Source organism: Gracilibacillus dipsosauri, assembly GCF_003176895.1.
GTDB classification, from domain to species: domain Bacteria; phylum Bacillota; class Bacilli; order Bacillales; family Amphibacillaceae; genus Gracilibacillus; species Gracilibacillus dipsosauri.
Map to the genome: position 1 here is coordinate 1 of NZ_QGTD01000019.1, position 57671 is coordinate 57671.

Sequence of the window (57671 nt, forward strand, 5' to 3'; positions counted from 1 at the left end):
CGCTTGATAAGTGCCATTTTGAGGACAGACTCTTCCATTTTGGGCTTTAGCCGCTTGATAAGTGCCATTTTGAGGACAGACTCTTCTATTTTGGGCTTTAGCCGCTTGATAAGTGCCATTTTGAGGACAGATTCTTCTATTTTGGGCTTTAGCCGCTTGATAAGTGCCATTTTGAGGACAGACTCTTCCATTTTGGGCTTTAGCCGCTTGATAAGTGCCATTTTGATGCGTGGCTTCCGAATTTTGGGCTTTATTCATTTTATGAGTGGCCTTCGATTAATGATCGGCTGTTGAAATGCTTCCAAATATGTAAAAGGAGATAAGTCTCTGTGAACTTATCTCCCTTCTTACATCTAACCAATATCTCCGAAGTCTGGATCTATGTTTTTTATTTTTTTCTCTAATAGTAGACCTTCTCTCATTATCTCTACTCCTTTTAAGAAATTCTCATATTCCAAACATTTCACAGGCTTGCATTGGTAATTTTGCGAAGAAATAATCACTCCTTTTTCTCATAAATTCTTGATAGGAATTAATAAAATGATGTTGTTTATTTGTGATTAATCCTAGATAGTATTGTGTAAATGGTGTGGAGGTTTCTGCTAGTTCTAATAGCTGTTTTGCTCGTTTCTTATTTCCTTTGGCAATTTCAATATGAGCACCCTCCACTGGATCGTTGGTTGTAACATTTTCGACTTTACCAAAATGTGCACAAATAAATGGGTAAGTTCTTGTTGAGATTTTATGTAGAATTCTTTTATCTTGAAGTAGTTGAGCAATATATTTTGCTTCCTCGAGGTGATAGATGCATGATTCAAAGTCTTCATAGATATAGCTTAGGGATAACGAGATGTGTAACTCTGCTTTTTGTCTTAAATGATTCGGCATATGTAATGCTTCATAGGCGTGCTTTCTAGCGAGAATTAACTCATTTTTTTTCCAATAGTACGTAAAAAGCAAAAGCTGTATCCGAATATGAAAAAATTGAACGAGAAGCGGGTTGTCAATCTTGTGAAGTAATGGCTGTATTTTGTTTAAGTAATAGCCGATTTTGTCATAGTAGTAAACAGACATATCTAGCTCGATGTTTAAGAAATAGTGTAAACATTGTAGCTCTGGTGTATCATAGTTTAGATTTTTTGCGACAGACCGAATAGCATGGACAGCATTTCTTTCCTGAATATCTATCATTAATTCATATAAAATAGCGGTTTGTTGATTTAAACTACTTTCACTATTTTTATTCTTTTCAATAAAATAGGCAAGCTCTTTGTTACATTTATTGACATAGAAATATTCAAGAGCAAGTCGATCATTTAATGGCGATGAAGACTTCATGCAAAATTCCTTCACTAATTCAATCATTCTTGCTTCATCTTGATCCAAACTAATCATAGTAATAAATTGATGGAGACCTAGTACAGTATCTGATTCTAGATATTTTTCAATAATCCCTGTATAAGTTTTTTCTGTATGCATTTTCCTACTCCTTTCACAATTATCAATTATTTCACATTCGAGGAATTATGCAATAGGTTTTAGAGGAAAATCGTTCGTCAAATCACCACGACTATCGACAAAAAAAGCAAAAAATGGTCAGTGCTCTATCCCGTGCGACAGCTAACTGTGACAATTGGGGAAAAGACTGGAAAAACAAAAAAGAGAAAGCCTTCAAAGCTTTCTCTCTTTTCTCTTTACGCTTGTCCCATCGATCTGGAAGATTCACTTTTATTCTGTGAATCTTCTTCACTATTACTTTCATCTTCTTCCGTTTTATCAGTGGACTCGCCATCCTCTTGTTCCGAATCCTCTGATGATCCTTCTTCACCTTGCTCCGCATCATCAGACTCATTGCCTTCTGGTTCAGAGTTCTCTGTTGTTTCCTTATCTTCTTGCTCTTCACCTTCTGCTGAGTCGCTATCCTCATCGGAAGATTCAGGTGCAACAATTCTATTAATCGGTTGATTAATATAAGTTTCTGGATTTACAGGTTCATTGTCTTTGCGTACTTCAAAGTGTAAATGGACACCATTATCCTGGCCAAGACTATTTTGACCTGCTGTTCCAAGTGTTTGGCCTTGCTTTAGCTCGGTTCCTTCTTCTACTAACACTTCACCTAAACTAGCATAATAAGTGGTAACTCCTTGCTTATGCTCCATTTTCACAACATTCCCTAATAGCGGGTCTTGCTTGATTTCCGCTACTGTTCCTGATAGAGCAGCCATTACATCAAACGCTTGATTGTCTTCTGTGGAGATGTCGATACCATCGCTCTGATAATATTTGTTTTGATGTGAAATCAATGCTTTCTCTTGTTCCTCAGCATCTGCTCCATAATCATAGAATTTTGTGACAATTTCAGTTTGCAAGTCTTCTGCTACTGGCATCTTCAAGACTTCTTGTTGCTGCATCACAGATTCAGCATCCTCTTGATCCTTATCGAGATCTCCATTTAGCTGATCCTCCATGTTCTCTGCTAAATCAGGTACTTGATTGGTTACATTTTGATACCATAAGACCCCCGAAAGTAGCAGTGCAGCAACGGTTAAATAAAGTGCAGGAAAGAACCATCTTTTTTTGAAGATACGTTTCCAACTCTTTTTTGAAACGTTCTTGTTTTCCTCCATAATTCATCACCTCAGCAACCATTGTGATCAAATGGAGGAAAATTTATACATCAATCTATAAATTTTTTTTAGAAATCTATTTCGCTTCTATCTTATTCGGATTTAGCAAGCAATGTCGGAGCAGCTTGCTCTAATGGTTGAATAGTTGTTCCTTGATAATAATACGTAATAATATCCTGATAGTTTTTTCCTTCTTTCGCCATTCCATTCGCTCCGTATTGACTCATACCAACACCATGGCCGTAGCCTTTTGTGGTAAAAACATAATGGTCATTTTTCTTCGTGATCGTAAAATCGTTAGATGGAAGGGCGAGCTTTTCTCTTATTTCTCTACCTGTAAATGTTTTCCCGCCAATGGTGGCTTGATCGACTCGTTTACTATCTGTACGCGTAATTTGAAAATCTTGCACCTGATTTGATAAATTTACTCCAAGCTTTTGTTCTACTTGAGCAACGGTTAGTACCGTTTGATCTAAAAACTTTGGTGATAATTCCTCATCCCAAGGGCTTTCCACTGTTCTTAGATACGGCAAGGCATTTTGCCAATAATTTTCAGAGTCTTCGGTGTAGCCATTACTTGTAGAGAAAAATGCTGGAGTAATCGGTTCCTTTTCATAGGTGATAATTTCTCCTTGTGTCGCAGCGACCGCCTCTGTAATTTTCTCCATTTTCCAATGGTAATCTGTTCCCCAAATTTGACGCAATTCATCATTATTTTTATATACTTGGTGTTGAACGGTGTCTGTAACATCTGCATCAGCTGGTAGACCTTCATCTGTGCCTTGCTTCAAAAAACGCACAATGTAAGTTCTTGCCGCTAGTGCTTGTGCCTTTAAGGCCTCTAGCTCAAATTCTGCCGGCATTTCTGAAGCTACAACGTTAATGACATATTCCTCTAAAGGAATTTCTTCCACTTCGTTCTCTTCTGTTCGGAATACATTAACTTGGAATGGAGATTCTAGTGATTCTACAGCTTTCTTTGTTTCTTTAGTTACAGCTGTCTCGATGGATGCTTGTGTTGCCTTATTGTCTTCCTTAAATGGAACGACAATAATGGATGGAATGAGAAACATAATGAAAAGTAGTGTTGCTGTGAAAATGATGGTAGGTAGCTTCCAATTGATTGATGGATTTTTCTTAAACTTTGGCATGTATGACCTCCTCTAATCTTTCATTCCACTACTCTATTTATATTCTGTTGATAAAAGATTAGAACATGGTACAAGTTATATTTTTTCTAATAGAGATTTTTTGAGATAGAAAAAGAGGACAAGCTATGAACTGTCCTCTTTGTTAATTATTGTACTTCTACTCTCTTCATCGATATATTTTGTACAGGAATCTCCCGAACTCTTTCAATATCTGCTCCTAATCCAGCAAATTTATCTGTAATATTTACATATCCTCTATCGATATGCTGTAAAGAAGTTACTCTAGTATATCCATCTGCTACTAAACCAGCTAAGATAAGCGCAGCTCCTGCACGCAAATCGGTGGCGGCAACCTCAGCACCTTGAAGATTGACAGGCCCTTCTACGATCACACTTCGCCCTTCTATCTTCAGCTTAGCATTCATTCTTCTAAATTCTTCTACATGCATAAAACGATTTTCGAATACTGTTTCTGTAATAACACTAGTTCCAGTTGCATTTAGCATCAATGCCATCATTTGTGACTGCATATCAGTTGGAAATCCTGGATGTGGCAATGTCTTAATATCCGTAGCTTTCAATTTTTTAGGTCCAATTACCCGCAGGCCATTTGGCTCCTCAATAAAACGAACTCCCATTTCCTCCATTTTTGACACAAGGGAACGGAGATGATCAATTTCTGCCTTTTCAATTAAAACATTTCCACCAGTAATGGCAGCTGCCACCATGAATGTTCCTGCTTCTATACGGTCTGGAATAATTGTGTGTTCTGCCCCTCTCAGCTTACGAACACCATCGACTTTTATCGTTTCTGTTCCGGCACCAATAATTTTTGCCCCCATTTTGTTCAAGTAATTAGCTAAATCTACTATTTCTGGTTCTTTTGCCGCATTTTCAATGGTTGTTCTTCCACTCGCTAATGCCGCAGCCATCATAATATTTTCTGTAGCCCCAACACTTGGCATATCTAGGTAAATCTTTGCACCTTTCAACCTACCATTTGTAGTTACTTCGACGAAACCATTCCCAACATGTACATCTGCTCCCATTGCTTCGAAGCCTTTTAGGTGAAGATCAATTGGGCGTGAACCAATAGCACAACCTCCAGGTAATGCTACTTTTGCGTGTCCATATCTAGCTAATAATGGACCTAAAACAAGTACAGATGCACGCATTTTTCGCACATATTCAAACGGAGCTTCTGTCAATAAATCATTTGTTGCATCTACTGTTACTGTATTATTTTCATATTGTACATCAACATGCATATGGGTTAACACTTGATTAATTGTATAAACATCTGCTAACGCAGGTACGTCATGGATTATACTTTTTCCTTCACTTGCAATTATACTAGCAGCGATGACAGGCAATACAGCATTCTTCGCACCTTCAACTTTCACAGTGCCATGTAACTGCCTCCCGCCACGGACGATGATTTTTTCCAAGGCTCATTCTCCTCTGTAGTCCATATTCATTATTATTAATATTCAGTAATTAGGATAGGTGTTCCTATGATGAGAGTCGATTGATTATTCGATCCTTTTGTCACTGCAATATGAGTATTTATTTCGTTGTCATCAATCGAGATGGATTGCTCCCATTTTGGTGTATACCCAGTCCAAGTTTGAAATTTGTTGTCTTTAAGCTGATCATATATGGTTAAATTTAAAGTTTCTGCGATTTTTTCTATTAAACAAACAATATCAATCATACCATTTTTGACAGCCTCAAGACAAGTAAAATATTGTGCATTTTCAGTGAATAATTTCTCCGTCATTTCGTCTAATTTACGCAAATATGTTTTCTTTACTTCTTCAGAATAATCGGATGATGATATTTTATAAATGACCTGATATTCCTTCCCTGAAGTTCGCACTATTAATAAAGATTCGACAATATTAGCAGAACTATGACGGTCGCCCCTATATTTAGTGACGCCATCTATTTGTGTTTTCCCAATTTCAAAATCACCTAAACCTTGGATGACATTATCTACATTCTCTATGAGAAGGTTCTCTCTTACGACGACTTCCCATTTATCTAATTGAAAATCATTTTCCTCTGCAATGTTTAACATCTCTTCTAATTGCTGCTGACTACTCTCTATACTGATAGCTTCTACCTCTTGCCATATTATAACGGTTAATATTAATATGATTCCACCTAATAAAAAACGCTTCATTTCCCGCACTCCTTTTTTATTACAAGTGTTAGCAGGAAATGAAGCTATTAAACTATTTTTTGTTCGACAATTCTCTTAAAATAAATAGATTAACTGTTGAGACCAATTCAAGAAATCTAAGAAGAAATTGCTGACAGTGGATCCAATGGCGATCGTGAGAAAAATGATAAGGATCCTCGCCTCAAATACTTTGTTTTTTCGAAATAGTTCATCAAAGTTTAAGGACTGTACGACTTGCCATGTAATGACGATAAAAATCAAGTGTGAGATTATACTTACTAAACCATTTTGAGCTAGTGTTTGTTCTATCATTCATTATCCCTCTTTTTCATTATTCTGAAGACTATTCTATCATATTCTATTGTTCGATGCTTTTCTCATTTTAGAAGAAATTTCGCTATTTCCCGGGAAATTTATTGTCTATTGGAGACTATTTTGAGAATTGTTTAGGTATGTTGGCGAGTTGGGGGTATTCGAAATGAAATTTGTAGCTTTATCGCCGATATAATTTTATTTTTGACAAATCTTCTATTATTCTGTTGGGATACTTGGTGACCAGTTCTTTTGACTCTGAGTTGTATGGTTATTTAGTTCTATAAAATACTTTGTTGTAGGTTATTGGAGTGTTAAAGATTAGCTGGTGATCGTGGCATTACCTATTTATCTTGGTTATCTTGTTCAGGGAACGTGCTATTCCTAGATATATCCTTTTTTCTAGGTGATCTTGCTCTAGGTTCATCATGTTACCAAGATATATAATAATAATTTTCCATTGCTATAAAGAAGAAACAAGAGACTTCTCCTTAATGGCGAAGTCTCTTGTGGTAACTTATCTATTTTCAGCAATGTCTAATCGATTCATAGCACGTTTTAGTGCTAGTTCTGCCCTTCTGAAATCAATTTCATCTTGTTTAGCTTGTAAGCGTCGTTCTGCTCGTTCCTTAGCGGCTCGGGCACGTTCAATGTCTATGTCCTCAGGACGTTCCGCTGATTGTGCCAGAATTGTTACCTTATCAGGGCGAACCTCTAGAAACCCACCACTTACTGCAATGCGTTCTGGGTTTGGACCTTTTAGGCGAACACCACTAATGGATAATGGAGCAACGAGTGGAATGTGACCAGGTAAAATACCAAGTTCACCACTTTCAGCTTTACAGCTAACCATCTCAAATGTATCTTCCAGAACAGGGCCATCTGGAGTAACAACACTTACTGTTAGTGTATTCAACAGAACCCCTCCTCAGGCTGGAATTGAAACATATTGGCTATTAAGCCATTTGCTTCGCTTTTTCAACTACCTCTTCGATACGGCCAACTAAACGGAAAGCATCTTCTGGAAGATCATCATATTTACCTTCTAGAATTTCTTTAAAGCCTTGTACCGTTTCTTTTACAGGAACATAAGAACCTGGTTGACCAGTAAACTGCTCTGCAACGTGGAAGTTTTGAGATAAGAAGAATTGAATACGACGAGCACGAGCTACTGTCAATTTATCCTCATCTGAAAGCTCATCCATACCTAGAATTGCAATAATATCTTGAAGCTCTTTATATTTTTGTAGTGTACGTTGTACTTCACGTGCTACCTCATAGTGCTCTTCACCTACAACTGCAGGGTCAAGGGCACGAGATGTTGAAGCAAGTGGATCCACCGCTGGGTAAATACCTTGCTCTGACAATTTACGATCAAGGTTAGTTGTTGCATCTAGGTGGGCGAAGGTTGTCGCAGGTGCCGGATCTGTATAGTCATCGGCAGGTACATAAATCGCTTGAATAGATGTAACAGAACCTTTATTAGTAGATGTGATACGCTCTTGTAACTGACCCATTTCCGTTGCTAGTGTTGGTTGGTAACCAACTGCAGATGGCATACGACCAAGTAATGCCGATACCTCTGAACCAGCTTGTGTAAAACGGAAAATGTTGTCAATAAATAAAAGCACGTCTTGACCTTGTTCATCACGGAAGTACTCAGCCATGGTAAGACCTGTTAATGCTACACGCATACGCGCTCCGGGTGGCTCGTTCATTTGACCGAACACCATCGCTGTTTTGGAAATAACACCAGAGTCCTTCATTTCATAATAGAGGTCATTTCCTTCACGAGTTCGCTCTCCAACACCGGCAAACACGGAAATACCACCATGCTCTTGTGCAATGTTGTTAATTAGCTCTTGAATAAGAACCGTTTTTCCAACACCGGCACCACCAAACAAACCGATTTTACCACCTTTAATATATGGCGCTAAAAGGTCTACTACTTTAATTCCTGTTTCTAAGATTTCTGTATCTGTTGCTAAATCATCAAATTTTGGTGATTGACGATGGATTGGATCACGACGAATGTCAGTACCTAATTCTTCGTCTAAGTCAATTTTTTCACCTAATACGTTAAATACACGCCCTAATGTCACATCACCAACTGGTACAGAGATTGCTGCATTTGTATCAATAACCTCTGCTCCACGCTGTAATCCTTCTGTAGATGACATCGCAATAGTACGAACAGAATCATCACCAAGGTGAAGTGCTACCTCAAGCGTCAATTCTTGTGATTCGCCTTGTATTTGGTACTGTACCTTTAACGCATTGTATATTTCCGGGAGGTGTCCATCGTCGAATTTAACGTCAACGACTGGTCCCTTGATTTCAATAACGCGTCCCTTTGCCATCGATTTCCCTCCTAACTACTATTTCAATCTCATTCTCACTTAAACTCTTTAGTGCTAGCCTAACTATTTGCACTCTCCATTTTCTACTCTAATGCTGCTGCTCCACTCACAATTTCGGTGATTTCTTGTGTAATGGCTGCCTGTCTTGCACGGTTATACTGTAAAGACAAATCAGAAATAAGCTCATCCGCGTTATCAGTCGCATTTTGCATTGCTGTCATACGTGCAGCATGTTCACTTGCTTTACTATCAAGTAATGCACCAAATATTAAGCTTTCAGCATATTGTGGTAACAGCACATTTAAGATCTCTTGTTGATTTGGTTCATATTCATACATACTCTTACTACTACCACTTGCTTCATCTTGTAAGTCAGTAAGTGGAAGAAGTTTTTTAGATGTAACCTCTTGTGATATTGCACTGACAAAGTGATTGTAGAAAATCACTAACTCATCAATTTCACCATCAATAAACAGTTGTACTGTTTCAGAAGTAAGATCTTTTACATCAGCAAAGTTTGGTTGATCCGATAATCCAGTGATCTCATGTAAAATTGGGATTCCACGTTTTTGGAAGAAATCACGTGCCATTCGTCCAACAACAATCACTGCAAATTCATCATTTGATTGATGGCGATCTTGAATCGTACGATACACTTTACGAAGTACTCCACTATTAAATGCACCAGCAAGCCCACGATCAGAAGCAATAACAAAATAAGCTGTTTTCTTTACTTCACGTGTTTGGAGCATCGGATGATCCGCATCCTGCCCACTTCCAGCAATACTTGTTACTACTTCTTTGATCTTGTTGCTATATGGATCAAAAGCTTTGGCAAATTCCTCTGCCTTACTCAGTTTCGATGCTGATACCATATGCATTGCTTTTGTGATTTGCTTCGTTTTTTGTGTAGAAGTAATTCGTGTTTTTATATCTCTAAGTGATGCCACTACATGTCACCGTCCTTTCTTACTTGAGATTGACGATCATTTCATGAAGGTCTGCACTTTGCCTAGACAAAGGCAGACAGATTAAGTTGATACGACTTATTCAGAAACAATAAATTGTTTTTTGAATTCTTCAATTGCATTACCCATTTCGCCTTCATCGGCTAATGCACCAGTTTCTTTAATTGTATTAAGCAATTCTTTTTTGTTTTTGTCCATCCAGTTTAGGAACTCTTCCTCAAAACGAGTGATGTCCTCCACAGGGATATCATCTAGGAAACCTTTTGTTAATGCATAAAGGATCATTACTTGCTTTTCAGCAACAAGTGGTTTGTGTAATCCTTGTTTGAGCACTTCTACAGTACGAGCACCACGGTTTAATTTTGCTTGTGTTGCTTTATCAAGATCTGAACCGAACTGTGCAAATGATTCAAGCTCACGGAATGACGCAAGGTCTAGACGAAGTGTACCCGCAACTTTTCTCATTGCTTTAATTTGGGCAGATCCCCCAACACGCGATACGGATAAACCTGGGTTGATCGCTGGTCTTACACCAGAGAAGAATAAATCTGATTGCAAGAAAATTTGCCCATCTGTAATAGAGATTACGTTTGTAGGAATATAGGCAGAAATATCGCCTGCTTGTGTTTCTACGAATGGAAGTGCTGTTAATGAACCTCCACCTTTTGCATCACTAAGCTTCGCTGCACGCTCCAATAAACGAGAGTGTAAGTAGAATACATCCCCTGGGAATGCTTCACGTCCTGGCGGGCGGCGTAATAATAGGGAAAGCTCACGATATGCGTTCGCTTGCTTAGATAAATCATCATATACGACGAGTACATGCTTTCCGTTGTACATGAACTCTTCCCCCATAGACACCCCAGCATATGGCGCTAAGTACTGTAATGGTGCAGGTTCACTTGCTCCAGCTGATACGACAATCGTATAATCTAATGCACCATGCTTACGGAGAACTTCTACTGTTCCACGAACGGTAGAGTCCTTTTGGCCAATTGCCACATAGATACAGATCATATCTTGATCAGCTTGGTTTAGAATAGTATCAACAGCTACAGTTGTTTTACCAGTTTGGCGATCCCCAATGATTAACTCACGTTGACCACGACCAATTGGCACAAGAGCGTCAATTGCTTTAATACCTGTTTGTAATGGCTCATCAACTGATTTACGATCCATTACACCTGGTGCTGGTGATTCAATTGGACGAGTTTTTGTTGTTTCAATCGTACCTTTGCCATCGATTGGTTGTCCCAATGGATTGACAACGCGGCCGATTAGTTCCTCTCCTACTGGCACTTCCATAATACGACCAGTACGACGAACCTCGTCACCTTCTCGAATACCTGTGTATGGTCCAAGGATTACAATCCCAACATTTGATTCTTCTAAGTTCTGTGCCATACCCATGACACCGTTTGAAAACTCTACTAGCTCACCAGACATTACGTTATCTAGCCCGTGTGCACGAGCGATACCGTCACCGATCTCGATAACTGTACCGACATCACTTACTTCGATGTCTGAATCATAGCTTTCAATCTGCTGCTTAATCAGTGCACTGATTTCTTCAGCTTTAATGCTCATGCCAATTCACCCCTATCGTCCTTAATTTGCATTTGCTATTTTACGTTCTAATCGATCAAGCTTTCCTTTAATCGTACCATCATAAATCGTGTTGCCTACTTTTATCTTGACACCACCGATGATTGATTCATCCACTTGATTCGTTATTTTCAATGCTTTCACATTTAATTTCTTCTTAAAGGTTGTTTCAAGCTCTTGTTTTTCCTCTTCTTGAAGAGGGCGAACAGAGTAGACAATGGCTTCTTTCATTCCCTTTGATTCATTTGCAAGCTTCGTGAATTGAAGTGCTACCTCGGGAATAATCGACACATTGTGGCGATCAACAAGTAACGAAAGTGTATGTAATACATCCTCCGAAAAGCCTGTGAACGCTTCTTTCAGTAGTGCTTGCTTTTTAGCATGATCTACTTTTGGATGTTGTAGAAATGGAAGAAGCTTTTTATTGGTTTCGAAAACTTCTCTCACTGTTGCTAATTCTGTATCAAGAAAATCAATCGTTTGTTTTTCTACACCAATTTGGAATAGAGCTTCTGCATAACGCTTTGCTACATTTGCTTTACTCATCGCTCTTCTCCTACCTCTTTAATGTAGTCACTGATCAATTGTTCTTGGTCTTCCTTGTTGATTTCTTTTTCAATTACTTTTGTAGCAATCTGGACAGATAATGTAGCCACCTGTGCCTGTAATGCTTCAATTGCTTTTTCTTTTTCACGTGCAATATCCTCTTCTGCTGATTGCTTCAATCGCGCCGCAGCCTCTTGTGCCGCTTGGATAATTGCCTGTTCTTGCTCTTGACCTGCTTTTTTCGCTTCTTCAATGATTTGTTGTGCCTCTTTACGAGTTGCACTTAACTGCTCATTCGCTTCTTTTGCCGCTTTTTCCGCAATTTCGCGATTCTTCTCAGCAGTATCTATTTCATTTGCGATATAATTTTCACGCTCTTCCATCTTGTCCATTAAAGGACCCCAGGCAAATTTTTTAAGCAGGATAAGTAGAATCGCAAAGCTTAAAAGGGAGAACAAAATTGTTCCACCATGAAAACCACCTATGGATGCGTTGATGATGAGTCCACTAGCTAGTTCTTGCACAGTGTTCACTCCTTCCAACAATTAATCGTATCTATCCTATGTTCTATCATTGTCAATACTTACTTACAAAGGAATGGCGAAGATTGTCTAAGACGAACTTCGCCATTCTATCAGGTTATAAGTATGAATTACATTACCATAAAGGCAATTACAACGGCGAAAATAGGAATCGCCTCTACTAACGCTACCCCGATAAACATCGTTGTTTGAAGTGCACCTCTTAATTCTGGCTGACGTGCAATCCCTTCTACTGTACGACTTACGATCATACCGTTACCTAAACCAGCACCAAGTGCCGCTAAACCAATTGCTATTGCAGCTGCTAAAGCTCCCATATTCTATTTCCTCCTTTAAGATATATAACTATTGCTTTATTTTTTGTACTATCAATTATGATGAATGGTAGTTGATAGTAGGAATTATATTAATGATCTGAACTCACTTTGTGAGACATATAGACCATTGTTAACATTGTGAAAATAAATGCTTGGATTGCTCCAATAAATAAACTAAATCCTTGCCAAGCCAACATTGGAATAATAGAGAAGGCAAAGGCAGGAATTGCTATCATTGCCATTTTAGTAATAAGAGATAATAAGATTTCACCAGCGAAAATATTACCGAAAAGACGTAGACCTAATGTAAGAGTATTAGTGAACTCTTCAATGATTTTAAATGGTAATAAAAAAGGTACTGGTCTGACATAATCTTTTGTATACTCTTTGAAACCTTTTACCTTTATCCCGTAATAGTGTGTTAACAAAATAACCATTGTTGATAAGGATAGGGTTAAGGTTGCATCTGAGGTTGGTGACTTCCACCATAATGTGTGTCCAAATGTTACCATGGTGATAACACCTAAAATATTACTTATAAAAAGAAAAACAATTAATGTTAATCCTAGTGGTAAAAATACCTTTCCTGTTTTCCAATCCATGGTATCCCCGATAATGCCTTTAACAAAATCGATAATCCATTCCATAAAGTTCTGAAATCCTTTAGGCTTCATTTGCAATCTTCTTGATGCAAAAAAGCAAATAAAGAAAACTATGACACAGGTGATAAATGTCATCAAAACCGTTGCTAGGTTAAAGTCTAACCATGGAATTCCCCATAGATCGTATAACATCGGTGATTCGTGATCCAATTGCTTCACCTCACTTCCTTGTGCTAGTCTTGTTTTCTAAATAGAGCAAAATCTATCATAATAACAACATAGGCTGTTATTAATCCAATAATTACAGATAAAAAATGGAAATGTTCTTCGAATCGCATTGCAATGAGAACTGCTAATGCTGCGGTTGCAAGTCTGGTAAATGTCCCGATTCCATTTACTCTACCGCCATCTGCTGCGGCACGACCGAATCGTTCCACTTTCCTTTGCATCAACCAAAGGTTATAAAAACTCAATGTTGTTCCTAGGAGAAGTCCGAGGAAGATACTAGTATAGGAGGTAAAACCCCAGCCTAGTACGAAAAGTGCAAGAAGGTAGAACATCCATTTACGTTGACGGGTTATCATTTTTTTGTATTGATCCATTATTCTTCGTCTCCCGTTATTTCTCTTACGTAATGAATAGTTCCGTATAAACCGGCTCCTAGACCTAAAAGTAGACCGATGATTAAAAAGAGTGGTTTTGTTGTAAAATACCGATCTAGCCAGCTACCAAGCCACAATCCAATTAATGGACCACCAGCCAATTGTGATAGGATGGCGCTTGTGATCGCTAAGCCTTGTAATGGTCTTTTACTCCCTGGTGATGTCAAACTGCATCACTCCATATTTCACGTATACAAAAATTATGTATAGGGTAAAAAGGTTGACTTCGCGGAAAAATTCCTATATATAGAAAAATTTGTCACAGTTATGCAAACCTTATCATCTACCATCAAATAGCATACAATAGGGCACGATTATTGTCAATCCATTTTCAAGACAAAATCTCAGAATATACGGACAAGATACGAGTATTTTGTCCAAAATCCTCGAATATTCAAATCTGAGCTATTTTTTTATTGTTTTCGAACAATTTGTGACAATTATTTCGCAATTCGAAAGATTAAATGATATACACTCCATCAAGTTGCTTATTCTTGACGGAGTGTATCTTCTATCAGAATTGGTGTTTGGTATTGATATTTTTCTCCATTTGTCGTGATCACCGTGATATTTGCCACATAGCTCCCTTTAGCTGGTATCCTATCTTTCTTTAAGCTACCTTCGACCACTCCTTTTGACTGGTCGTTTAACTGTAAAATGGTTTCTTTAAATGCAAATGTTTTGTCATCATATAAATCAACCGTCACACTTTCTGCATCCTCTACCATGTACAACTGATAGTGATACTGACCATCAAATGGTTCTAAGTAGAATTCAAGTCCCATTGCCATCGGAACATCAGCTGCTTCGGTCACATACAAGTAAGGTATCGGATGATCATTGAGATAAAGATAACCTTGCAGGAAAGGTTCTGCCTGCTGCTTTGCTTGAAGTATTGCTTCTATTTCGATCTCTTTCTTTTCCCCTGGCTGTAATGTAAAGGAGCTAGGCAAATGAAAACGCAAATCCTGTGATAGCTTTGGCTGTTGAAAGCTATAGCTGATAGGCTGATCTCCTATATTCTCCACTATCATGGAATGGCTGCTTCGTTCAAGGATAGCACCACTTTTCCCAAGCTGGACAAAGGAGTGATATAGTAATGTATCTGTATTAATTGCTTCACCTATATCAACCTTTCCCGCTCCTTGCTCTGTTGGAAGAAAGCTTTCTAGTGGATCAGCTGTGGTTAATAAGGCTGCTTTCAACTGTTGAGGTGTCCAATCTGGATGTGCTTCTTTTAACAATGCTAATATTCCTGCTACATGAGGGGCGGCCATACTTGTCCCATTAAGACTTTGATAGCCATTTGGTACAGTACTCATGATGCTTGCACCAGGTGCCACTACCTCTGGCTTTATTGCCCAATTGACTGTCACGGGTCCTCTTGAACTAAAATCTGTTACGGTATCTTGAATTTTTTCATGCTTGATTTCCAAATAAGAGCCATGGGCATTCTTCAACCATTCACCTGTTTCCTTGGAAATACCAGCAACCGGAATACTTATCTCTGCTTCGATCGCTCCTTGAAAGCTTTCTTCCTCATTATTAGCAATTAATAATGCTTTTGCTCCCCTTTTTTCAGCTTCTATGGCTAGTTTTGTGAAAGGTTGTTTTCCACGGTCGACGATTAAAATGCTATCCATCGGTAATTTGTCTTTTGCTCTATCCTCGTGAGCTATACGTAGATCTCGCTCCAATGCCCAAGGAGGCGCACCTTGCATTGGCCAAAGCTCTATTTTTTTTTCTAAAAAACGATCGTATAAGTAGGGATGCTCGATTTGTGGTGTAGAGGCACCAACGGCAATGACACTATCGGCTGTTGCAGGCGATCCAACTGTCCATGGGTCTGGCCCTGTGTTACCATTGGCAATTACAACGGTAACACCTTGTTCCGTGGCACGGTTAACCGCTATCGATGTTGGCCAATCAGGTCCATTAATGGTGTTACCTAAAGATAGGTTAATGATGTCCATCTTATCTTCTACTGCTTGCTCAATTGCTGCCATTACTTGTACGGAGGTCCCAGTTCCACCTGGGCCTAATGCACGATATCCATATAGTTCAGCTTCTGGCGCAACTCCTTTCATTTCTCCATTTGCTGCAATAATTCCGGCTACATGGGTTCCGTGCAAGGTAGGTATGCCCTGTTCTTCTGTTGTTTCCATCGGATCTTGATCGAAATCAACGAGATCATAGCCACCCTTATAGCTTTTTCGGAGATCGGGATGGGTGTAGTCAATGCCTGTGTCAATCACCCCGACTTTTACACCATCACCTGTATATGGTAGGTTTTCTGGTAGAAGAAAAGGGACACTTTGATTAATCGTTTCCTTTGTTTCCAGCGCTTGATATTTTTGAACTGGATAGCTTTGTTTAAATAGCCCTCTGTTTTTCAGTTTTTTTAACGTACGATTATCTGCCTTAATCGCAATACCATTAAAAATCGTGTCATAAATATGTAGTATCTCTACTCGTGGGTAATAGGTTTCCATTTCCTCAGCAATCTCATGTGGATTATCCTCTACTTCGATGATAAATGATTGCTCTTGTTGCTCAGGTTGTACTATCAATGTCATTAATAACCACCAAATCATGTCACGCCAACTCCTTATGTACCACTAGTGTGTACATAAATAACAATTCTATGATGTTTTTTTCCATTAGAAAAAGCCCCGAAAAAATCGGGACTTTAGAATGGTTTTGGCTTTTCTGTTGTTTGATTGAAAAAGTAGCGGATCGCATCAGCTATTCGCTCAGATGCTTTTCCGTCTCCATATGGATTAGAAGCACGTGCCATTTTGCGGTGGGCCTCTTCGTCTGATAGGAGCTCATGTGCAAGGTTAAATATGTTATCCTCTTCTGTTCCGGCAAGTTTTAATGTGCCTGCCTCAATACCCTCTGGGCGTTCTGTTGTATCTCTTAGTACAAGTACTGGCACTCCTAAGGATGGAGCTTCCTCTTGTACCCCGCCTGAATCGGTTAGGATAAGGTGTGCTCTTGAAGCAAAGTTATGGAAATCAACCACACCTAATGGCTCAATTAGCGAAATGCGTGGATCATCGCCTAGAATTTCTTTTGCCGTTTCTTGTACAACAGGGTTTAAGTGAACAGGATAAACAACATGGATATCTTCGTGCTCATCCACTAATCGTTTAATGGCACGGAACATTTGTTGCATATTTTGACCTAAATTCTCACGACGGTGTGCGGTCATGAGAACGAGACGCTTACTTCCCACTTGTTCCAATACAGGATGTGTATAATCCTCGCTTACTGTAGTAGATAATGCATCAATTGCTGTATTACCAGTAATGAAAATAGTATCTTCTTTTTTATTTTCATTTAAGAGGTTTTGCTTTGATTTTGTCGTTGGTGAGAAATGAAGATCTGCCATAACGCCTGTTAGTTGACGGTTCATTTCTTCTGGATATGGGGAGTACTTGTCCCATGTCCTTAAACCTGCCTCCACATGTCCAACTGCAATTTGATTATAGTAGGCAGCCAGTGATGCAGCAAAGGTTGTCGTAGTATCTCCGTGAACAAGCACGATATCAGGCTTCGTTTCTTGCATCACTTGATCTAGCCCTTCTAGTGCTCTTGTCGTAATCTGCGCTAATGTTTGTCTTGCTTTCATAATATTTAAATCATGATCTGGGGTTACTTGAAAAATATCAAGCACTTGGTCCAACATTTCGCGGTGCTGTGCTGTTACCGTTACAATCGACTCAAATTGTTCAGGACGTTTTTGTAATTCTAATACAAGTGGTGCCATCTTGATTGCTTCTGGTCTCGTTCCGAAAATAGACATCACTTTAATTGGCTTTGACATTTTTATGATACTCCTTTTTATATGTTATTTTGTGCCAAAAAGACGATCTCCCGCGTCTCCAAGACCTGGGATAATATAACCTTTTTCGTCTAGTCTTTCGTCAAGTGCCGCTAAATATATATCGACATCTGGATGTTCCTTTTGAATGACTTCTACTCCTTCAGGTGCCGCAATTAGACACATCAGCTTAATATTTGTAGCTCCACGCTTTTTAAGTGAATGAATCGCATCATTTGCTGATCCTCCTGTAGCAAGCATTGGGTCTATCACAATAAAATCACGTTCCTCAATATCTGTCGGGAGCTTCACATAATATTCGACTGGCTGCAATGTTTCTGGATCACGATACAAACCAACATGTCCAACTTTTGCTGCTGGAATAAGACGAAGCATTCCGTCCACCATTCCTAAGCCAGCTCTTAAAATCGGGACAAGGCCAATTTTCTTCCCACTAATCACTTTCGTAACTGCTTCTGTAACAGGGGTTTCTATCGTTTTTTCCTCTAAGGGTAAATCTCTTGTTATTTCAAATGCCATAAGGGCTGAAACTTCATCTACTAATGCACGAAATTCTTTTGTTCCAGTATTTTTATTACGTATGTACGTCAGCTTGTGTTGAATAAGCGGATGATCCAATACAAATACATTGCTCATATACTGATCTCTCCTTTTTTGGTTTGACAACTGTAAACTGTTCATCCTTCAAATTGTACTGAAAAAAGCAGATGCTTTCAAGTAAAACAAGAAATTCTTTGAGGTAGAGAGCGAGCGGGAGATGATTGCATTTGATTTTTGGGTTAAAATCCGCTTTGTAAAGCGATGGATGTACCTCAGATTGGGTGATGGCTTGATTGAAATGCGCTTAATTGGGAGGATAAACCTCAGGTTGACTTGAGGTATCAATTGAAATGCATTTTATAAGGCGGATAAACTTCAGGTTGGCTCGATGCCTCGATTGAAATGCATTTTATAGAGCGGATAAAACTCAGTTGGGCTTGATGCCTCGATTGAGATGCATTTTATATGGCGGATAAAACTCAGTTGGGCTTGATGCCTCGATTGAGATGCATTTTATAAGGCAGATAAACCTCAGGTTGGCTTGATGCCTCAATTGAAATGCATTTTATATGGCGGATAAAACTCAGTTGGGGCTTAATAACCTTGATTGAAATACGCTTTATATTCCTTTTCATTTATAATAAGCCCATTGCTTGTCACTTTCTTTATGGAAATTTTTACCTAGAATTCTCTGGATTCTTTGCTTTGATATAATGAGATCACACCACTCTTGGATCATCGTGGTTCTAACTTGCTCTTTTGGAAAAAGTAGCTTGAATTCTTTTACATTCCGCATAACTGCCTTTTCAATGGATTCCTTTGTTCCACAATTTTTGCAAATACAGTGATGACCTATTACAGAAAGGGAAAAAGCATGACAGTTGATGCAAGGTATACCTTTATGGAACTGATCGAATGTATAGGGAGGAATATTAGTTATTGGTGGTTTCTCAATATGCATAGTTTTTAAAAATTGTGCGACGTTATCTGATTGTCTCTTTAAAGGGGATGTCATTTTGTTTAGTTGCCGGATAAACTGATTGATCTGAGTTGGCAGGATGATGGGTTTATTTAAAGGCGCTTGATATAGGGTAAATTCCGGATGAACAAAAACAACAAAGCCTTGGATGCGAATATTATAGTGATGGGATTGGAGGAGTTGTCGGAGTAATGACTCACTTTTCTGGAGCTGCAGTAGGGGATCACTTACTTCTATTTGTTTTTTCATCTGCAGCTTTTCAGAATCATAGTAAAATTCTCCTTCAAAGTTTTTTATTTCGAATAAATAAATTTCATTTGCTAGTAGCAGGATCGCATCGATTTGAAAAAAATGGTTATGATGTTTGAAGCGTAAGTCGTTTAAGAGATAGTGAGGACAGGTGAGCTGTTTCATGAGGGAGTCAAAATGCTTTTCTCCAGTATAGCCTTTTTGCATGCTTTTAAAATATTTCTTTTCTTTTTCTGATAAGCTTCGACGTCGATGGAGAGAGGAAAATATTCGCAGCTCATCAGGTTCTTCTCTTTCTTTAATAATCATTTTCCACAACCTTTCTATTATTATTTACATGGAGTTTAAACGAAGCATAGCCCGAAAGTCAAGCAAAGGCATATAAAAACCCCTGCCATCATGACAAGGGTCTTATTCATTATCTTTGATAAAGAGGGAATTTTGCGGTTAATGCTTGCACTCTTTCTCTTGCTTCTTCTTGGACTTTTTCATCTTTTGTATTTTTTAAAGTAAGTGCGATGATTTTAGCTACCTCTTCCATCTCCGCCTCACGGAAACCGCGGCTTGTAACTGCAGCAGTACCAACACGTACACCACTTGTGACAAATGGGCTCTCTGGATCGAATGGTATGGTGTTTTTGTTCGTTGTAATGCCTACATCGTCTAATGCTTTTTCTGCATCCTTACCAGTTAGATCAAGACCACGAACATCTAATAGTAATAAATGGTTGTCCGTTCCATCTGAAACCGTGCGAATTCCTTCTGAACGTAATACTTCACCGAATCGTTTCGCATTTTTGATAATATTTTCACCATATTCTTTAAAAGAAGGTTGTAATGCTTCCTTCAATGCAACAGCTTTAGCTGCAATCACGTGCATTAAAGGGCCGCCTTGCATACCAGGAAAAACGGTTTTATCAATTTGCTTGGCGAATTCTTCTTTACATAAAATCATTCCACCACGAGGGCCGCGTAACGTCTTATGTGTGGTAGTTGTCACAAAATGGGCATGAGGAACTGGGTCTGGATGCAATCCACCTGCCACTAAACCTGCAATGTGCGCCATGTCTACCATAAGATAGGCATCGACTGCATCGGCAATTTCACGGAATTTTTGAAAATCAATTTGTCGTGGATAGGCACTAGCACCTGCTACGATCAATTTCGGATTGACTTCTTTTGCTTTAGCCAAAACTTCCTCATAATCAATTTGCTCTGACTCCTTATCCACACCATATTCCTCAAAGTTAAACAGCTTTCCACTGAAATTTACAGGACTTCCGTGTGTAAGGTGTCCACCATGACTTAAATTCATTCCAAGTACTGTATCTCCTGGCTCTAGGATGGTAAAATAGACAGCCATATTCGCCTGTGCACCTGAATGTGGCTGAACATTAACATGCTCTGCACCAAATAATTCTTTGGCACGATTACGCGCAAGATCCTCTGCTACATCCACATGCTCACAGCCACCGTAGTAACGTTTACCAGGATATCCTTCGGCATATTTATTCGTTAGTACAGAACCTTGCGCCTCCATTACTGCTTCAGATACAAAGTTCTCTGATGCGATCAATTCAATTTTGTCATTTTGTCGCTTTCTTTCATCTTCCATCGATTGGAAAAGTTCTGGATCAAAGTTTTTAAGATGCTCCATCGTTTGCTCCCCCTAAATCCGTTTTGGTTATCAGATGATTCTTAACGAAGATATCTCGCAGAAACATTCGTTTTTACCTAAATCTATTTCTAAAATAACATTATTTGTGAATTATTTCTAGTCCTTTTACGAATAAATTGAACAAAACACGCACCTTTATTCGTGATTTACTTTAAAGGCGCATGTTTTTAAAATATTTCATTCGTATTTTGCTCTTGGGCCTCCGATTAACTTCGGCCTTGTCATTGCTTGATTTACCCTTGCACGTCCTATATATCGCTGTTTAAATCTGAGTGGTACCGCTACATGCTTTAAATGCATGCCAATCATCGTCTCACCAATATCCATACCCGCATCTGCTTGAATATGCTCCACCACTACAGCATCAGGAAGATGCTTATACGCATATGCTGCCATAGACCCTCCAGCGGTCCTCACTGGCACGACGGAGACCTGACCTAAATTATGTTTCTGCATCACTTCTTTTTCGATAACGATGGCACGATTTAAATGCTCACAGCATTGAAAAGCTAAGTGAATACCAGTTTGTTCCTTGAAAAATTGTAATTCCCGAAAAATCATTTCCGCTATTTCTTCACTGCCTGAAGTTCCAATCCGTTCTCCCGCCACTTCACTTGTGGAACAACCAACCAGAAAAACATCTCCTGGCTGTAAGATCTTAGACTCTCTCCACTCTGCCAGGATTTCACGTATATCTTGAGCCCATTGATCAAGCTGCATGCTGTGCTTCACTTCCTATACGCTTTATTGATTTTCGTACTCTGTGACTTTGCCAATTCGATTCGCATGGCGACCACCTTGGAAATCTGTTCCGATCCATGTTTTAACAATTTCACGAGCAAGTCCTGGACCGATCACGCGCTCTCCCATCGTAATCATATTGGAATCATTATGCTCTCGAGTTGCCTTTGCACTAAAAACATCATGCACTAATGCCGCACGAACACCTTTTACCTTATTCGCAGCAATCGACATGCCAATTCCTGTTCCACAAATAAGAATACCACGATCAAATTCTCCGCTTGCTACTCGTTCTGCTGCTGGAATTCCATAATCAGGGTAATCAACAGAATCGGCACAGTTGCATCCAATATCTTCATATTCAATATTCAATTCTTCCAATAATGAAGCGATTTCCTTTGATAAATGGATTCCACCATGGTCTGATGCTAAAATGACCTTCATGCGATACCAAACTCCCTCTTGTAAAAAAAAGTATTGTTTAGCTTAGCTTAAATTGCCCGATCTGATTTTTCAAGTTTTGTGCTTGTTTTTCTAAATTTATCGCTAAGCTCTCAAGATTTTCAGCAAAATCAGCTTGCTCCTCTATCGTTGCTCTCATTTCCTCTGATCCTGCCGAGGTTTCCTCTGCAATTGCTGCTACATTTTGCGATTTTGCCTGCGTAGATTCCATTTCCTTCAATTGATCATCCACTAGAGTAGAAATTTCCTTTATAGATTCAGCAACATTAAGAACAGAACCAGACATCTCATCGATTACAGCCGTTGTTTGCTCCCCTTTTGTCATTTCGTTTCTTGTTTCTTCCACTTGTTTTTGCATGGCATTCACGACACCTTTTACATCACTTTGCATATCCTTGATCAAATCAGAAATGCTCTGTACGGCCTGTGAGCTTTGATCTGCCAATTTTCGCACTTCCTCGGCAACTACCGCAAAGCCTTTGCCTTCTTCCCCAGCACGTGATGCCTCAATCGATGCATTTAAAGCCAATAAATTGGTCTGTTCACTAATGTCGCCAACGAGAGAAATAACATTCTCTACTTCTTTTGCTTTCTGTTGTAAGCGATGAACGTCCTGTAAAGCAATTTCTTGATTTTCGGCTATTTGAAGAATGCCTGTGATTAGACCATTGATAATTTGATTCGATTCTTGAAGCTGTTGAACCATTGCGTTCGATTTCTGCTGAGAGTCTCCTGCCTTTTCATCCACTTGACTAGCTAGCCTTGTGGAATGATCTACAGATTGCGCCGTTTCTTGAATAGCTTCAGAGGTTTCCTCAGCACCTGAGGATATTTGACTAATCGTTTGTTCCAAAGCTTCAGAGTGTAGCTTCGAACGTGAAGCTGCCTTTTTCATGTTTTGGACAGAATCAATCGTTTCTGTTGCATGCTCATCAATATCTGTCAAAACAGACTTTAACTGAGTGACCATTTTTTGAAAAGCGATTGTCAATGCACCGATTTCGTCATCCTTTGCATCTGTTGTGTCCATTTCATGCTGCAAGTCTCCTTCTGCTACTTTAGTCGCAGCATTTTTCAATGTGACTAATGGTCGTGTAATAAAACCACCTGCTGCGAATGCTAAGATACCTGACCAAATAATACCTAATAGTAATATTCCTAACACGTACCATGATTCTGGTATCTCCACAAATTCGTTGATGAATCCTTGCAAAAAGTAGATGAATAAAGCACTTGTTGAATAAGTAATAATTGCTAATAGAGTAGTAAATATCACTAATTTAAAACGTAGACTTTTCCCGCCTTTTTTCCCCATACTGCCACACCCCTATTTATGACTATTTAACTACTACTATTTTGCAACTTTTTTACTAATTTTGCAAGATAAATTGCTAGTTCATCATAAGTTTTTTTATAGGTTGTGACATTTGAACCAAAAGGATCTGAAATATCGAGATCCTGCATCTTCTTTTCCCAGCTATTTATTTCGTCGATTAGTTCCTTTTGTTTCGCTGTATCCTTTTGGCATTTGGCCTCTTCTAAGGAGGCATATGCCTTCGTAAGCTTTTTCCAAGCTACTTCTATTTCAGGATCCACATATTCCTTTAATGTAAAAATAGAGGGAGCATGCTCCGGAAACTGTTGCTTCAAGCTATCACGATGAACGACTGTCATGGTTAATACAAGATCTGCCCAATCAAGCAATTCCGATGTTATTTGAGATGACTGGTGTTGATGCTTAATCCCTTTTTCATTTAATACTTGGATCGTTTCTGGTGATGCTGGATATCCATCTATTGCCATTAGCCCGGCAGACTTCACTTCATAATCGGAAATATCCTTAAGAATGGCTTCTGCCATCGGACTTCTACATGTATTCCCTGTACAAACAAATAATATTTTCATGTTTTACTTGATCCTCCATTGCTACAATGTCCAATCAGTTTCACTATATCATATTTTTGGAAAAGATGAGAAGTTGTTAAAATAATATGTGTAAGCCGAAACCAAACAGAATACTTCCCCCTAGGATTTCACTATATGTTCCTAATAAGTGATGGGTTCTACGACCAATTAATAAAGCAGTCCATGTTAATACTGTACTAAAAATACCGAACAAAGTAATCGCTAGGGCTGTAGCTAGTCCAGATAAACCTAAGGACAATCCGACAGAAAAACTATCCAGACTAACGGTAAATGCAAATACGAATAGCCCCAATCCACTTGGTGCGAGAATATTACTTTCCCTTTTTTGAAAGGTTTGTAAAACCATTTGAAACCCTATACCACATAATAAAAGCCCTGCCGCTAATATCGCAATCCCTTCAATTTGTGTGGAGATCATCGTACCGAGTAATAACCCGATAAATGGCATGACAATGTGAAATATGCCAACCGTTAAACCGATCGTAAAAATTCTTTTCAAACGAATTTCTTGCATACCAATTGCTAACCCTACTGAAAAGGCATCCATTCCGAGCGCAAATGCCATGAAAATAATCGATAAAACTTCTCCTACTGGTAGTATCGTCACAATTAATGTGCCCCCTTCTTCGGACATGCTTCTTTCACCTATGCATATGCGGAAAAGGGGGCGGTTATGATCGTTATTTTGTTTGGTAAAGATGGTCAGATGCTGCCTTTGACAGCCGATTCATAATAGCTTGGCCCACCCCATCTGTGGAAAAGGCCTCTGCTAAAATTAGATCAACATTCGTATGATTAAAATATCGTAGTCCATCATACAGCTTAGCGGCTATTTCTTTGTCGTTTTCCCCACAAGGAAATAGTTGATCTGCGTCTAGTTCATCCATTAATGAATCACTTGCTAAAACACCAACCTTATAATGTTTTTTTCGATAAAGATCGATCTGCTTCTGAAAAAAATCACTATCTCCATGTACGACATATAGTGGGGCATCAGGTTCATAATGATTATATTTCATCCCAGGTGATTTAGGCTGATTGTCTTGTTTTTGTATCGCATTGGTCATCCTTGCACTTGGCACGATTTTTTTAATATCCTCGAGTGTTACATTGCCTGGTCTAAGAATAATAGGAATCTCTCCAGTAGCATCGACAACGGTTGATTCTAAACCAACTCCTGTTGCACCACCTTCAATTACTCCACTAATCTTCCCTTTTAAGTCCTCCAATACATGATTGGCTTTTGTTGGACTCGGTTTTCCTGAGAGATTAGCACTTGGTGCTGCTATCGGTTTACCTGTTGCTTGAATGAACGCTCTTGCAATCGGATGGTTCGGTATACGGATCCCAACCGAATCTAATCCAGCAGTAACAAGTGGTGTAATCTCTTTGTTATTTTTTAAAATAATGGTAAAAGGACCTGGCATAAAATGATCGATGAGTTTTTGTGCAGCCTCTGGAATCTCCTGCACATATCGGCCAATTTGACTGGGTGCGTCTACATGAACAATTAGTGGATTATCAGCTGGTCTTCCTTTTGCTTGAAAGATTTTTGCTATAGCATGCTCATTCGTAGCATCTGCTCCTAAGCCATACACCGTCTCGGTCGGAAATGCTACTACTTCACCATTTAATATCGATTGAGCTGCTTCCTTTATTGATTGTTCATCTGTTTTCCACATTTTTGTTTCCATTTACTATCCCTCGATTTTCGTATGTCTAGCATTATTATGGAGGGATTTCTTAAAATGTGCAAGCCGATGGAGTTATCAACAGATTTACCCACAGAAAGGAAGGAGTTCTGTGGGTAAATCTTGTTTTATCCACAAAAATGATATTTAACATGAATATTTATCCACAATTCTTGTGAATGTTATGCACATTCAGTTCACATTTTGTGTATAACCATCCACTTTGTCCACATTTAGATGATCATTCATCCACCATTGTCCTTGTTTTTCAGTGGATGGACCTTGTGGAATTTGTTGATAACTCAATTGCATTAACAATTGATCCACAGTTTCTGATCTGCTTTGCACATATAATTTTTCCGCACCATAGTTATAGGTTAAATTTTCGGCTGATTGAATAATGGTTAATGGTAAGGAAAAGGGTGCACCCTTTTTCATAATAAATGCACGTAACCAATAGCTAGATTTATCCACAGGATATAGACAGAAGAAAGCAATAGGCTTTTCGTCTTGCTCCACAAAATAGCCATATTGCTTCATTCTATCATCCGTTATCCATGACATCTTATTTTCAAAAAATTGAGCAAATTCCTGATCTGTTACTGTATTAGTTGCTTGTAATTTCACTATTCTCCACCTCTATCATTTATTTACTATAATCTATGAAACAAATGATAGATTTATTCATTAGAATAGGAACTTTTTCCACTAAAAATCAAACCATTCGAGAAAGAAAAAGGTATACTTTACTTCCTCTTCATCTTCCTCTTTTTCTTCTTTTTTATCTTGCTCTTCCTTTTTCTTTTCTTCCTCATTTTCTTCCTTTTCTTCTGCTTGAACAGTAGTACCAAATGAAAAATCTAGAAAGCATAATGGCGGAAATACAACACACCACCAATTGGCACCATCACCTTCTCCAAGAGTAATAAGAATAGCTTCATACTCTCCTTCAGGGTATAAATAATCTCCATATAATTTTGTGGGAAATTTCACTTTATCACTATATTGAACCTTATAGGATTGATCAGAGCCTTTCTCCTTCAATACCTTTTCAACAATCGCTTCAAGCTCTGTAGTATTGTTAGATATAAGCTTTCTCGCTTCCTCGATATCATCCATTTTTTCTACCCATTTTGTCACTTCTGCGTTCACAGCATCGCGCACAGCATGCTTCAGTGCTTGATCCTTTTCCTTATCACTATTTGCTAAAATTCTTAGACGGATCGCTTCGTCAGGAATCACCTGATAGGCTGAGGTTTCCGTGCTCGTTGTTTTTTGTGGAAAAAATCCAATAATCATAAATATAAGGACTGCAATGAATAAAAGCTTTCGCATTTTTCTTCCCCCTGTAATGATGTCTTGTTCATTAGTCACAGTGTGGGCAAATACAAAAGCTTTTAAACAATCAATCTATTAATTTTTTACTTATCCTATTAATTCTGCCATAACCATTCGATCTTTTCCGTTTATATCTTGCAATACGTTCACTTTAGCATGTTGGAACTTCGTTTTTATGATGTCAGAGACGGCCATTCCTTGTTGGTAGCCAATCTCAAAGGCTAGGATCGCATCTTTATTCAGAACGAATTTCGCCTGTTGAATAATTGCTTCATATGCTGCTAAGCCATGATTAGGTGCAAATAGTGCTAAATCTGGATCAAAATTTTTCACCGTATCAGACATTAATTTTTTCTCAGTCGGATCAATATATGGTGGATTAGAAACGAGTAGATCAATTTTTTCCCCTTTCTCCATTAAGGGGGATAAAAAATCTCCTTGGTAAAATTCAATCTTTGCCTGATGATTTCTTCCATTTTGTTTGGCCACAATTAATGCTTCTGGTGATAGATCTGTAGCCAAAATTCTCGGTTTCCACTCTGCTAGCTCATGCGCTAAGGTTATCGCAATAATTCCACTTCCTGTCCCGACATCACAGATGGTTAAATCAGTTCTATTTTTCCTCCTCACTGTCTCACAAATAGCCACAATTAACTCCTCTGTTTCCGGACGAGGAATTAATACGTGTTCATTCACCGTAAAATCACGGCCATAAAACTGCTCGACACCTGTTAAATGCTGGACTGGAATCCCTGTTGTAGCATGCTGTTTAATTTTATCCATATAGGCACTAAACGCTTCTTGTGTCATGCTATCACGTAAGCTACTAATAAGGCTAGCTTTTGTCAGTCCAAGCTCATGCAGCAGTAGGATCTCGGCAACCTTAGGTTCACGGGACGCATTTTCTAAAAAAGAAGAAGCCCGACGGAGGGCTTCGTATATCGTGATGGTTGGCATATTATTCACCTATTTGCTCCATTTTCTTTGCTTGCTCTTCAATAATAAGGGCATCAATCACTTCTTCTAGCTTCCCTTCAAGAATCTGGTCAAGCTTCTGAATCGTTAGTCCGATACGGTGATCCGTCACACGATTTTGTGGGAAGTTATAGGTTCTAATACGTTCCGAGCGATCTCCTGACCCCACAGCAGACTTTCTCGTTTGATCATATTCTGCTTGTGCTTCCTGTTGGTATTTATCATAAATACGTGCACGTAATACTTTCATTGCTTTTTCTTTGTTCTTGATCTGTGATTTTTCATCCTGAATCGAGACAACGATTCCTGTTGGCATATGGGTTAATCGAACTGCCGACATCGTTGTATTAACACTTTGTCCACCTGGTCCACTAGATGCAAACGTATCTACACGAATATCCTTCTCATGGACATCGACTTCTACTTCTTCTGCTTCTGGCATTACCACAACCGTTGCAGTAGAGGTGTGGATTCTACCACCTGATTCTGTTTCTGGAACACGCTGTACACGATGAGCACCATTTTCAAATTTTAGCTTCGAATAGGCACCCTTTCCATTGATCATAAATACGATTTCTTTAAATCCCCCGACACCTGTTGTGCTTGAATCCATTACATCTATCTTCCAGCCCTCTGACTCCGCATAACGTGAGTACATGCGGTATAAATCGCCCGCAAAAAGTGCCGCTTCATCTCCACCAGCAGCTCCGCGGACCTCCATAATAACGTTCTTATCATCATTTGGATCCTTTGGTAATAGTAACACTTTTAGTTTTTCCTCAAGGTCTTCTTTTTGATCCGATAATTCTGCGATTTCCATTTTTGCCATTTCACGCATCTCATCATCTAAATCCTCTTCTAGCATGGATTTAGCATCTTCTAGCTGAGAGTTTACCTCTTTATACTCCCGATAGGCGACAATGATATCCTGTAAATCTGACTGTTCTTTAGAGTATTCTCTAAGTTTTTGAGAATCATTAATCACTTCTGGGTCACTTAATAATTCATTTAATTTATCATAACGCGCCTCTAACGATTCTAATCGATCTAACACGTCCTTCACCTCTTTCTCACCTAAACAGGTGATGACTTCACTGGTACGTATATTATAGTATAGTTTTATAAAAAGCGTCAAAGCTAGTATGCATTAGAATTTTTTGCGATATTTCGGTTATATGGATGGTTCGGTACTTCGTGATGATGACGACATCGTGGCTCATATGCTTCCTTAGCCCCTACTAAAATAACAGGATCATCAAAGGATGCAGGCTTTCCGTTAATGAGACGTTGTGTTCTACTGGCAGGTGACCCACAAACAGGGCATATCGCCTGAAGCTTTGTAACAAATTCACTAATGGCTAAAAGATCCGGCATCGGCCCAAACGGCTCACCTCGAAAGTCCGTGTCTAGTCCAGCCATAATTACTCGTTGGCCATTATTAGCTAATTGACTAACTACTTCCACAATTTCTTTGTCAAAAAATTGGATTTCATCTATTCCAATGACATCCATATCCTCTGTGACATCTGATAAAATTTCTGCTGCACTCTCTACCGGTTTCGCAATGATCGCTGCACCATTATGAGAGACAATTGATTCCTCGCTATAGCGATTATCTATTTTTGGTTTATATACGGCAATATTGAGATGACCATATGTAGCTCTTCTTACTCTACGGATTAGTTCCTCGGATTTACCAGAGAACATGCTCCCACATATGAGTTCAAGCCAGCCAGTATGTTTCATGATATTCATGGAAATGTGACTCCTTCCGACATTTCACTTTCTCTAGTTTCGTTTAGCATCAGTGGGAGAAGAATTCCCTTCTGATATTAGTTTAATCATTAAGTATATTCCCATACTTTTAAATTCTTGCTTCCATTTAAGCTATATTGCTGAATAGATGACACTCTATGCCAATAAAAAACAGGCAAATCGTATGAGCATTTGCCTGCTTTAATCGGATCAATATCCTGTTAGTATCCGTAGATAAATTTCTGAAAAAATAGCCATTATCCAAGGTTGTATTTTTTCTTGAAACGGTCTACACGGCCACCAACTTTGTCAGCTTTTTGTTTACCAGTGTAAAACGGGTGTGAAGCTGAACTAATTTCTACGCGAATTAATGGATAAGAGTTTCCATCTTCCCATTCGATCGTTTCATCAGAAGTCTTTGTAGATCCGCCTAGAAATTTGTAGTCAGAGCTTGTATCAAGAAATACAACTTTATGGTATTCTGGATGAAGTCCTTCTTTCATGTCTGTCCACTCCTTTTGCCCTGAATCCTTAAGAAACAGAGTTAAATTATGCGATAAGCATTTTCAATCATACAGAAGCATTATAACAGTGTCACCATTCGAATGCAAGTATAATTTTGATTTGCGCCTTACTCTACTTTCTTATTCTTGGCTGTTCCTTTTCGTCTCATTTCTTCCTCAATGGAAGCAAGAAATTCTTCATTATTTTTCGTTGAACGTAATTTACGTAAAAATCGTTCTAGGAAATCTGGTGAATCCTGCATGCTTTTACGTACTGCCCACATCATTTCTAAGTGCTGCTTCGATAATAATAGTTCTTCTTTTCTCGTACTAGAACGTAAAATATCAATGGCAGGGAAGATTCGTCGTTGGGCAAGGTTACGATCTAAATGAAGCTCCATATTACCTGTACCTTTGAATTCTTCATAGATAACATCATCCATCCGTGAGCCTGTTTCTACAAGTGCCGTTGCTAAAATCGTGAAGCTACCGCCATCCTCGATATTACGAGCAGCACCAAAGAAACGCTTAGGACGGTGGAATGCGGCAGGATCAATACCACCAGAAAGAGTTCGTCCACTTGGAGGAATCACCAGATTGTATGCTCTAGCAAGACGTGTAATACTATCCATAAGGACCACGACATCCTTTTTATGCTCCACTAACCGCATGGCACGCTCTAAAACCAATTCAGCTACTTTTATATGGTTTTCAGGAACCTCATCAAATGTCGAGCTTACCACATCAACATTATCCGCAACAGATCGCTCTATATCGGTTACTTCCTCTGGTCGCTCATCAACTAAAAGGATGATCAGCTTAGTATTTGGATGATTAACCGCAATACTATTGGCGATTTGTTTTAATAGCATCGTTTTCCCCGCTTTTGGAGGGGCAACGATTAAACCACGTTGTCCGTAACCAACAGGTGTTAATAAATCCATAATTCGTGTAGAGATTTGCTTTGTTTCTGTTTCTAGATTCATTAATCGATCTGGATATAATGGTGTCAATGCAGGGAAATGGACACGTTCTTTCGCTGCCTCAGGATCTTCCCCGTTTACGGCGTCAACATGAAGTAGGCCATAATAGCGTTCATTCTCCTTTGGCGGTCGAACTTTACCAGAAACCTTGTCACCATTTCTTAGATCAAATCTTCTAATTTGAGAGGCAGAAATATATATATCTTCAGCGCTCGGGGAATAATTAATCGGACGGAGGAAACCAAACCCTTCTGTCGGGATGATTTCTAAAATACCATCCATAAATAAATAGCCACTTTTTTCAGCTTGTGCCTTTAAGATGGCAAATATTAATTCTCTTTTTGTTAATTTTGCATAGTAGGAAACCTTAAATTCCTTTGCCTTTGCATACAATTCCTTTAATGTCATTGATTCCAATTCTGAGATCGTTACTTCACTCACAAAATCACCACACCTATATTTTTTCTAATTTATCGAAACGATTCCATCTCTTTTAGATTCATAAAATAAACACGGAAAAACATATTGAAAATAATTGCTATTATCCATAAATAAATTAGGAAACACTACCAATTGGTCGGTTGCAGTTACTATCGTATTCGTTCATCATGTTATGGAAGCTCAAAAATGGGAGCACCGAGATCATTATAAATCTCAAGAAGAGTGAAAGATGGAAGCTATTATATTTATACTTTTAGAAGGTATTTATGATAGCTTAAAGTAAGAATTTAATTGTAAGAATTTAATTCTGTCTATATAGTACCTTTTTCTTTCGAGATATTCAACTATTTTTTTAAGAAATCGAATTTCCCTCATTTTTTACACATTTAAAAAAAGGAAAAAGAGACAAGTTATTGCCTCTTTCCTTATATCATATATAAATTTAGTAGATGTCTAACTCCGATTAGTCTGCGCTTTTCTTACACATTAGGAATTTTGAAATTGTTTTACTTCTTGTTCTGTCATATTCTCTCGCCAAATATTCGCACCTAATTGTCTAAGCTTATCCGTGATGTTCGCATAACCTCTATCGATATGCTCTACACCTGTAATCTCTGTAACCCCATTTGCCATTAATCCTGCCACAATAAGTGAGGCTCCTGCTCGTAAATCACTTGCTTTGACTTTTGCCCCTTCTAGTTCCACAGATCCTGTTATAATAGCAGAGCTACCCTCGACTTTAATTTGGGCATTCATTCTTCTCAACTCGTCAATATGTTTAAATCGAGCAGAATAAATGGTATCTGTGACAACGCTCGTCCCTTCTGACCTCGTAAGAAGTGCTGTTAATGGCTGCTGTAGGTCTGTCGGAAACCCTGGGTGGACAAGTGTTTTAATATCCACACTATTTAGTTTACTTCCTCTATGGACGAGTAATTGTTCCTCCCCTTCTTCGATTGGAACACCCATTTCTCTCAATTTCGCTAACAGTGGCTCTAAGTGCTGAGGTATCACATTGTCAATTAATACCTCTTCTCCTTGAGCAGCAGCCATGATCGTATAAGTTCCTGCTTCAATTCGATCCGGAATAATCGTATGCATACAGCCTTTTAATGTTTCTACACCTTCAATTCGAATAACGTCTGTTCCCGCACCCTTGATTCTAGCACCCATGCTTGTGAGCAATGTGGCCACATCAATAATTTCTGGTTCTCTTGCTGCATTTTCGATAATCGTTTTGCCTTTCGCTTTTACTGCAGCTAGCATGATATTAATGGTCGCCCCAACACTCACTACATCTAAGTAAATACGTGCTCCTTTAAGCTCGTTTGCACGTAAATAAATTGCACCTTGTTCATTTGTTACCGTTGCGCCTAAAGCCTCAAAGCCTTTTATATGCTGATCTATCGGTCTTGGCCCGAGGTAACAGCCTCCCGGTAAACCGATCACCGCCTCCTTAAAGCGACCGAGCATGGCACCCATGAAGTAATAGGATGCCCTAAGCTTTTTTACACGGCCATTAGGTAAGGGCATTGCCGTCATATTGCTTGGGTCAATATGTAAAGTATGTTCATGCTTTTCCACTGTTCCGCCAATTTCTTCTAATAGGTAGCTTAATGTCTCTACATCAGAAATCTCTGGAAGACCCTCTATTATTACTTTTGAGTCCGCAAGAATAGCTGCTGGCAAGAGTGCCACAGCACTATTTTTTGCGCCACTTATCCGCACTTCTCCATTAAGCAGGTGTCCACCTTCTACTAGTAGTTTCTGCATTCCTATTCCCTCTCTTTCAAGGTAATTACTAGCTATTTATCGCATCACTATTATTTACTATTTTTAGTGTGTTCCTTTTTACCAAATTCATGCAAAATATTGATAGAAAACTCCATGACTGCTATACCTTTAGAAAGTGGTAATTTTACATACGCACTTTCATAAATGATAAAAAACCAATCGACTTCCATTATAACGTAATTTGGATATTTTTACACTAAGCAGGATTATTTTTCTTGTAATTGTTCGAGGATAAAACGATTAGAGGTAGGAGATTACAATAAAAAACTGCCCTTTTCAAAAAAGAGCAGTTAGATCTTATTTATGCTTTATTAGAAGAACCGAATTCGCGCATTTTACCGATTACTGTATCTTTGATTGCATCTCGGCTTGGTCCTAAGTATTTACGAGGGTCAATCATTTCTGGATTAGCCTCTAATACTTCACGAACTACTTTTGTTTGTTGAATTTGGTTTTCTGTATTTACATTAATTTTAGAAGTACCAAATGAAATTGCCTTTTGGATATCTGCAACAGGAATTCCTGTTCCACCATGAAGAACTAGTGGTACACCTGCAACGGTATTAATTTCTTCCATTTCTTTAAAGCCTAAGTTTGGCTCGCCTTGATAAGGACCGTGAACGGAACCTAATGCTGGTGCAAGACAGTCAACACCTGTACGTTCTACAAGCTCTTTACACTCGTTTGTATCTGCGTACATAATTCCACCTTGTACACCATCTTCATTACCACCAACTGTTCCAAGCTCTGCTTCAACAGATACACCATGGAAATGAGCAAGCTCCACTACTTTGGAAGTTACTGCAATGTTCTCTTCGAATGGATCATGAGATGCATCGATCATTACAGAAGTAAAGCCTGCATGGATAGCTTTTGCACATACCTCGAAGCTAGAACCGTGATCTAAATGGATTGCAACAGGAACTGTTGTACCTTGTGCTTCCATTGTTGCTTTCACCATTGCCACAACTACATTGAATCCACCCATATATTTTCCAGCGCCTTCAGATACACCTAAGATCACTGGGGATTTTTCTTCTTCTGCAGCCTGCAAGATAGCTTGTACATACTCTAGGTTGTTAATATTGAACTGACCTACAGCATAGCGTTGTTTGTTAGCAGTTTCTAGCATTTCTTTCATTGAAACTAATGGCATTGTTTTGCTCCTCCTTTAAAATATGTATAGATATAAGCATTGCTTTTACAACCGATCTTGTTACTGATAGATTGTGTCCATTAATAGAATACCAATTCCTTTAAGAAGGTGCAACAACGTAAGCCGTGGAAAACGGTTACTTGATAAAAAAATATCAATTCTACTGCATAATAAGGATTAATTACCAATTATTTCATTAACTAGTATCCGTATATCATTTAATTGAAATGGTTTGCCAATTGTTTTTCTAACAGAGGAATATTTTTTCATTTTACCTTCCGCTCGTTCAGGTAATCCACTCATGACTACAGTCGGAATGGCAAATCCATCCTCCTCTAACAGCTGGACAAGTGCTTCCCCATCAATGATTGGAAGCTTATAATCTAACATAATAAGGTCAGGGCTATCCTGTTTAATTTTATCAAGTGCTTCTTGACCATTCATGGCCTGCTCCACACGATACCCTTCATGAGATATAACCTCTTCTAATAACATTCGTATCCCAATTTGGTCATCTACTACTAAGACTGTTTTTTCCATATCATGCAACTCCTTTTCTCTGCTACCATAGAAAAACTTAGCTTATCACTATGTTCTTTTTTCGTCATCCACAGAATAATTTTCAAAAGATTATATCCTTTAAAATATTTCGATATAAGAAATAAAAATCCTGCAATATTTTGAAATGTTTTTTTATCTGAACGGAACGAATTTTGTCGAAGTTAGGAGAATGTTGATTAGTGGCTTGGGCAAAAGTAAATATAGTAAGCAAAAAACGAACGATCTAATTAGAATCGTTCGTTTTATTAATAATTTCTATGAAGAATTATTTTACTGTTGCTCCTATGAATCCTTTAAATAATGATTGTGGTTTTGTTGGTCTAGATTTGAATTCTGGATGAAATTGGGAGGCAATAAACCAAGGATGGTCTGTTATCTCAATAGTTTCGACCAATCTTTCGTCAGGGCTTGTACCAGAAAAGACAAAACCATTTGCCTCCATATCCTCCCGATATTGATTATTAAATTCGAATCGATGACGGTGACGCTCGTATACCACATCTTCATTGTCATATACTTCTTTCGTTTTTGTGCCATCCTTTAATCGACAAGGGTATAAGCCTAATCTTAGCGTACCACCCATTTCCGATATTTCTTTTTGTTCAGGGAGTAGATCAATAATCGGGTACGGTGTCTGTGGATCAATCTCTGCTGAATTCGCCCCTTCTAGCCCTAATACATTTCGAGCAAATTCTACTGTTGCAAGTTGCATACCAAGGCAAATTCCAAGGAATGGTATACGGTTTTCTCTTGCATATCGAATCGCTTCAATCTTTCCTTCAATGCCTCGATCACCAAATCCACCTGGAACTAGAATTCCATCCACATCTGCTAGTTGTGTTTCGATGTTTTCACGATCTAATTCTTCCGAGTTTATCCATTTCACCTCTACATCCGCATCATGAGCAAATCCGGCATGCTTTAATGCCTCTACTACAGAGATATAGGCATCTGGCAGTTCTACATACTTACCAACTAAACCAATTGTAACTTTCTTTGTTAAATTTAAAACCCGATCAATTAATTGCTGCCATTCCGTCATATCTGCAGGAGCACAATCTAATCCAAAGTGGTCACAAGTAATTTGGTCTAATTTTTGTTCCTGCATTGCTAATGGTACATGATAGAGGGTATCTGCATCACCTGACTCAATAACCGCTTTTTCATTAATGTCACAAAATAATGCAATCTTTTCTTTCATTTCTTGACTAATTTCTCTTTCTGTACGTAAAACAATCACATCTGGCTGAATCCCTAGTGATCGTAATTCTTTTACGCTATGCTGTGTTGGCTTTGTTTTCAATTCCCCAGCCGCTTGAATGTAAGGAACTAGGGTACAATGAATATACATGACATTTTCGCGACCAATATTGCTTTTTATTTGGCGAATCGCTTCAATAAATGGAAGGGATTCAATGTCTCCAACCGTACCACCGATCTCGGTGATGACAATATCTGCATTTGTTTGTTTTCCGGCCTGAAATACTTTATCTTTTATTTCATTCGTAATGTGTGGGATAACCTGTACTGTTCCACCTAAATAGTCACCTTGACGTTCCTTTTTAATCACCGTTGAGTAAATTTTTCCTGTCGTAATATTGCTATACTGGTTGAGATTAATATCAATAAACCGCTCATAATGGCCAAGGTCTAGATCTGTTTCTGCCCCATCATCTGTAACAAAAACCTCTCCATGTTGATATGGACTCATTGTTCCTGGGTCCACGTTGATATATGGGTCAAATTTTTGAATCGTTACTTTTAATCCTCTATTTTTTAATAAACGCCCTAAGGATGCTGCTGTAATTCCTTTTCCAATGGAAGAAACAACACCACCAGTTACAAAGATGTATTTTGTCACACTTATCCCTCTTTCTTGTATTTATTAAGCTTGTGGGAGGAAGAAAGCCACCAATGATGGAAGTCTCTTCTTATTCATTCCCACTTTTTTTAATGAAACTCTCTCCGTCTTCGGAAAGAAGTACCTGAGCTATATATTGGAACTCTCAAGCTATTTTTAATTAGAAAAACTCGCATTCGCTCGTCCTTTGGCGAATGCCTAGTTTTGCTTATACTTGGTACCTTAAAATTTCAGCTACGTCGAAACGCTACTGTGTAGAATTTTATACTTTCCTAACGTAAAATAAAAAAGCGCTCCCCTATCTACCAGGGGAACGCTATATATTATCCATTAATTTATGGAGCCCAAGTAAAATTGTACTCAGATAGCGGTAGAAAGTCAAGTAAGTTTTAGGCTATTTTTCTTCATCTTCATCAAAATCATCGTCTTCTAAATCGTCTATTTCATCTTCTATCTCGTCATCTTCATCGAAATCAAAGTCATCATCTTCCAATGTATCTTCAATGTCGAAATCTTCTTCCTCTTGGAAATCCTCTAGATCGACATCACCGATGTTACTATCATCTTCACTTAAGTCTTCATCAAGTTCTGTTTCTTCGATCTTCGCTTTCTTTTTCGTTACTTTTTTCTTCTTTTTCTTCTTCGGTGTTTGGGTAATATCTTCATCTATTTCTTCTACCGGATACCACTTTTTCAATCCCCAAAGATTAGAGCCTTTTGTCATAAACCGACCATCAATATTTAAATCTGTATAGAATTGGGAGAGCCTTTCATCTTTTTCTTCCTCTTTAAAGCCCTTCAGTTCTGCCACTTTATCAAATAATTCTCGGAAATCCATTGCTTTATTTCCATCTTCTAGTAATTCTGTCGCAACATCGATCATTGCCATTTCATCTATTTTTTCTTCTGTTAAATTCTGCAAACTCACGATTTAGCACTCCTTTATCGTAAAATCTATGTAAACAAATGTTTTCGTTCAACGTCACTACTACCATCATATTATATGGTTTTGCCTAATGAAATGCAACAATCTTTCACAAGTGTATGCTATGAATTAATGAAAGAGATTAATCCTTGTACTTTTTCCTCCGTTAAATCTCCTGAATTATCAAAAACATGGATATCGTCTTGCGGAATATCCCAATTAATTGTTGGAACAAAATCCACTCGTGTTTCATAGGAATCCCAATTGTCAAGCTTCCAGGTATCTCTTACTGTTCCACGCTCTTCAATGCGTTTTCGTTGCTGTTCGATATCGTCAAGAGTGACGACAACTACCTTCACCTCTACCTCTTTATTTGTTTTTCCACTAGCTGCAATAACATCTTCAATCCATTGTTTATTTTTCAATTCAGCTGTAAATGGAGAAATCATGAAAACATTTTGTCCAACCCGAAGATTTTCTATACAGATATCCTTGGTTGTATCATATTCTAAATCACGTAAATTTTTTTTATAAAAATCTGAGTCACGATCATTTGGATCTAAATCATTCATTTCAAGAAAACGTTCAACAAAACGTCCCCCTACTGTATCGCGATCAAGAAATGCACAAGGTATGGTTTCCGCAATTTTTTCTGCCACGGTTGTTTTCCCTGTTCCTGCGACCCCTACAAAGAATACTAGCTTTTGCATCTTCTCACCTCATTAAGTAATTTCACGTTTATTCTTCACACCTTCTAATGTTAACCGATTCAATCGAAAAACGCACGTGCTTTTATAATGGAATTTTATCATAGTTTTCTTTAATATTGGGTAATGTAAAGATTAAGCTTTGAAAAGAGGGATATTCATGATTTACTTAACCATAGTTGGATGTATAGTGCTTTTTATTTTTTTATTATACATTGATTACATCCTCGGTAAAATGTTATCAGCAAGGAATAATCATAGCATGAAATGGAACACCTCTACTGATGATGTTACATTTTTTGATTCAGGGCAAGATCTCTTTGAAAAAATGTTAAAGGATATAGAAAATGCCAAAACTTCGATTGATGTGCAATTTTTTATTATTCGTAATGACCAGATTAGTAACAGATTTTACAGCTTACTTGCTCAAAAACATGCAGAAGGTGTGGAGGTTAGAATGCTGGCAGATTGGGTAGGAAGCTTTCGTTACCGTAAGAAATGGATAAAAAATCGATTCCCTTTTTTCAAGATGAACCATCCACGGCCGCCATTTTTTTATCACCTTCAACAGAGAAACCATCGAAAGCTATTAATTATCGATCAAAAGATTGGTTATCTAGGAGGATTCAACCTTGGTGAAGAGTATTTAGGAAATGATTTAAAGCTCGGTAAGTGGAAGGATTATCATATTCGTCTCACGGGTGAAATTGCTCGAGTATTCAGTCAAATTTTTACTACGGATTGGAACAAGGCGAGTCTTTCCTATGACCGATCATTTGGTGAGAAGGAAGCTAATGCAGAGGATGTTAACATTTGTGTCATGACATCAGAAGCAAATTCCCTTGAAAAAAGTATCCTCTCGATGCTTTCCAGTGCTAAACGTTCTATTGAAATTGGCTCTCCTTATTTTATCCCAACAAAACCTGTGCTTCAGGCGCTAGTGGATGCAAGAAAACGTGGAGTAAAGATTACGATCCTTCTACCTGAAAAAGGAGACCATCCTATTACAAAGGCCGGTGCCATGCCTTATTTAAAAAAAATGCAAGAGATTGGTGTAGATACTTATTTATATATGGATGGTTTTTTTCACGGAAAGGTTTTGTTTATTGATGAAGAGATCTGTGATTTTGGCACAGGAAATTTTGATCAACGAAGCCTTCTTCTCAATGAAGAAATCAATGTCATCGTAAAAAAGGATCATCCCCTTTATCAGGATGCCAGAGCATGCTTTACCCATGACTTGAATACAAGCAAAAAATTAACCTTAACATGGATTAAACATCAACCATTGTGGATGAAGCTGTTAACGGTTATCAGTGTGCCACTTCGGAGATTTTTGTAGTATAACTTGTCACCACATTATGAAAGAGGAACAAACCAGTCAACACTGATTTATTCCTCTTTTTCTATTACATGCTCTCTGGTGCATGAACTCCTATCAGGCGTAAGCCATTTGCTAGGGTGATTTTTACGGCTTCCATTAAAGCTAAGCGTGCTTTTGTTGCTTCGATATCGTCTTCGTTAATGACTTTCTCTGCATTATAGAAGCTGTGAAGGGCAGATGCTAGGTCAAAAATATATTGTGTTACACGGTGTGGCGTTCGATTACTTGCTGCATCTGCAACCACTTGGGTGAAATCGCCTAATTGCTTTAAGAGATCCTCTGCTTTTTCTGATTGAAGCAGGCTTGCATCATAGTCAGTAGGTTGTATCCCTTTTTCTGCTGCTTGCTTTAACATGGTACAAATTCGCGCATGGGCATATTGAACATAGTAAACAGGATTATCATTGGACTGGGATTTTGCTAAATCCATATCAAAATCTAGGTGAGAGTCAGCAGAGCGCATGACAAAGAAATAACGCATAGCATCAATGCCTACCTCGTCCATTAGTTCCCGTAAAGTGACTGCTTTTCCTGTTCGTTTACTCATTTTTATTTTTTCGCCATTTTCAAAGAGATTTACCATTTGAATGATTTCAACCTCTAAAGTATCCGCATTATAGCCAAGTGCTTGGATCGCTGCACGCATACGTGGGATATAACCATGATGATCCGCTCCCCAAACATTGATTAGTTTATCAAAGCCACGATCCAGCTTGTTTTTATGGTAAGCAATATCTGGTGATAGATAGGTATAGGAACCATCCTGTTTTACTAAAACACGATCCTTATCATCACCAAAGTCTGTCGTACGGAACCATGTTGCTCCATCCTTTTCAAAAATATATCCTTTTTCGCGGAGAAGATCAATTGCAGGTACTATACGATCTTCTTGATAGAGAGAGGTTTCTGAGAACCAGTTGTCAAAGGTTACGCGAAATTGCTCTAAATCCTTTGCGAGCTTTTCTAGTTCAAATTCCAAACCGTATTTTCTAAAAAAACGATCCTGCTCTTCCGCTGGTTGACTCAAAAGCTCTTCACCATATTCTTTGGCAAGACTTTCTCCAATTCCGATAATATCAGCTCCATGATACCCGTCCTCCGGCATAGGATAGTCCTTACCTAATGCTTGCATATAACGAGCCTTAACAGATAGTGCTAAGTTATTAATTTGATTTCCTGCATCGTTAATATAGTATTCTCTTGAGACGTCATAGCCTGCTTTATCTAAAATATTGCATAAAGCATCCCCAACGGAAGCACCACGAGCGTGACCCAAATGCAGGTCTCCTGTAGGATTCGCTGAAACAAATTCTACCTGGATTTTCTCACCCTTGCCTACATTTGTTTTTCCATATTGCTCCCCTTGCTCTAAGATGGTAGGAATTAAATTCGTTAGATATTGATTATCCATGAAAAAGTTAATAAAACCAGGACCAGCTATTTCTACCTTTTTGATCGATCCTTTTGTTTGATCTAGCTTCTGTACTATCTCTTCGGCAATTTGACGTGGAGCTTTTTTGGCAATTCGCGCTAATTGCATAGCCATGTTCGTTGCATAATCACCGTGCGCTTTATCCTTAGGTTGTTCTAGCACAATGGCAGGTATTTCCTCTTCTTTTGCTAAGCCTGCCGATAAGACTGCTTGTTTTATCGCCATCTTTAAGTTATCTTGCATCTCTTGCATTATATTCATACTAATACCTCCATTTTAACGATTGTCTTCCTGGCTGAATTGAATGGTTAACCGATGTCTTCTGGGGTCTGCTCCATTTAAGCTTGTTGTATAGCTAATAAAAAGCTTTCCATTTCTTTTCTTCTCTAGTTGTTGATATTGAATTTGCTCTGTCATTGTTTCCATATGCATTGTTCCAAACTGGTGTCTGTAAACATTTTCTGTTCGTTGCTTTTCTGTGAATTTTTGATGCATGGAAACAGCGCCAGACCTCTTCACACTTACTTTATCAGGTTGTATGGTAATGAATGAATCTGTCCGTTCGTTATATTCATTCTGTTCACTAAAGGTCAGCACAGTCATCTGGTTTTTCTCCATTAGCAGACCTTTCTCTTCTGTTACGGTAATTTCTTTATTATCGTCATCTATTATTTCCATGGTCATTGTTATGGAAACTGGAGTTTTGTTCATTAATCTTCTCATTCCTTATTGATCAAGTGCATTTAATGCTTGTAATGGTAGCTTCGCATAAAAATAATCGTCCCGTTCATAGATAAAACGTTGATAGGATTGCTTGAGTAAATGCTTATCCTTTCGTGCCATACCTAAATAATATTGTTGAAATGGCGTCAGCTCGTTAAATTCCTCTAATATGGATATACATTCCTCGACATTACCATTTGCTAATGCAATATGAGCTTGCTCTGCTTTATTCTCTGTCACGAGCCCTTCCGTTTTTCGATAATAGGCAGAAATAAATGGAATAGTGTAATTGGTCAGTCCATAAACAGCACGTGCATTGGCGGTCTTCTTTGCTAGCTCTAAAGCGAAATGGGCATGTTGTATCGCTTGTTCATAGCTTTCAAACAGGTATCCTTGTGCAAGCATATTATGAATATCGATTTTTTTGTAGTCATTATTCGTATTGGCAAGCAATCGATAGCCATATTTCCGTGAAAGTATTAATTCATTTCGTTTCCAATGATAGATAAATAACGTCTCATCCAAACGATGCTCGAGCAATTCTCTTAATAAAGGATCCATCAGACGATCCAGTCCTATCTTAATACGATCATTATATAAACCAATTTTGCCATATTGATGCATGTCAAAATAACAGTAAATATGTAATAAGTCTTTTAAAATAGGAAAAATGTCATCATCTGCTTCCGCTTCGATTCGATTAATCTCTTTAATCGATTGCCTTATCATTTTTGGTTTGACTTGTTTATTGGATAAATTCTTCCGATCGTACATTAACTGGTAAGCCAGTGCTGCCGTTCGATTTTTTTTATGAATAGAGGTTCGATTTTTTGCTATTACGTCATGTAGCTCCTCTAGCAAACCGACTGCATATAGATATTCCATGGCAACTCGTTGATTATGATCACTTTTACAATGCAGACAAATCAATCGCATATTATCTATTTCATTAGGGTATCCCTTTAATTGTTGATAAATAACATAAATCGGCAATTCATTGTCACTTTCTAAGAAGTGATTTACTATATGATTGTCATGTTCGTGTTCTGTCATCGTGATTTATCCCCTATTTTTCTATTCCTTTACTGACATTTTATCATAATTAACCTAGAAAGTAACTGCCGGTTATTTTACCCAGCCCAAAAGAATTTCCCGAATGAATTTGCTTGCTGCGATTGCTGTTTTTTCTGTCGGATCATATACTGGAGCAACCTCCACCAGATCTGCACCTACAATAGAAACCCCGGATTTTGCAATTAGATGGATAGCCTCCAATAATTCCTTTGAAGTAATCCCGCCTGCTTCAGCAGTCCCTGTACCAGGCGCATAGGCCGGATCTAATACATCGATATCAATTGTGACATATATCGGGCGATGAAGCAGTGTCGGTAATACTTTTCTTAGTGGTTCTACTACTTCAAATTTTGCCATATACATGCCGCTTTCCTTTGCGTATTGAAATTCTTCTCGCATGCCTGATCGAATCCCAAATGAATAAACATTCTCTGCACCAAATTTTTCACAAACTTTTCGAATCGGAGTTGAGTGAGACAATTCTTCTCCTTCATATTCGATCCGCAAATCAGCATGGGCATCAATATGAATGACAGCAAGATCTGGATATTTTTCAAACATTGCTTCAAGGATTGGCCAGCTCACTAAATGCTCACCACCTAATCCAAGCGGAAATTTTCCTTTTGCCAAAATTTTGCGGACATAGGCTTTTATCATTTCTAGACTGCGCTCAGCATTTCCAAACGGAAGTGGGATATCCCCTGCATCGAAATAGTTCACTTCTTCTAAATGACGATCTAAATAAGGGCTATATTCTTCTAAGCCAATTGATGCTTCTCTGATGCGATTGGGACCAAAGCGCGAACCCGGACGAAAGCTTACTGTCCAGTCCATCGGCATTCCATATAAAATAACATCTGCCTTCTCATGGTTTTGTCGTGATAGTATAAATACCTTTCCAGAATAGGCTTCATCAAAACGCATACCTTTCACCCCCTATTTATCTGTTAAATCTTTTACAAATTTCGGTAGGACAAAGCTTGCAAAGTGAAGGTCCTTTGTGTAATATTTCGTCTCTATGTCAAAGAAGCGTTCTTCCTTAACCTTTAAGGGATCATGGATTTTGCTTCCTAATGTAAAGGTCCATAGACCACTAGGATATGTCGGAATATTGGCAGTATATAGTCTAGTTACAGGGAATATCTCCGCTACATCCTGAAATACCTGGCGAATTAAATCAGATTTGAACCAAGGATTATCTGTTTGTGCAACAAAGAGTCCGTCATCTTTTAATGCATTAGCAATTCCAGCATAAAAGCCTTTTGTAAAAAGATTAACAGCAGGGCCAACTGGTTCTGTTGAATCCACCATAATAACGTCATACGCTTTTTTGCTTTCGGCAATATGAACAAAACCATCTGCTACACGCACCTCCACTCGAGGATCAGATAACTTTCCAGCAATAGTCGGTAAATATTTCTTTGAATATTCCATTACTTTCCCATCAATATCAACCAATACGGCTTTTTCCACGGACGGATGTTTGAGAATCTCGCGGATCACTCCACCATCTCCTCCTCCAACTACCAATACCTTTTTAGGATTAGGGTGGGTAAATAGAGGGACATGTGCGACCATCTCATGGTATACAAATTCATCCTTTTCGGTAGTCATGACCATATCATCTAAAAGGAGCATATTCCCCCATTCCGCCGTTTCAACCATATCTAACTTCTGGAAATCGGTTTGCTCAGTATGATGTGTTCGATTAACCTTCGCAGTGATTCCAAAGTTTTCTGTTTGTTTTTCCGTAAACCATAATCCCATTCATCATCTTCTCCTATCTATATTCAAACAACCATCTATTAGTTAGATTAAACAATACTATTTTAGAGATTTTTTCTAAAAAATCAAGTTTTTCTTGTCTCTTTATGTTTATTATTTTTAGAAATTTCCCATAATACCAAATATAAGCTTATTGAAGGAGGGGACACCTATGCGCAGAAGGAGAAGAAGAAGGAAAAAAAGATGGCTAAAATGGGGCTTCTTTATGTTTTTAGTTGGGGCTTCTTCCTTTGTTTTCTTAATCGGGGCAAGCTTTATACTAGGTCCTCCTTCACTTGAACGTGCGGAAAACACCATCTATTATAGCTCAGATCAAGAAGTAATCGGGGAGGAATACGGATCTGAAAAGAGGTATTGGGTGGACTTGGACGAAATTGATGACAAGTTAGAAAAAGCCATTGTTTGGACAGAGGATCAGCATTTTTATGATCATCTTGGCTTTGACTTTAAGAGACTTGCGGGAGCTATTGTTAAGGATATCCAGACAATGTCGTTAAAAGAAGGGGCAAGTACGATCACCCAGCAATATGCTCGAAATCTCTTCCTATCACATGAAAAAACCTGGAAACGTAAGCTATATGAAGCTTTTTACACTATTAGGTTAGAAATGTACTATGATAAAGATGAGCTTTTAGAAGGTTATTTAAATACGATTTATTATGGACATGGCGCCTATGGGATTGAGGCTGCTAGTAAATATTATTTTAACAAGTCAGCAAAGGATTTAAGCTGGGCAGAAGCTACTTTGCTTGCAGGTATACCTAAGGGGCCGTCCATCTATTCTCCCTTTCATGATTTAGAAAATGCCAAACAAAGACAAGCCTTTATTTTAGAAAATTTACTGGAGAATGATGTGATCGACCAAGCAACATATGATGCGGCAATAAACGAAAAATTAAATTTTTCCGATGACCGTATGATTGTAAAAAACAGTATTGCTCCTTATTTTCAGGATATTGTGGTCGAGGAACTGAAATCATTGCTCGATTTAAATATGGAAGAGATTCGTTCTGGTGGCTATAAGGTTTATACAACATTGGAGACAGACCAGCAGCTAGCTTTGCAAACAGCCAGTGAGTCTGTTCTCAACAATGGAGAAATCCAAGTAGGTGCTGTCGCAATGGACCCTGATACTGGTGGGATAACTGCACTTGTAGGGGGTCAAAATTATGAAGCATCCTCCTTTAATCGGGCAGTTCAGGCAAAACGTATGCCAGGCTCCTCTTTTAAACCATTTCTCTATTATGCCGCTTTGGAAAATGGCATGACAGCTGCGACGACGATGATGAGTAAGCCGACAACCTTTGCTCTAGAAAATGGTCAAAGCTATCAGCCAAGCAATTTTAATAACTATTATGCAAATGCTCCGATTACGATGGCGCAGGCAGTTGCCTTATCTGATAATATTTTTGCGGTTAAGACAAATCTGTATGTGACACCTGAACGATTCGCGCGGATTGCAAAGGAAAAGTTCGCCATCGAAAGTCCACTTGAACCTGTTGCTTCGCTTGCTCTTGGTACAGAGGTTGTCAGTGTAAAGGAAATGGTAACAGGCTATAGTATTATTGCAAATGGTGGTAAAAAAGTGAATTCTCATGTGATCGAAAAAGTAACAGATTCACAAGGAAATGTAATTTATCAGTACGAAGAGCCCAAGGAAGAAGCTGGAGGTTTTCCGTTTTTCTCGAAAAAAGAGACAAATCAACTGCTGAAGCCTGCTCTTACTTATATTTTGACCGATATGATGAAGGGAATGTTTGACCAGGAGCTCAATGGCTATATGAGTGTAACAGGTGCCTCAATAGCAGACCAACTAACACACGATTATGCTGGTAAATCGGGAACAACGGAATCAGATAGCTGGATGGTCGGCTTTAGCCCAGAATTAGTAGCTGGTGTCTGGATTGGCTATGACGATAATCGCTCGATTGAAAAAGTTTCCGAGGAACATTTCTCCAAAGAAATTTGGGCTAACTTTATGGAGAAGGCTCATGAAAGCATCCCAGTAACAGAAAGCAAGCCACCTGAGAACATTATCGAAGTCCCGATCGACCTTAATACTGGTTTACTAGCAACAGATGAGTGTGGAGAAGCATATACGATGCCTTTTATCAAAGGAACCCAACCATCTCAATACTGTACTTCCCATTTGGAAGAAATCAATGAAGAAAATTCAGAGGAACTAAAGGAAATCACCGAGGACGATCCATTTTTAGAGGATTGGTGGGATTGGCTCTGGTTTGGCGATAATTCGACTGTAACAGAATAGTGACGGAGACCGTTTGGCGTCGAGGCTTGCATTAGAAATAGCTTATTAACTCCATTTGAGAGGCATTTCTGGCAAGAAGTGTGTTTTATAGAGCGGATAAACTTCATTTCGCTGAATTTCTTCGTTTGAAATGCGCTTTATAAAGCTTATAAACCCCATTTCGCTGGGATACTCCGTTTAAATTGCGCTTTATAAAGCTTATAAACTCCATTTCGCTGGGATACTCCGTTTAAATTGCGCTTTATAAAGCTTATAAACCCCATTTCGCTGGGATACTCCGTTTAAATTGCGCTTTATAAAGCTTATAAACCCCATTTCGCTGGATTCCTCGTTTGAAATGCACTTTATAAAGGATATAACTCCATTTTGCTGGGATGGGATTCTTCAGTGATCGGGATCTTTTAGTTAAGAGCGTCCAAGTAGAAGTGGATGCTTATTTATTCAGTCATGAAAAAAGGCCAGGCGAATGCCCGGCCCTTTTCCAGTCCTAGTAACGAAGAGTTACCATGTGTGTATTATTTTAATCAATAACGCTTGCTTTGGACAAGTATAATATAGAAAGTTCAGAAATTGTTCACAAAGTGTTCATTATTTTGGTAAAACCTGTTTTAATTCTTCTGGAGATCGTTCCCACATTTCTGGCTTATAATCACGTAAAAAATCAGCCAAGAGCTTGAGGGATTTTTCATCCATATGTTCCACAATATAATGACCCTTCATTGATTTATCCATATGATTAACATGTTCTGGCATAGACTTATAGGCGCGCTTTATCGATCGATCGACACGAATTTCACTACCTGCTACCCCATGATAATACGGTCCTTCTTCTCCTCTTTCAACCGTGACCCATACGATCCAATATAATTTCCCATTTGGAACTTCCTCTTTATTAGGGATAAATTTTACCCTTCTTTCTACCTCACTTCTTGCGTGCATTGCCCCCATATCCACAAATGCTCTGTCTTCATTTGGATCGATGATGACAGGAGAAATATTTTCTAAGCTTATCGAACCAACTCCATACCCACCATGACCGTCTGTAGAATCATCCTTCATGATAGTGAATTGATTAGATTTCTTCTTATTATTAGAATTTTTTTGATCACTCATCTATCGTAAACCTCCTAGCCTAAATCCATTTACTGTTATTGTAGCATTTTGTTTCGCTGATTTCACATTTACGCTACAATAATAAGTATGTTTATATCTTGATCAAGGAGTGATGACATATGCCATACGTAACGATACAAATGCTAGAAGGTAGAACAGATGAGCAAAGAAAAGCCTTAATTGAAAAAGTAACTGATGCCGTTGTAGAAACAACAGGTGCCAATCGAGAAAAAGTTGTTGTATTTGTCGAGGATATTGACAAACGGAATTATGGAGTTGGTGGAAAACGATTAGTGGATTGAAGCTTTGATCACACTAGTTAAAAGGATGTGATGGATTGATGCCATTCTCTTTATTTACTTTTATTGGCGGTTCTCATGGAACCATGGTCTACTTAATAATTACCTTTGTTTTAGTTTTGCTATTGATTGCTTTTATGATATCCAAAATATTCAGACAAAAATTGTCTAATAAGCAATTAGATCGCATCGAAGAAAAATTAGATACCTTACTGAAGGAAAAAGACCGCTACAATAATCCGTAGCGGTCAGCTTTTGCTAATGCTTGATCTTTTCGATAAATTCCCATGCTTCCTTCATATCTTCCTTTGTATAATTGGATTTTTTCTTCACTTCTTGTACTTTTCTCTCCGTATCCGCTTTATCTAAATCATCAAAATAAAGCATGGTGGCGACAAGCTCCAAAAAACGAGAGCTTTTTTCATTCATATCATTGACAATGGCCTCGAGGTTTGACAAATCTACAGGAGAATGCTCCAAAAAATTCTCCCCCTCCTCCGTTACCTGATAACGATATTGGTAATAATTGCTTTTCGACTCTTTTACTTCTGAGACAAAGCCTAAGTTAGTCAATTCCTCCATCCTTAACGACAATTCCTCCGAATATGGGCCATAAAAATGAAAAGTGTACTTTTCTTCAAAAGGATACCCTAGCTTTTTCATGATATAAATAATTTTTTGTAGCTTTTTTCTACCAACGATCCCTGCAGATGATGCAATCACCTTTACGAGTTTTGCATGATTATCTAACAATGATAACACCCCTATTTCTATTATTCCGAATGATGTAGTAATGCAAGTATTCTCTTTTTCTCTTGGCTATCGTCTGGGAGCTGTAAAATCACGTCCCGAGGATAGTACAGCTTATGGTCCGTTCTTTTCTTACCTGAAATCGCCTCTACAATTTCCGATTGCCTGGATAATTCACGTAATTCCTTATTTGGCATGAATAAATGGATGGGAAGTCGTTCTTCCTCTTCACCAGGACGATAAAAGTCGTATGGTAAATCAGAGGAGGAATCAACAACTAAATAATAATCCGGATCTAACCCAATATCGATAAACAATTGATGCAATTCCATCCATTCCTTCATCTGTAGATTCGGATTAAATTCCACATACTTAAACAGCCTTCGATTGACAAAGCGATAGGCCAAGTCCTTTAAAATTGGATCCTTCTCATCTGCCCACATTTGGAAATAATACAACACGACTGCTTCATCTAATTGAATATAGTCCTTTAAAGAAACCTTTTCTTCAAAAAGAGAAATGAAATGAGTAGGCTCCATTTGAAAGGAATACCCCTCTTCATACAACGCCTTCGCACGATGTAAAATTTTTGTTAAAATAACCTCAGCACTTCTTGTAACTGGATGAAAATAAACCTGCCAATACATTTGGTAACGACTCATAATGTAATCTTCCACCGCATGCATACCTGACTCTTTTACGACAACCTGATCCTCATATGGACGCATCACCCTAAGTATTCGTTCCATGTCAAAATGGCCATAGCTTACACCAGTAAAATAAGCATCACGCTGAAGGTAATCCATTCTGTCTGCATCTATTTGACTTGATATTAGGCTAACAACAAGCTTGTCCTCATAGGTTTTGTTAATGACATCCGCTACTTTCTGTGGAAAGTCTTTACTAACCTTTTTCAGTACTTTGTTTACCTCCGTATCACCTAAAATAATCGCCTTTGTAAATTCCTCATGATCGAGCTTAAACACCTTCTCAAAAGAATGGGAAAAGGGTCCATGCCCAAGATCATGAAGCAGTGCAGCACATAAGCATAGGAGCCTTTCTTCATGATTCCAATTAGGCCTGTCCGCAAAATTAACTAAGATTCTTCTTACAATCTCGTACACTCCTAAAGAATGATTTAATCTACTATGCTCCGCTCCATGAAAGGTTAAAAAGGATGTCCCTAGCTGTTTGATTCTTCTTAATCTCTGGAATTCTCTTGTCCCGATCAAATCCCAAATTACCCGATCCCGTACATGCACATAACGGTGGACAGGATCCTTGAATACTTTCTCTTCATGCAACTGTTCGTCTTTATAAGCCATGGCATATACCTTCCTCTTTTTTCTTACTACTAGTATAATATAAATTTAAGTGGACGAAAACAGTTAAGGAAGAGCATTATTTAGAGAGCAATTGGAGAGATGAGGATTAGTAATGTTAAAGTTTTTCGATGATAAAAAAATTCGCTTCATAGATCATAGTAATCCCACAAGTTTGGGCACAGCGATGGCATCCTTTGCGGTGGATGATGCGTTATGTCAAAGTATCGGCCGACAGCAGGATGAGGTGGCGTGTCGATTCTGGGTGCATGATAATACGGTTGTACTCGGCATTCTGGATTGTCGCCTTCCGAATATTGCGGAGGCAGTAACTTTTTTACAACAAGAAGGGTTTGATGTGGTTGTCCGCAACTCTGGCGGCCTTGCAGTTGTATTAGATAGTGGTGTATTAAATTGGTCGTTTGTTCTGCCTGACTCCCGTGAGCTTGGCATACATTCTGGTTATGAGCTAATGACTACATTTGTTCAGGAAATGTACGGCGATTTAACAGATAAAATTGAAGCATATGAGATTACGGGCTCTTACTGTCCGGGAGATTATGATTTAAGTATTGGCGGAAAAAAATTTGCAGGTATATCCCAGAGGCGTGTCAAAAATGGCATTGCCGTTCAAATATATTTGTGTGTAGAAGGTAGTGGCAGATCTCGTGCTGAATTGGTGCGTAAATTTTATACACACGGGCAAGCAGTCAAAGATGAGCGATTTCCATATCCTGATGTAGTTCCAGATACGATGCGTTCCCTATCAGAATTGCTTGGAGAAGTGCTGACAGTCGAAGATGCGAAGAAAAGAGTTTTAAAGCTTTTAGGGAGTTATTATGAACAGGATTTATATGGTGATGAACTCGTGGTTTTTGAGAAAAGAATGAAGCAAATGATAGAGCGTAATGAGAAAGCACTCGGATGATGATCGAGTGCTTTTTCTTTGGAGCTATAGAACAATTTTTTCTATTCGGAATTTCGCTAATGCTTCATGATCAATTTCATAACCGATACCAGGCTTGTCCAGCAAAGTAATTTGACCATTTTCAATCTCCACTTCTGGAGTGATGATATCTTGATGCCAATAACGATTGGATGCACCTGGATCTGCTGGTAGGGTGAAGCCTGGTAGTGTTGCAAGGGCAAGACTTTGTGCTCTACCAACACCAGCTTCAAGCATGCCACCACACCAAACCGGGATGTGATGAGCTACACATAGATCATGAATGGTGATTGCATTCGTGAAGCCTCCGACTCTGCCAAGCTTTATACTGATGATCTTACAGCTATTTAGCTCGATCGCTGTCTTAGCATCTGATAAGGTATGAATGCTTTCGTCAAGGCATATAGGTGTTTGGATTTTTTCCTGAAGCTTAGCATGATCAACAAAATCATCCTGTGCTAGAGGCTGTTCTATCATCATAAGATCAAATTGATCAAAGCTTTTTAAATGCTCTATGTCCTGAAGTGTGTAAGCGGAATTAGCATCTACCATCAGCTTAATATCAGGGAAGCTATTGCGTACCTTTTCCAATAGAGTAAGATCATTTTCTCGATTTATTTTCAACTTAATTCGTTGATAGCCTTGATCGAGTACAGTCTGTATCGATTGCTTTAGGATTGGAAAATCCCTCTTTATCCCAATCGCCGCTCCTACAGATACTTGTGCGGTCCTCCCACCTATTGCTCGATAAAGCGGTACATGCTCTCGTTTAGCATACAAATCCCAGATTGCTCCTTCGATTGCAGCCTTCGCCATATGATTGCGACGCACGCCCTCACATTTTTGTATAAAAGTATTCGGATGATCGAATGGCTGCAACTTTGCAATTGGTGCCAGGTCCTCCTTGATAATGGTATAGACTGTATTGGTCGTTTCTTCTGTATACCAGGGTGTATGAAATGCAACAGATTCACCAAAGCCTCTCAAGCCGTCCTGATCAACTAGCTCGATTACAAAGATATCTTTTTCTTTTACTATCTTTCTACTGTTCTTAAATGGTGTACGAAGAGGCATGTTGATTCGATGTAGGATGATTTTCTCGATTTGGATCATGGGCGAGCACCTCCTTGGACTTTTCATTTCGCCACTTTTTTGTTTAACCCCGCCATTATGGGTGATTTTCCCGCCACTTAGAGCGCTAATCCCGCCACTTTATTAAATCAATTGAATAACTTGCATTTTTGGAAATACCTGATTTATAAATACCTGCCCTTGCAAAGATCTTTTGCATCGCATTCGTGGAATCTAAAGAAAGGAATTCTCTTGCCATTCGATTAGTAATTCTATTATCCATTAAAGTGCTAGTTCATATAATGCGCGTAGATGTGCTTTTTGACTACGTGTTCCACATGCGGGCATTCCCAACGCATTCGATTACGCTTCATTGCGTATTGATTGCACGAGGGACAACGAACACCTTTGATTAAATCTTCCCATAGAACCTCATATTTTTCTAGTATGTTGATTACCGCTGACTGGTGATGGGATTCTAAAAATCCTGATAGAAGTTCCACCTGATGACTGGTTATTACTGGAGGATATTTTTTTGCTAGTTTCTCGAGATAGGATGGTAATGCGATTCCAGTGAGAATTCTCGATCTCTCAGAATAATCCTGTAAAAGTAAGCCGGCATTTGGATGAACGAAGACACTTGCAGTAAAAATCGGTGGGATATCGATGGAATACTCTAACAAAAACCTACTTAATTGCGCTTTTTGTAAATCAACTTGGAGTAAAGGATCCGGAAAAATATCGTTTTTATCCTCCGTTTCTCAATATAGCTGATGGGCATCTTGATCAAAATAAATCGTTCCAGTTATGTTTTTTACTTCTAGTAAACATAGAAAGCTTGGCGTGAGTAGTAATCGGTCGATTTGAAAAGCTGTTTTCCCAACTATACGTAAGTCTTTGATAACTTTTTTGCCTTCTATAGAGCATAGATCGAAATAATAATCGAGGGAATTCTCTCCATATCGGCCAGCGTCGAGGATTCGATATTGTTCATGGATTGAGGAGAATTTGGGGTGTGTAGCAGGAAGGCAAAATGATAATGCTTGATACTGTTCACGTTTTATAAAATTTCAACTCCTTTCTTTGAAAGTAGTATAACATTAGAAAAACTAGGCATCGCTCTTCTTTTGGCGAATGCCTAGTTTTTCTTATACTTGGTACCTTAAAATTTCAGCTACGTCGAAACTTCTGCTGTGAAATTTTATACTTTTCCAACGTGTAAAAAAGCACAATGAGCCTAAACTCACTGTGCGTCTAATGATTGGGCCGCTGTGATGATAGCTAATTTATAAGCATCCTCTGCACTACACCCTCTTGATAAATCATTTACTGGTTTATTCAACCCTTGTAGGACAGGTCCTACTGCATCAAATCCACCAAGTCTTTGGGCTATTTTATAGCCAATATTCCCTGCTTCTAAGCCTGGGAAAACAAAAACATTTGCCTTTCCTGCAAGAACAGATCCTGGTGCTTTTTTTTCCGCAACAGATGGAACAAAGGCAGCATCAAATTGAAACTCTCCATCTAATACTAGCTCTGGTGCAATATTTTTTGCAATTTCAGCTGCTTCTGCTACTTTTTCTGTTTCAGGTGATTTCGCTGAACCTTTGGTTGAGAAGCTAAGTAGAGCAACACGAGGATCGATATTAAATAATTTTGCAGTTTCTGCACTGTTTACAGCAATTTCTGCTAAATCCTGGCTATCTGGTGCAATATTAATCGCACAATCTGCAAAAACATATTTTTCATCATCACGAACCATAATGAAAACTCCAGATGTCTTCTTAATCCCTTCTTTTGTTTTAATAATTTGTAGTGCTGGTCTTACGGTATCTGCTGTCGAATGTGCTGCACCACTAACTAGGCCATCTGCTTTTCCCATATGGACAAGCATTGTTCCGAAGTAATTCTCATCGAGAAGAATTTTGCGGGCATCTTCTTCCGTTGCCTTCCCTTTTCTTCTTTCTACAAAGGATGCTACCATTTGGTCAAAATCTGAGTATTCGCTTGGATCCAAAATTGTCGCTTCGGTAATATCAAGCTGTAATTCCTTTGCTCTCTGTTCTATTTTTTCTTTTATTCCGACTAATACAGGTTGTACAAATCCATCTTTGTTTAGCTTCGCAACTGCTGATAAAATTCTTTCATCCAATCCTTCAGGAAATACGATTTTTCTAGGATTCCCGTCCAATCTACTTTTCATTTCAGCAAATAAATCGCTCATAAAATAAACCCTCCAAAATATTATCTGTATTATATCATAAGCCTTTTTGTGTAATAATTAAAGCATTTGCCATTATGAAGGCGTTTTAATCTAGAAATTCTTTTTCCTTGTTCAAATTTTTGTCAAAAATGAGTCAAAAGGAGAGATCAGGCAATTCCCTATCCATGCTTATATTTACCCAAATGTGTTATATTAAAACTAGAGATGGTTAAAAAGGAGAGATAATTATGCCAGAAGCAGTTGAAACAATGGATGGCTGGTATTGTTTACATGATCTTCGTACAATAGATTGGACTAAATGGAAAAACGCTACCGAGCAAGAAAGAGAGCAGGCTGTTCATGAGCTCCAGGACATGTTAACTGGCTGGGAGCAAGTAGCTGAAGCTCGAGAGGGGAGCCATGCCTTTTATTCCATTATGGGTCAAAAAGCTGATATTCTTCTTATGATTTTAAGACCAACCATGCAGGAGCTTGGGGATATTGAGCTTCGTTTTAATAAATCTAAATTTGCGGAATTTACAAAGCCTAGCTATTCTTATGTATCTGTTGTGGAATTATCTAAGTATATGTCCAAGGAGAATGACAATCCCGAAGACAACCCTGGTGTTCGTGCTCGATTAAAGCCGAAACTACCAAACTGGGAACATATTTGCTTTTACCCAATGGACAAGCGTCGTGAAGGAAATGATAATTGGTATATGCTCCCGTTCGATGAGCGCCGTCAGCTTATGTATGAGCATAGCTTTACTGGTCGTAAATATGCTGGTGAGGTAAAGCAAATCATTACAGGCTCTATGGGCTTTGATGATTGGGAATGGAGCGTCACTTTATTTGCTAAGGATGTTCTCCAGCTTAAGAAGATTGTTTATGAAATGCGTTTTGATGTTGTCAGTGCTCGCTATGGTGAATTCGGCCCATTCTATGTTGGCAACATTTTACGTACAGAAGAAATTCCAGCATATTTGCATGTTTAAAACTAAAATGCAGGTGGCTGGAATAAAAGAGTAGTAAAGAAGGAAAATCCGAACATTAATATTTGTGCACCGAAACCGCTCCCTCAGAAGATGGTTCGGATTCTCCTTCTTCCTTGTTATGCCCCAGCCGCTTATTCGGTTATTTGTACACCAATAACACGTTTCCACACTGAAATGTATGAGTTTCGATCAATTCTAGCTTTCGCATCCTGTTATGAAATAACCTGACGCCGTTACCAATTACAACAGGATTGAGGATAAGTCGAAATTCATCAATTAAATCTTCTTGGATAAATGTTTGGGCAATATCTGCACCTGCTAACAGTACAAGGTCTTGACCAGGTTGCTGCTTCCACTTCCTTACTTCGAAAGCTATATTTCCTTTCACAGCTATGGCATTCCATTCCACTTTATTAAGTGTTCGGGTAAATACTGCCTTCTTCTTTTGATTTATTTTTCTAGCAAAAGCGCGACTTTCTTCCGAGTTATTCGGGTCAAATTCAGCTGATGGCCAATACTGAATCATCATTTCGTACGCTCGGCGACCATAAAGCAATGTATCGGCACTATCCAAAAGATTTTCCATGTACTCGTCCATCTCCTGATCCATAACATGCCATGAGCTATCACCATTCTCACCAGCCACATATCCATCTAATGACATAACCATTGATAAGATTACTTTTCTCATCCGCTTCCCCCTCCATTTAACTCACTTTACTACATTTAGACACTGGGAATTTCTTTTCTATTGCTATCCTCCAAACAAAAATTCTATCTTCTTTATGCATGTTCATAGCATATCCCGCATACATATCAACTAGTAGAACTAGAGAGGAGTTTTGCATAATGAATCAAGAGCAAAATCAAGTCAGACAGCAACAAGGAGCGGGGATGCCATATAATCCGTCAATGAATTATGGAATGGGCTATCAGCCATATAGCTATGGTCAGCAATCAATGCAAATGCCGCAGCAGCCACAGCAACAGTCTCCACAACAGCCATCTATATCCGACGTACCAGGAATGCTACCATTACAGGAATCTTATATTGAAAATATTCTCCGATTGAATAAAGGAAAGCGCGCTACTGTATATATGACTTTTGAAAATAATGAGCGTTGGAATGCAAAGGTTTTTAAAGGGATTATTGAGGCAGCTGGTCGTGACCACATTATTCTTAGTGATCCTGAAACCAATAGAAGATATTTATTGTTAATGATTTATCTTGATTACATTACATTTGATGAAGAAATTAATTACAATTATCCGATCGGAAATACTAGCTATTCCCCGAGATAATTACAGATACTGAG

Annotated in this window: 61 protein-coding genes; 7 read left to right on the forward strand and 54 right to left on the reverse strand. The window is 38.5% G+C overall.

What is annotated here, in order from left to right:
- From DLJ74_RS17270 to DLJ74_RS17470, 41 genes are all read right to left on the reverse strand, one after another.
- On the reverse strand, window positions 1-258 hold a 258-nt coding region (locus DLJ74_RS17270; RefSeq protein WP_219987238.1), incomplete at its 3' end, for a hypothetical protein.
- Between the two features lie 189 nt (window positions 259-447).
- Window positions 448-1479: an AimR family lysis-lysogeny pheromone receptor gene (locus DLJ74_RS17275; RefSeq protein ID WP_109985409.1), complete on the reverse strand. Its 1032-nt coding sequence runs from the start codon at window positions 1477-1479 to the stop codon at window positions 448-450.
- Window positions 1480-1694: 215 nt separating this feature from the next.
- Window positions 1695-2627 carry a stage II sporulation protein SpoIIQ gene (spoIIQ, locus tag DLJ74_RS17280; protein ID WP_109985410.1) on the reverse strand — a complete coding sequence of 311 codons (933 nt, stop codon included), beginning with the start codon at window positions 2625-2627 and terminating at the stop codon, window positions 1695-1697.
- 92 nt (window positions 2628-2719) lie between these two features.
- Entirely contained in the window at window positions 2720-3778 is a 1059-nt protein-coding gene (gene spoIID / locus DLJ74_RS17285; RefSeq protein WP_054861568.1) for a stage II sporulation protein D, read from the reverse strand.
- A gap of 146 nt (window positions 3779-3924) precedes the next feature.
- Window positions 3925-5226 carry a UDP-N-acetylglucosamine 1-carboxyvinyltransferase gene (gene murA / locus DLJ74_RS17290; protein WP_109985411.1) on the reverse strand — a complete coding sequence of 434 codons (1302 nt, stop codon included), beginning with the start codon at window positions 5224-5226 and terminating at the stop codon, window positions 3925-3927.
- Between the two features lie 35 nt (window positions 5227-5261).
- Window positions 5262-5963, reverse strand: coding sequence for a YwmB family TATA-box binding protein (locus DLJ74_RS17295; RefSeq protein WP_109985412.1), 702 nt, complete (start codon window positions 5961-5963; stop codon window positions 5262-5264).
- A 75-nt stretch (window positions 5964-6038) separates the two neighbouring features.
- On the reverse strand, window positions 6039-6275 hold the full coding sequence (locus DLJ74_RS17300; RefSeq protein ID WP_425454600.1) for a DUF1146 family protein: 237 nt from the start codon (window positions 6273-6275) through the stop codon (window positions 6039-6041).
- A 517-nt stretch (window positions 6276-6792) separates the two neighbouring features.
- Entirely contained in the window at window positions 6793-7191 is a 399-nt protein-coding gene (locus DLJ74_RS17305; RefSeq protein ID WP_054861566.1) for a F0F1 ATP synthase subunit epsilon, read from the reverse strand.
- Between the two features lie 40 nt (window positions 7192-7231).
- Entirely contained in the window at window positions 7232-8635 is a 1404-nt protein-coding gene (gene atpD / locus DLJ74_RS17310; protein WP_054861565.1) for a F0F1 ATP synthase subunit beta, read from the reverse strand.
- Between the two features lie 83 nt (window positions 8636-8718).
- On the reverse strand, window positions 8719-9585 hold the full coding sequence (gene atpG, locus DLJ74_RS17315) for an ATP synthase F1 subunit gamma (protein ID WP_109985413.1): 867 nt from the start codon (window positions 9583-9585) through the stop codon (window positions 8719-8721).
- 96 nt (window positions 9586-9681) lie between these two features.
- Entirely contained in the window at window positions 9682-11190 is a 1509-nt protein-coding gene (atpA, locus tag DLJ74_RS17320; protein WP_109985414.1) for a F0F1 ATP synthase subunit alpha, read from the reverse strand.
- Window positions 11191-11211: 21 nt separating this feature from the next.
- Window positions 11212-11754 (reverse strand): F0F1 ATP synthase subunit delta, encoded by a 543-nt coding sequence (locus DLJ74_RS17325; protein WP_109985415.1) that lies wholly within the window; start codon window positions 11752-11754, stop codon window positions 11212-11214.
- Window positions 11751-12278 (reverse strand): F0F1 ATP synthase subunit B, encoded by a 528-nt coding sequence (gene atpF, locus DLJ74_RS17330; protein ID WP_109985416.1) that lies wholly within the window; start codon window positions 12276-12278, stop codon window positions 11751-11753. The genes DLJ74_RS17325 and atpF overlap by 4 nt, the downstream gene beginning before the upstream one ends.
- Window positions 12279-12406: 128 nt before the next feature.
- On the reverse strand, window positions 12407-12613 hold the full coding sequence (atpE, locus tag DLJ74_RS17335) for a F0F1 ATP synthase subunit C (RefSeq protein ID WP_018930781.1): 207 nt from the start codon (window positions 12611-12613) through the stop codon (window positions 12407-12409).
- Window positions 12614-12702: 89 nt separating this feature from the next.
- Window positions 12703-13425 carry a F0F1 ATP synthase subunit A gene (gene atpB / locus DLJ74_RS17340; protein WP_109985503.1) on the reverse strand — a complete coding sequence of 241 codons (723 nt, stop codon included), beginning with the start codon at window positions 13423-13425 and terminating at the stop codon, window positions 12703-12705.
- A gap of 23 nt (window positions 13426-13448) precedes the next feature.
- A complete protein-coding gene (locus tag DLJ74_RS17345) occupies window positions 13449-13817 on the reverse strand; it encodes an ATP synthase subunit I (RefSeq protein ID WP_054861562.1) in 369 nt (122 codons plus the stop codon).
- Window positions 13817-14044 carry an AtpZ/AtpI family protein gene (locus tag DLJ74_RS17350; protein ID WP_054788814.1) on the reverse strand — a complete coding sequence of 76 codons (228 nt, stop codon included), beginning with the start codon at window positions 14042-14044 and terminating at the stop codon, window positions 13817-13819. The genes DLJ74_RS17345 and DLJ74_RS17350 overlap by 1 nt, the downstream gene beginning before the upstream one ends.
- A 321-nt stretch (window positions 14045-14365) precedes the next feature.
- Entirely contained in the window at window positions 14366-16471 is a 2106-nt protein-coding gene (locus DLJ74_RS17355; RefSeq protein WP_109985417.1) for a S8 family serine peptidase, read from the reverse strand.
- 95 nt (window positions 16472-16566) lie between these two features.
- Window positions 16567-17706 (reverse strand): non-hydrolyzing UDP-N-acetylglucosamine 2-epimerase, encoded by a 1140-nt coding sequence (gene wecB, locus DLJ74_RS17360; RefSeq protein ID WP_109985418.1) that lies wholly within the window; start codon window positions 17704-17706, stop codon window positions 16567-16569.
- Window positions 17707-17730: 24 nt separating this feature from the next.
- Window positions 17731-18360 carry a uracil phosphoribosyltransferase gene (gene upp, locus DLJ74_RS17365; RefSeq protein ID WP_054788810.1) on the reverse strand — a complete coding sequence of 210 codons (630 nt, stop codon included), beginning with the start codon at window positions 18358-18360 and terminating at the stop codon, window positions 17731-17733.
- Window positions 18361-18895: 535 nt separating this feature from the next.
- Complete coding sequence (locus DLJ74_RS17370; protein ID WP_109985419.1) at window positions 18896-19801, reverse strand: nuclease-related domain-containing protein; 906 nt, start codon at window positions 19799-19801, stop codon at window positions 18896-18898.
- A gap of 109 nt (window positions 19802-19910) precedes the next feature.
- Complete coding sequence (locus DLJ74_RS17375; RefSeq protein ID WP_109985420.1) at window positions 19911-21149, reverse strand: serine hydroxymethyltransferase; 1239 nt, start codon at window positions 21147-21149, stop codon at window positions 19911-19913.
- Between the two features lie 198 nt (window positions 21150-21347).
- Window positions 21348-21890 carry a TIGR01440 family protein gene (locus DLJ74_RS17380; protein WP_109985421.1) on the reverse strand — a complete coding sequence of 181 codons (543 nt, stop codon included), beginning with the start codon at window positions 21888-21890 and terminating at the stop codon, window positions 21348-21350.
- A 24-nt stretch (window positions 21891-21914) separates the two neighbouring features.
- The gene (rpiB, locus tag DLJ74_RS17385) at window positions 21915-22355 is read right to left on the reverse strand and encodes a ribose 5-phosphate isomerase B (RefSeq protein WP_054788805.1); all 441 of its coding nucleotides are present in this window, start codon (window positions 22353-22355) and stop codon (window positions 21915-21917) included.
- Between the two features lie 37 nt (window positions 22356-22392).
- A complete protein-coding gene (locus tag DLJ74_RS17390) occupies window positions 22393-23688 on the reverse strand; it encodes a methyl-accepting chemotaxis protein (RefSeq protein ID WP_109985422.1) in 1296 nt (431 codons plus the stop codon).
- Between the two features lie 26 nt (window positions 23689-23714).
- On the reverse strand, window positions 23715-24278 hold the full coding sequence (locus DLJ74_RS17395; RefSeq protein ID WP_109985423.1) for a low molecular weight protein arginine phosphatase: 564 nt from the start codon (window positions 24276-24278) through the stop codon (window positions 23715-23717).
- A 76-nt stretch (window positions 24279-24354) separates the two neighbouring features.
- Entirely contained in the window at window positions 24355-24933 is a 579-nt protein-coding gene (locus DLJ74_RS17400; protein ID WP_109985424.1) for a manganese efflux pump MntP, read from the reverse strand.
- 46 nt (window positions 24934-24979) lie between these two features.
- Window positions 24980-25993, reverse strand: coding sequence for an L-threonylcarbamoyladenylate synthase (locus tag DLJ74_RS17405; RefSeq protein ID WP_109985425.1), 1014 nt, complete (start codon window positions 25991-25993; stop codon window positions 24980-24982).
- Window positions 25994-26182: 189 nt separating this feature from the next.
- Entirely contained in the window at window positions 26183-26617 is a 435-nt protein-coding gene (locus DLJ74_RS17410) for a hypothetical protein (RefSeq protein ID WP_109985426.1), read from the reverse strand.
- An 81-nt stretch (window positions 26618-26698) separates the two neighbouring features.
- Complete coding sequence (spoIIR, locus tag DLJ74_RS17415; RefSeq protein WP_054861225.1) at window positions 26699-27325, reverse strand: stage II sporulation protein R; 627 nt, start codon at window positions 27323-27325, stop codon at window positions 26699-26701.
- A 90-nt stretch (window positions 27326-27415) separates the two neighbouring features.
- Window positions 27416-28285: a peptide chain release factor N(5)-glutamine methyltransferase gene (prmC, locus tag DLJ74_RS17420; RefSeq protein ID WP_109985427.1), complete on the reverse strand. Its 870-nt coding sequence runs from the start codon at window positions 28283-28285 to the stop codon at window positions 27416-27418.
- Window position 28286: 1 nt separating this feature from the next.
- Window positions 28287-29357: a peptide chain release factor 1 gene (gene prfA / locus DLJ74_RS17425; RefSeq protein ID WP_054788802.1), complete on the reverse strand. Its 1071-nt coding sequence runs from the start codon at window positions 29355-29357 to the stop codon at window positions 28287-28289.
- An 83-nt stretch (window positions 29358-29440) separates the two neighbouring features.
- Window positions 29441-30058 (reverse strand): thymidine kinase, encoded by a 618-nt coding sequence (locus DLJ74_RS17430; RefSeq protein ID WP_109985428.1) that lies wholly within the window; start codon window positions 30056-30058, stop codon window positions 29441-29443.
- A 257-nt stretch (window positions 30059-30315) separates the two neighbouring features.
- Window positions 30316-30561: a type B 50S ribosomal protein L31 gene (locus DLJ74_RS17435; RefSeq protein WP_054861228.1), complete on the reverse strand. Its 246-nt coding sequence runs from the start codon at window positions 30559-30561 to the stop codon at window positions 30316-30318.
- A gap of 128 nt (window positions 30562-30689) precedes the next feature.
- On the reverse strand, window positions 30690-31985 hold the full coding sequence (gene rho / locus DLJ74_RS17440) for a transcription termination factor Rho (protein ID WP_109985429.1): 1296 nt from the start codon (window positions 31983-31985) through the stop codon (window positions 30690-30692).
- Window positions 31986-32471: 486 nt separating this feature from the next.
- Entirely contained in the window at window positions 32472-33758 is a 1287-nt protein-coding gene (locus tag DLJ74_RS17445) for a UDP-N-acetylglucosamine 1-carboxyvinyltransferase (RefSeq protein WP_054788799.1), read from the reverse strand.
- Window positions 33759-34080: 322 nt separating this feature from the next.
- Window positions 34081-34935: a class II fructose-1,6-bisphosphate aldolase gene (gene fba / locus DLJ74_RS17450; RefSeq protein WP_054788798.1), complete on the reverse strand. Its 855-nt coding sequence runs from the start codon at window positions 34933-34935 to the stop codon at window positions 34081-34083.
- 177 nt (window positions 34936-35112) lie between these two features.
- The gene (locus tag DLJ74_RS17455) at window positions 35113-35475 is read right to left on the reverse strand and encodes a response regulator (protein ID WP_109985430.1); all 363 of its coding nucleotides are present in this window, start codon (window positions 35473-35475) and stop codon (window positions 35113-35115) included.
- A 286-nt stretch (window positions 35476-35761) separates the two neighbouring features.
- Window positions 35762-37357: a CTP synthase gene (locus tag DLJ74_RS17460; RefSeq protein WP_109985431.1), complete on the reverse strand. Its 1596-nt coding sequence runs from the start codon at window positions 37355-37357 to the stop codon at window positions 35762-35764.
- A gap of 394 nt (window positions 37358-37751) precedes the next feature.
- Window positions 37752-38285 (reverse strand): DNA-directed RNA polymerase subunit delta, encoded by a 534-nt coding sequence (gene rpoE, locus DLJ74_RS17465; protein ID WP_054861232.1) that lies wholly within the window; start codon window positions 38283-38285, stop codon window positions 37752-37754.
- Window positions 38286-38404: 119 nt separating this feature from the next.
- Window positions 38405-38992 (reverse strand): P-loop nucleotide/nucleoside kinase family protein, encoded by a 588-nt coding sequence (locus DLJ74_RS17470; protein WP_109985432.1) that lies wholly within the window; start codon window positions 38990-38992, stop codon window positions 38405-38407.
- A 259-nt stretch (window positions 38993-39251) separates the two neighbouring features.
- Here DLJ74_RS17470 and DLJ74_RS17475 point away from each other — a divergent pair, with 259 nt between their 5' ends.
- Window positions 39252-40331: a phospholipase D-like domain-containing protein gene (locus DLJ74_RS17475; protein WP_181397652.1), complete on the forward strand. Its 1080-nt coding sequence runs from the start codon at window positions 39252-39254 to the stop codon at window positions 40329-40331.
- A 67-nt stretch (window positions 40332-40398) separates the two neighbouring features.
- Here DLJ74_RS17475 and argS read toward each other — a convergent pair whose 3' ends face one another.
- The 5 genes from argS to speE all read right to left on the reverse strand — a co-directional run bounded on the left by argS (window position 40399) and on the right by speE (window position 45369).
- Complete coding sequence (gene argS / locus DLJ74_RS17480) at window positions 40399-42066, reverse strand: arginine--tRNA ligase (protein ID WP_109985434.1); 1668 nt, start codon at window positions 42064-42066, stop codon at window positions 40399-40401.
- A gap of 15 nt (window positions 42067-42081) precedes the next feature.
- Window positions 42082-42516 (reverse strand): YwiB family protein, encoded by a 435-nt coding sequence (locus tag DLJ74_RS17485; RefSeq protein ID WP_054788792.1) that lies wholly within the window; start codon window positions 42514-42516, stop codon window positions 42082-42084.
- Between the two features lie 15 nt (window positions 42517-42531).
- Window positions 42532-43581 carry an AimR family lysis-lysogeny pheromone receptor gene (locus tag DLJ74_RS17490; protein ID WP_109985435.1) on the reverse strand — a complete coding sequence of 350 codons (1050 nt, stop codon included), beginning with the start codon at window positions 43579-43581 and terminating at the stop codon, window positions 42532-42534.
- Window positions 43582-43653: 72 nt separating this feature from the next.
- Window positions 43654-44526 (reverse strand): agmatinase, encoded by an 873-nt coding sequence (speB, locus tag DLJ74_RS17495; protein ID WP_054788788.1) that lies wholly within the window; start codon window positions 44524-44526, stop codon window positions 43654-43656.
- Window positions 44527-44538: 12 nt separating this feature from the next.
- Window positions 44539-45369 carry a spermidine synthase gene (speE, locus tag DLJ74_RS17500; protein ID WP_054861239.1) on the reverse strand — a complete coding sequence of 277 codons (831 nt, stop codon included), beginning with the start codon at window positions 45367-45369 and terminating at the stop codon, window positions 44539-44541.
- A gap of 169 nt (window positions 45370-45538) precedes the next feature.
- Between speE and DLJ74_RS17505 the strand changes: the two genes are divergently transcribed.
- Complete coding sequence (locus DLJ74_RS17505; RefSeq protein ID WP_109985436.1) at window positions 45539-47656, forward strand: transglycosylase domain-containing protein; 2118 nt, start codon at window positions 45539-45541, stop codon at window positions 47654-47656.
- A gap of 588 nt (window positions 47657-48244) precedes the next feature.
- Here DLJ74_RS17505 and DLJ74_RS17510 read toward each other — a convergent pair.
- Window positions 48245-48769, reverse strand: a complete 525-nt coding sequence (locus DLJ74_RS17510) for a YwhD family protein (protein WP_109985437.1) — start codon at window positions 48767-48769, stop codon at window positions 48245-48247.
- 119 nt (window positions 48770-48888) lie between these two features.
- Between DLJ74_RS17510 and DLJ74_RS17515 the strand changes: the two genes are divergently transcribed.
- Together DLJ74_RS17515 and DLJ74_RS17520 are read left to right on the forward strand one after the other, a co-directional pair.
- A complete protein-coding gene (locus tag DLJ74_RS17515) occupies window positions 48889-49071 on the forward strand; it encodes a 2-hydroxymuconate tautomerase (RefSeq protein WP_054788613.1) in 183 nt (60 codons plus the stop codon).
- Window positions 49072-49106: 35 nt separating this feature from the next.
- Window positions 49107-49313, forward strand: a complete 207-nt coding sequence (locus tag DLJ74_RS17520) for a hypothetical protein (protein WP_146202445.1) — start codon at window positions 49107-49109, stop codon at window positions 49311-49313.
- A gap of 13 nt (window positions 49314-49326) precedes the next feature.
- On the opposite strand, the gene DLJ74_RS17525 is transcribed toward DLJ74_RS17520, so the two are convergent.
- Both DLJ74_RS17525 and DLJ74_RS17530 read right to left on the reverse strand, forming a co-directional pair.
- A complete protein-coding gene (locus DLJ74_RS17525; RefSeq protein ID WP_109985438.1) occupies window positions 49327-49821 on the reverse strand; it encodes a YwgA family protein in 495 nt (164 codons plus the stop codon).
- Between the two features lie 20 nt (window positions 49822-49841).
- Window positions 49842-51143, reverse strand: coding sequence for an HD domain-containing protein (locus DLJ74_RS17530; RefSeq protein ID WP_109985439.1), 1302 nt, complete (start codon window positions 51141-51143; stop codon window positions 49842-49844).
- Between the two features lie 112 nt (window positions 51144-51255).
- On the opposite strand from DLJ74_RS17530, the gene DLJ74_RS17535 reads away from it, so the two are divergent.
- Window positions 51256-52068: a lipoate--protein ligase family protein gene (locus DLJ74_RS17535; RefSeq protein ID WP_054861244.1), complete on the forward strand. Its 813-nt coding sequence runs from the start codon at window positions 51256-51258 to the stop codon at window positions 52066-52068.
- A 24-nt stretch (window positions 52069-52092) separates the two neighbouring features.
- Here DLJ74_RS17535 and menC read toward each other — a convergent pair whose 3' ends face one another.
- The 4 genes from menC to pta form a co-directional block, all read right to left on the reverse strand.
- The gene (menC, locus tag DLJ74_RS17540; protein ID WP_109985440.1) at window positions 52093-53199 is read right to left on the reverse strand and encodes an o-succinylbenzoate synthase; all 1107 of its coding nucleotides are present in this window, start codon (window positions 53197-53199) and stop codon (window positions 52093-52095) included.
- Between the two features lie 248 nt (window positions 53200-53447).
- Window positions 53448-53840: a hypothetical protein gene (locus DLJ74_RS20310; protein ID WP_146202446.1), complete on the reverse strand. Its 393-nt coding sequence runs from the start codon at window positions 53838-53840 to the stop codon at window positions 53448-53450.
- A gap of 78 nt (window positions 53841-53918) precedes the next feature.
- Window positions 53919-54221 (reverse strand): nuclease-related domain-containing protein, encoded by a 303-nt coding sequence (locus DLJ74_RS21050; protein WP_109985504.1) that lies wholly within the window; start codon window positions 54219-54221, stop codon window positions 53919-53921.
- 179 nt (window positions 54222-54400) lie between these two features.
- Complete coding sequence (gene pta / locus DLJ74_RS17550) at window positions 54401-55381, reverse strand: phosphate acetyltransferase (RefSeq protein ID WP_109985441.1); 981 nt, start codon at window positions 55379-55381, stop codon at window positions 54401-54403.
- A gap of 227 nt (window positions 55382-55608) precedes the next feature.
- Here pta and hemQ point away from each other — a divergent pair, with 227 nt between their 5' ends.
- Entirely contained in the window at window positions 55609-56355 is a 747-nt protein-coding gene (gene hemQ, locus DLJ74_RS17555) for a hydrogen peroxide-dependent heme synthase (RefSeq protein ID WP_054788610.1), read from the forward strand.
- Between the two features lie 139 nt (window positions 56356-56494).
- Here the strand turns inward: hemQ and DLJ74_RS17560 are convergent, their stop codons facing one another.
- Window positions 56495-57046: a dihydrofolate reductase family protein gene (locus DLJ74_RS17560; RefSeq protein WP_054788609.1), complete on the reverse strand. Its 552-nt coding sequence runs from the start codon at window positions 57044-57046 to the stop codon at window positions 56495-56497.
- Between the two features lie 158 nt (window positions 57047-57204).
- Between DLJ74_RS17560 and gerQ the strand changes: the two genes are divergently transcribed.
- A complete protein-coding gene (gene gerQ, locus DLJ74_RS17565; RefSeq protein ID WP_109985442.1) occupies window positions 57205-57657 on the forward strand; it encodes a spore coat protein GerQ in 453 nt (150 codons plus the stop codon).
- Window positions 57658-57671: the final 14 nt, after the last annotated feature.

What these genes read in the sequence shown, in the direction of transcription:
- atpE (WP_018930781.1), bottom strand. Translation starts at nt 12,613, where the DNA reads ATGGGAGCTTTAGCAGCTGCAATAGCAATTGGTTTAGCGGCACTTGGT.
- DLJ74_RS17295 (WP_109985412.1), bottom strand. Translation starts at nt 5,963, where the DNA reads ATGAAGCGTTTTTTATTAGGTGGAATCATATTAATATTAACCGTTATA.
- DLJ74_RS17345 (WP_054861562.1), bottom strand. Translation starts at nt 13,817, where the DNA reads ATGGATCAATACAAAAAAATGATAACCCGTCAACGTAAATGGATGTTC.
- menC (WP_109985440.1), bottom strand. Translation starts at nt 53,199, where the DNA reads ATGATCCAAATCGAGAAAATCATCCTACATCGAATCAACATGCCTCTT.
- DLJ74_RS17490 (WP_109985435.1), bottom strand. Translation starts at nt 43,581, where the DNA reads ATGACAGAACACGAACATGACAATCATATAGTAAATCACTTCTTAGAA.
- DLJ74_RS17375 (WP_109985420.1), bottom strand. Translation starts at nt 21,149, where the DNA reads ATGGAGCATCTTAAAAACTTTGATCCAGAACTTTTCCAATCGATGGAA.
- atpA (WP_109985414.1), bottom strand. Translation starts at nt 11,190, where the DNA reads ATGAGCATTAAAGCTGAAGAAATCAGTGCACTGATTAAGCAGCAGATT.
- DLJ74_RS17435 (WP_054861228.1), bottom strand. Translation starts at nt 30,561, where the DNA reads ATGAAAGAAGGACTTCATCCAGAATACCATAAAGTTGTATTTCTTGAT.
- DLJ74_RS17485 (WP_054788792.1), bottom strand. Translation starts at nt 42,516, where the DNA reads ATGAACAAAACTCCAGTTTCCATAACAATGACCATGGAAATAATAGAT.
- DLJ74_RS17455 (WP_109985430.1), bottom strand. Translation starts at nt 35,475, where the DNA reads ATGGAAAAAACAGTCTTAGTAGTAGATGACCAAATTGGGATACGAATG.
- gerQ (WP_109985442.1), top strand. Translation starts at nt 57,205, where the DNA reads ATGAATCAAGAGCAAAATCAAGTCAGACAGCAACAAGGAGCGGGGATG.
- prmC (WP_109985427.1), bottom strand. Translation starts at nt 28,285, where the DNA reads ATGCCAACCATCACGATATACGAAGCCCTCCGTCGGGCTTCTTCTTTT.
- speB (WP_054788788.1), bottom strand. Translation starts at nt 44,526, where the DNA reads ATGCGTTTTGATGAAGCCTATTCTGGAAAGGTATTTATACTATCACGA.
- fba (WP_054788798.1), bottom strand. Translation starts at nt 34,935, where the DNA reads ATGCCATTAGTTTCAATGAAAGAAATGCTAGAAACTGCTAACAAACAA.
- spoIIQ (WP_109985410.1), bottom strand. Translation starts at nt 2,627, where the DNA reads ATGGAGGAAAACAAGAACGTTTCAAAAAAGAGTTGGAAACGTATCTTC.
- pta (WP_109985441.1), bottom strand. Translation starts at nt 55,381, where the DNA reads ATGAGCGATTTATTTGCTGAAATGAAAAGTAGATTGGACGGGAATCCT.
- spoIIR (WP_054861225.1), bottom strand. Translation starts at nt 27,325, where the DNA reads ATGCGAAAGCTTTTATTCATTGCAGTCCTTATATTTATGATTATTGGA.
- DLJ74_RS17380 (WP_109985421.1), bottom strand. Translation starts at nt 21,890, where the DNA reads ATGCAGCTTGATCAATGGGCTCAAGATATACGTGAAATCCTGGCAGAG.
- DLJ74_RS17325 (WP_109985415.1), bottom strand. Translation starts at nt 11,754, where the DNA reads ATGAGTAAAGCAAATGTAGCAAAGCGTTATGCAGAAGCTCTATTCCAA.
- wecB (WP_109985418.1), bottom strand. Translation starts at nt 17,706, where the DNA reads ATGTCAAAGCCAATTAAAGTGATGTCTATTTTCGGAACGAGACCAGAA.
- spoIID (WP_054861568.1), bottom strand. Translation starts at nt 3,778, where the DNA reads ATGCCAAAGTTTAAGAAAAATCCATCAATCAATTGGAAGCTACCTACC.
- hemQ (WP_054788610.1), top strand. Translation starts at nt 55,609, where the DNA reads ATGCCAGAAGCAGTTGAAACAATGGATGGCTGGTATTGTTTACATGAT.
- DLJ74_RS17445 (WP_054788799.1), bottom strand. Translation starts at nt 33,758, where the DNA reads ATGCAGAAACTACTAGTAGAAGGTGGACACCTGCTTAATGGAGAAGTG.
- DLJ74_RS17405 (WP_109985425.1), bottom strand. Translation starts at nt 25,993, where the DNA reads ATGGAAACAAAAATGTGGAAAACAGATGAACAATCAATAAAGGAAGCA.
- DLJ74_RS17395 (WP_109985423.1), bottom strand. Translation starts at nt 24,278, where the DNA reads ATGAAAATATTATTTGTTTGTACAGGGAATACATGTAGAAGTCCGATG.
- DLJ74_RS17515 (WP_054788613.1), top strand. Translation starts at nt 48,889, where the DNA reads ATGCCATACGTAACGATACAAATGCTAGAAGGTAGAACAGATGAGCAA.
- DLJ74_RS17470 (WP_109985432.1), bottom strand. Translation starts at nt 38,992, where the DNA reads ATGCAAAAGCTAGTATTCTTTGTAGGGGTCGCAGGAACAGGGAAAACA.
- DLJ74_RS17400 (WP_109985424.1), bottom strand. Translation starts at nt 24,933, where the DNA reads ATGTCCGAAGAAGGGGGCACATTAATTGTGACGATACTACCAGTAGGA.
- argS (WP_109985434.1), bottom strand. Translation starts at nt 42,066, where the DNA reads ATGAATATAATGCAAGAGATGCAAGATAACTTAAAGATGGCGATAAAA.
- DLJ74_RS17475 (WP_181397652.1), top strand. Translation starts at nt 39,252, where the DNA reads ATGAAATGGAACACCTCTACTGATGATGTTACATTTTTTGATTCAGGG.
- atpD (WP_054861565.1), bottom strand. Translation starts at nt 8,635, where the DNA reads ATGGCAAAGGGACGCGTTATTGAAATCAAGGGACCAGTCGTTGACGTT.
- DLJ74_RS17300 (WP_425454600.1), bottom strand. Translation starts at nt 6,275, where the DNA reads ATGATAGAACAAACACTAGCTCAAAATGGTTTAGTAAGTATAATCTCA.
- DLJ74_RS17275 (WP_109985409.1), bottom strand. Translation starts at nt 1,479, where the DNA reads ATGCATACAGAAAAAACTTATACAGGGATTATTGAAAAATATCTAGAA.
- upp (WP_054788810.1), bottom strand. Translation starts at nt 18,360, where the DNA reads ATGAGCAATGTATTTGTATTGGATCATCCGCTTATTCAACACAAGCTG.
- DLJ74_RS17560 (WP_054788609.1), bottom strand. Translation starts at nt 57,046, where the DNA reads ATGAGAAAAGTAATCTTATCAATGGTTATGTCATTAGATGGATATGTG.
- speE (WP_054861239.1), bottom strand. Translation starts at nt 45,369, where the DNA reads ATGGGATTATGGTTTACGGAAAAACAAACAGAAAACTTTGGAATCACT.
- DLJ74_RS17505 (WP_109985436.1), top strand. Translation starts at nt 45,539, where the DNA reads ATGCGCAGAAGGAGAAGAAGAAGGAAAAAAAGATGGCTAAAATGGGGC.
- DLJ74_RS17355 (WP_109985417.1), bottom strand. Translation starts at nt 16,471, where the DNA reads ATGATTTGGTGGTTATTAATGACATTGATAGTACAACCTGAGCAACAA.
- DLJ74_RS17535 (WP_054861244.1), top strand. Translation starts at nt 51,256, where the DNA reads ATGTTAAAGTTTTTCGATGATAAAAAAATTCGCTTCATAGATCATAGT.
- rpiB (WP_054788805.1), bottom strand. Translation starts at nt 22,355, where the DNA reads ATGAAGGTCATTTTAGCATCAGACCATGGTGGAATCCATTTATCAAAG.
- DLJ74_RS17530 (WP_109985439.1), bottom strand. Translation starts at nt 51,143, where the DNA reads ATGGCTTATAAAGACGAACAGTTGCATGAAGAGAAAGTATTCAAGGAT.
- DLJ74_RS17370 (WP_109985419.1), bottom strand. Translation starts at nt 19,801, where the DNA reads ATGATTATTAAAGAAAGAGAAGAACCTGATGAGCTGCGAATATTTTCC.
- DLJ74_RS17430 (WP_109985428.1), bottom strand. Translation starts at nt 30,058, where the DNA reads ATGAATATCATGAAACATACTGGCTGGCTTGAACTCATATGTGGGAGC.
- DLJ74_RS17390 (WP_109985422.1), bottom strand. Translation starts at nt 23,688, where the DNA reads ATGGGGAAAAAAGGCGGGAAAAGTCTACGTTTTAAATTAGTGATATTT.
- DLJ74_RS17510 (WP_109985437.1), bottom strand. Translation starts at nt 48,769, where the DNA reads ATGAGTGATCAAAAAAATTCTAATAATAAGAAGAAATCTAATCAATTC.